The organism is Streptomyces sp. NBC_00258 (genome assembly GCF_036182465.1).
Taxonomy (GTDB): domain Bacteria; phylum Actinomycetota; class Actinomycetes; order Streptomycetales; family Streptomycetaceae; genus Streptomyces.
Genome location: NZ_CP108081.1, coordinates 2,008,276 through 2,064,570, shown reverse-complemented (window position 1 = coordinate 2,064,570; position 56,295 = coordinate 2,008,276). Strand labels below are relative to the sequence as shown.

The window sequence follows — 56,295 nt, the reverse complement described above, 5'->3', positions numbered from 1 at the left end:
GGCGACCGGGCTGCGGGACCCGTGCGTTCCGCTGTCCCGCGCGCCGTCCCCGTTCGCATCGGCCAGCAGCGCGGTGAGCAGCGCCGCTGCCCTGGCGGGGTCCCCGGACTCGCCGAGGAAGCGTGCGTGCCCATGACGTGCCGCGACGGTGTCGGGATGGTCCGGGTCGAGGACCTGGAGGCAGTCCTGGATCAGCTCCTCGAACAGTTCCGCCGCCTGCGCCGCGTGTCCGGCCTCCCCCAGGAAGTGGGCATGGTGGCGCCGGTTGTTGAGCGTGTACGGGTGGTACGGGCCCTGCGTACGGGTGCGGTCGGCGACCAGGCTCTCGAAGAGCCGGGCGGCGAGCGCGGGGCGGCCCGCGTCGCCCAGCAGATAGGCGCGCCCGTAGCGGGTGCTGAGGGTGTGCGGATGGTCGGCGCCCAGCAGCCGGGTGCGGTCGGCGAGCACCGCCTCGAACTCGGCCAGTGCCGGGCCGATCCGGCCGGACTCGCCGAGGAACAGGGCAAGGTTGTTGCGGCTGTTGAGGGTGTGGGAGTGGCCGGCACCCAGTACGCGTGCGCGGTCGGCGACGACGTCGCGCAGCAGGTCCGCCGCTTCGGCGGGGCGGCCGGCCATGCCGACGTACCGGGCGTAGGCGTTGCGGTTCTCCAGTGACTCGCGGGCGTCCGGGCCCAGTTCAACCGTCGACTCGGTCACCAGCTCCCCGTACAGTTCGACGGCCCGCGCGGGGTTGCCGGCTTCTCCCACGCAGGTCGCGTACCACTGGCGGGGCAGTCGTCCGCGGCCCAGGCCCGCCTTCTCGAACGCGGCCATGGCGTGCGAGAGGTCTCCGCGCTGGTAGGCGGTAGTGCCGATGTCGAGTGCTCCCGTGGCGTTCGCGTGGCCGATGAGGGTCTCCCAGACGGTGTCGGGGATGCGCGGCGGCGGGACCTGCTCGTCGAGGGTGTGGTGGAGGTAGTCGAACGCCTGGAAGCGGTCCCCGTCATGGGGCAGCAGCAGGCTGGAGGTGGCGTGCAGGGGCTCGGTCGCCCAGGTCAGTGCCTCCTCCCAGGGCTCCGGACGCAGCGCGGTCCCGCCGCGCCGCTCCAGATACACCTCGTGCAACCGGCGCAGTACCTCCTGCGGCAGCGGCTGGTGGAAGCCCGTGCGGCGGGCGTCCGCGGCCGCCGTCACGAGCGCGGCGGCGCGCGGATGGGTGCCGGGCGACCAGGCGTTGTGCCACTCGTCCAGCAACTGCGGGGCGGCGGCCAGGTATTCGGCCACCCCGTGCCCGTCCCGGCCGGCGCCCTTGACCGCCGCCCTGATCCGGGGGTCCTCGGCGTGCCGCTCGGCGCGGGCGATCTCGGCCGCGCTCCACGTACGGTCGACCCGCACCGTGGTGGCCAGCCGGATCACCTCACGGCCGCTTCGCAGGACATCGAACCCGGGCTCGTTGTCGGCCCCCGACCTGGCCCCGAACTTGCCGTGCTGCTGGGCGCTCATCGTCGCCAGGATCACCACACTGGAGTCCTCCGAGCCCAGCATCCGCTGCACATGACCCGCGGTCAGCCCGCCGACCCCCAGGAAGACGTCCAGTTCGTCGAGCCACACCACCGCCCTGCGCGTCCGTACGACGAGGTCGACCAGGGGAACGGCCGACTCCCGGCTGTCGGGCACGATGAGCCGGTACTTGGCGAAATGCTTGCGCATCACTTCGTACGCGAGCCGCGACTTGCCCGCCGTCGACTCACCGACCAGCAGGACGAACCCCTCACCCGCACTGAGCGCGGCCGCCACCTGCGGCATCATGTCCCGGTCGATGAACGCGGGCACCCGGCTCAGACCCGCCGCCCCACCACCGCCCGGCGGCGCCGGATGCACACCGAGCCAGATCGGATCCCGCGCGTCGGCCACGGTCGGTACACGCCCCCGCCGCGAGATCCTCAGCAGGCCGGGTAACGCCTGCTGCCGCGCCGCGACCCGGTCCAACGCCTGCCCGCCCGATGTCGCCACGGCCCCCGCGGGCGCCGCGACGGCAGCACCGGGCGGCCCGAGAACCGCCACGAGCACCGGCCGGGCCACGGCCGCCACCAAGCGCACCACCCCGGCCCCCACCGACGCGAACCACCCCGCGCGCCACGCCATGACACCACCCCCGTGCGGCTGTTGACCCTCCTTTTCCCGCTCGGGGGCCGGTGTAGCCATGCCGCGGGCGTTCCGCCTACTTGTTGGGGAACTTCCAGATGTAGGGCTCGCCGTCCTCCTCCGACCAGTGGACCTCGATGGACTTGGCGTTCGAGGGGACCAGGTACGACTCGCAGAAGACGTGGCTCTCGCCGGACTTCCAGGCCGTGACGTCGTACGGGTCCTCGCAGCCGGGGGCGTCGTCGGCGGAGCCGAGGAGGAGGGTGCCGCGGCGGCCGTCGGCCCAGATGGTGGTGCCGTCGCCCGCGTCGGAGTCGCTCGTGAGGGCCGGGCCGGCCTTGTGGGTGTACTTCACATGGGCGACGGCGAGGGCCAGGCCCTTGGCGTCGGCCTTGTCCTGGACCAGCTTGGCGGCCTCGGCCTCCGTGCCGAGGTCGACCTTCTGGGCGGTGATCTCGTACGTGACCTTTCCGTCCTCCTCCTCGACCTTGCCCGTGGCGCTCTCGCCGGTGGCCAGTTCGCCCCCGGACTCGGCCTTGGCCTGCGGTGCGGCGGCCTTGGGCCGGGAGGGCTTCTTCGCGTCCGTGCCGGCGTCGTTGCCACCGCCGCACGCGCTGAGGGTGAGCGCGAGGACGGCGGCGGGTGCGACGGCGCGCAGCGCGGAATTGTGGCGCAACAAGACAGGCTCCTTGAGGTGAAAGGTGTGGGGGAGGCCCCGGCTGCCGGTGGCGGCGCGGCCTGGCGGGCCGCGGTCAACACGGGCGGGGCATGGGGGAGTTCGCGCTCCTCACCGAGGGCGCGATCACTGATCCGTTGAAGATCTTGGTGCAACCCAATGCGCTGCGTCAACAAATGTGAACGTTGTGTGAGGTGCGGTCGCCCAGGCGTGGAGGGCATGTTGAGCTGGGAGTTCGCCGCCGCCCCGCCAACTCCCCGTCCCCGGGGGCGGATCAGGGCGTGGCGGAGCGCGCGACGCGGAACCCCACGTCGTCGACCTGGTAGCTCGGGTGGCTGCGGCGCCGTGCGGAGGCTCGGCAGCTCCAGTGCTCGTCGAACCAGCCACCGCCGCGCAGGACCCGGTAGGTTCCGTAGACCTCGGCGTCGTAGACGTCCCAGCACCAGTCCCAGACGTTGCCGAGCATGTCGTGCAGGCCCCATGGGTTGGGCTGCTTGCCGCCCACGTCGTGGATGCGCTCGTCCGAGTTGCCGCGGTACCAGGCGATGTCGTCGAGCGGCCCGTAACGCGGCCCGGTCGTACCGGCGCGGCAGGCGTGCTCCCACTCCGCCTCGGTGGGCAGCCGGTACCCGTCCGCGGCCGTGTCCCACTCGACGCCTTCCGTCCCTTCCGGTCCTTCCGCCGCTTCCAGTCCTTCCGCGCCTTCGGAGTCGGCGTGGAGGAAGTAGGCAGGGGTGAACCCCTCGTGCCGGGACAGGGCGTTGCAGAACCGGACCGCGTCCCACCAGGACACGCCCTCCACGGGCAGTTGGTCGCCCTCGGCGCTGCTCGGCCGCGCACCCGTGACCTGTGCGTACAGTGCCTGCGTGACCGGGAACGCCCCGAGCCGGTAGGGCGCGAGCTGGACCTGCCAACTGCGCTGCGTCCGCCGGTCCGACAGCGTCACCTGCCCCGGCGGGACAGCGATCATCTCGTTCACCGTGCTCGTGTCCATGAGCCGTCGATCCTACTGAGGATCTCGGTCCGTCTCCGGGACCGCGTAACCGGGCACGGACGGCCAGCGGACGGTCAGCACGACCGACTCCTCCTCCGCGAACCACGAGTGGTCGACTCCGGGCCCCCAGACCACGTAATCACCCTGCTGTTGCAGCGTGACACTGCGGCCGGGGAACTCCACACGGAAGCGGCCGCTCACCAGGACCTGGAGGGCCGTGCGTTCCTCGCCCTCGACCCACTGGGGCCGCTCGTCGCCCTTGGGGTGTACGCCCCACTTGATCTCCAGGGCCTCGCTGTGGCGCGGATCGTCGGCGTCCTTGAAGTGCCCGAGCAGCCACCCCCGGTCCAGCGCCGCGTCCTTGCCCGCGTTTCCCACATACACACTGTCGTTCACGTGCCCGGACGCTAGCAGTTGCCCGCGTCCGGTGCCGTGTCGAGGATGGTGCGTGCAGACCGGCTTCTACCGTCCCTCCAGGATCGCGGGCAGCTCGTCCATCCAGGCCAGCACCGCCTCCTCGTAACGGATGCCGAAGGCCAGCGTGGCCTCCGTGAAGCGGTCGGGAGCGCCCGCGGCCACCCTCTCCCGGTAGTCCGCGAGCCGCTTCTCGTGGTCGGCGCGGTGCCCGGCGATGAACTCCGTCAGCCGGTCCCGGTCCAGGGCGGAGCCGAAGGCGATGGTGAGCAGCAGCGGGTAGCGGATCTGCTCGGAGCCCGGCGGCTCGGCGAGCCACGCGGCGAAGGCGGCCCGGCCCTCGTCGGTGAGCCGGTAGGGCTGCCGCGACCGGGGGCCCGCGGGCCCGGCCTCGACGAGCCCACGGCCGGCGAGGGCCGCGAGCTCGCGGTAGACCTGGCTCCGGGTGAGGGTCCAGAAGTCGCCGATGAGCTGCTCGGCGGTGTGCACCAGCTCGTACCCGCTGGCTTCCCCGCCGTGCAGGAAACCGAGCAGCGAAGCCGCGGTGGGGTTGAGGTCGGCCATCCCGTTCTTCCCTTGACATTCCACTGTGGACGGTGTGCCATGAAATGAAGAGCACAGTCCACTGTGGCATGTCGGGAGGCGACCATGAGTACGCCGGGTTTCGCGGCCGGGTTTCAGGGGCTGCACGACGAGGCCGAAGTCGCAGAGCTTCCGGTCAAGGGGACGCTGCCCGGCTGGCTGGAGGGGAGCCTGCTGCGCAACGGCCCCGCACGCTACGACGCGGGGGAGCGCTCCCTGCGTCACTGGTTCGACGGACAGGCGATGCTGCACCGCTTCACCATCGACGGCGGGAGGGTCTCCTACGCCAACAGGTTCCTCGACACCGCCGCCCACCGCGCCGTCGAGTCGGGGACGATCGCCTACCCCGAGTTCGCGACCGACCCGTGCCGCTCACTGTTCGCCCGCTTCTTCACCCGCTTCGCGCGCAGGCCCACCCTGAACGCGAACGTCAACATCACCCGCTTCGGCGACCGCTTCGTGGCGCTGACCGAGACGCCGATACCGGTCGCCTTCGACCGGGACACGCTCGCGACCGCGGGAGTGGTGGGCTACGAGGACGAGTTGAGCGGCCAGCTGACCACGGCCCACCCGCACCAGGACCCCACCACCGGCGACCTGGTCAACTACCTGCTGCACTTCTCGCGCACCAGCGAGTACCGCCTCTACCGGCAGAAGGCCACGGGCGCGGCCCGCGAGCTGATCGGCAGCCGCCGGATCGCCCGCCCCTCCTACATGCACAGCTTCGCGATCACGGGCCGGCACGCGGTCCTCGCCGAGTTCCCGCTCGTGGTGAACCCGCTGAGCATCGTGCTCAGCGGCCGGCCGTTCATCGAGAACTACCGCTGGGAGCCGGAGCGCGGCACCCGCTTCACGGTCATGGACCTCCGCGACGGCTCGGTGCGCGGTGTGTACGAGGGGCCGGCGTTCTTCGCGTTCCACCACATCAACGCCTTCGACGACGGCGACGAACTCGTCCTCGACATCTGCTCGTACGAGGACGCCTCCGTCATCGACACGCTGTACCTGGACCGACTGCGCGCGGGCGACACGATTCCGTTCGCTCTGCCCACCCGGTACCGGATCGGCCTCGGCAGCGGAGAGGTCGGCGTCCGGCGGCTGTCGGAGGAGCCACTGGAGCTGCCGCGCATCGCCTACGAGCGGCACAACGGCGTCGACTACCGCTACGCGTACGGTGTGGGCGCCCGCGCCCGCAGCGGTGACGACTTCCTCAACCAGCTCGTGAAGGTCGACGTGACGACGGGGCACACGCTGAAGTGGTCCGAGGAAGGCTGCTATCCGGGCGAGCCGGTCTTCGTGGCGGCGCCGACGGCCGCGCCCGGCGCGGAGGGCGAGGACGACGGCGTCGTGCTGTCGGTGGTCCTCGACTCGGCGGCGGGCTCGTCGTTCCTGCTCGTGCTGGACGCCCGCACGTACGAGGTACTGGCGCGCGCGGACGTGCCGCACGCCATCCCGTTCGGCTTCCACGGGCTGTTCACCCGGCACACCTCGTAGGTACGGGCCTCAGCGCTTACGCGGGACTCGCCCAGGTCCCGCTCTCGGCGGAGCGGGACATCGCGTCCAGGGCGGCCGCGCTGTGGACGGCGTCCTCGACCGTGGCGCCGTACGCGGTGCCCTCGGCGATGGAGCGCAGGAAGTTGTAGGCCTCGATCACCTTGAGGTCGTCGTAGCCCATGCTGTTGGCCGAGCCCGGCTGGAAGGCGGCGTACTCGCCGTGCCCGGGGCCCACGTACAGCGTGCTGACCGGCTGGTCCTGGTACGACGTGCCCCGGCTGACGCTCAGCTCGCCCATGCGGCGGAAGTCCCAGGAGACCGCGCCCTTGGTGCCGTGGATCTCGAAGCCGTAGTTGTTCTGCTCGCCCACCGAGACCCGGCAGGCTTCCAGGACACCGCGGGCGCCGGAGGCGAAGCGCAGCAGACAGGACACGTAGTCCTCGTTCTCCACCGGGCCCAGTTCGCCGCCCGCCGAGCGGGTGTGGCCCGCGGTGGCGCCGGTGGGACGGGCGCGCTCCGGGACGAAGACGGCCGTGTCGGCGGCCAGCGACGCGATCTCGCCGAGCAGGAAGCGGGCCAGGTCCACACCGTGCGAGGCGAGGTCGCCCAGCACTCCGCTGCCACCGCGCTCACGCTCGTACCGCCAGGTCAGGGCGCCCTCGGGGTGGGCCGCGTAGTCACTGAAGAGGCGGATGCGGACGTGTGTGACCGTGCCGATCTCGCCGGAGGCGATCAGCTCGCGGGCCGCCGCGACGGCAGGTGCGTTGCGGTAGTTGAAGCCGACCGTGCCCTGCACGCCCGACTTCGCGACGGCGCCGGCCACGGCCCGAGCGTCCTCGGCGGTGAGACCGACCGGCTTCTCGATCCAGATGTGCTTGCCCGCCTCGGCCATGGCGACGCCGATCTCACGGTGCAGGAAGTTCGGGGCGGCGATGCTCACCGCCCGGACCCGGGGGTCGGCGGCGACCTCCCGCCAGTCCCGGGCCGCCGTCGCGAAGCCGTACTGCTCCGCGGCCTCCTCGGCCCGGCCGGGCACCTCGTCGGCCACGGCGACCAGTTCGGGCCGCACGGGCAGCTGGGGGAAGTGGTGCGGCACACGGGCGTACGCCTGGGTGTGCACCCGCCCCATCCAGCCGAACCCCACGACGGCGACGCCGAGCGTACTCACCATGACTGCCCTTCTTCGGACTTCTTTGGACCGGTCCAGAACTCTTCCGGTTCACACTGAAGGCCCGTTCCCGCACGTGTCAACCCCATGAGAACCCTTTGACAAGCCGTCGCCCACTATGGAACGGTCCATTTCATGAGACCACCGACGATCCGCGACGTCGCCGAACGGGCCGGAGTGTCGAAATCCCTGGTCTCGCTCGTGCTGCGCGGATCCGACCAGGTGCGCCCCGAGAAGCGGCAGGCCGTGCTGGCCGCCGTCGAGGAGCTCGGCTACCGGCCCAACGCGGCCGCGCGCAGCCTCAGCGAGCGGCGCACCCGCACGGTGGGCGTGCTCCTCAACGACATGCGCAACCCCTGGTTCGTGGAACTGCTCGACGGCCTCAACTCCCTGCTGCACGCCCACGGCCTGCGCATGCTCCTTGCCGACGGCCACCTCAACCTGCGCCTCGGCGAGGACCTCACCCGCGCCTTCACCGACCTGCGCGTCGACGGCCTGATCGCCGTCGGCACGCTGCCGGGCCCCGAGGCGCTGCGCACGGCGGCCACGCGGGTGCCCACCGTCGTCGCCGGCGCCCGTGAACCCGTGCTGCCGCACGTCGACCTCGTCGCCAACGACGACCAGCACGGTGCCCGGCTCGCCACCGAGCACCTCATCGCGCTCGGCCACCGGCGCATCGCCCACATCGCGGGACAGGGGATGGTCGGCGAACTGCGCCGCCGCAGCTTCGAGACCGTCATGCGCGAACACGGACTGTCCGACACGGCCGTCGTGGAACAGGGCGACCTGACCGAGGAGGGCGGCTACCGTGCCACCGTCCGGCTGCTCAGCGCCCGCGAGCGGCCCACCGCCGTCTTCGCCTTCAACGACATCGCCTGTGTCGGCGCCCTGTCGGCCGCCGAGGAACTCGGCCTCCGCGTGCCGCACGACCTCTCCCTCGTCGGCTACGACAACACCTACCTCGCGCGTCTGCGCCACCTGTGGCTCACCACCGTGGACAGCGCCGGCCACGACGTCGGCCGCCGCGCCGCACAGTGCCTGCTCGACCGCATCGCCGACCCCGCCCGTCCCGCCGAGGTCGTCCTCAGCACGCCGGTGCTGGAGGTGCGGGGCACGACGGCCGCGCCGCGCGAGAGCCCCGCCTGAGTCACGCACGGCACCAGCTCCGGCGGTGAGGGTGAAGGCCCGGCCCGAACGAAGCCCGGGGAGCACCGGCGCGGGGCCGTGTCCTCGTGCGTCAACGGCTCTAGAGTGGGCGGCTGCTGACCGGTTCACCGTGTCCTTCCCCCTGGAGGAGCGCATGTCCCGCAGACCGCCCCGACGTTCCGTGCTGCGTGGCCTGGCCGCCGCCGGAACCGCGGTGATCGGCTTCGACCCCTTCACACGGAGCTGGGCGGTGACCCCGTCCGACGGGCCACTGGACGGCATCCCCGAGCTGGACGGAACCCTCCACACCGACGAGGCCGCCCTGAGCGCCGCCGCCGACGACTTCGGCCACATCGTGCACCGCCGCCCGGCCGCGGTGCTGCGGCCGGGCTCCGTCGCCGACGTCGTGGCGATGGTGCGGTTCTGCGCCAGGCGCGGAATCCCGGTCGCCCCACGCGGACAGGGCCACGGCACGAACGGTCAGGCACAGGTCTCGGGTGGCCTGGTCGTCGAGACCACTCCGCTCGATGCCGTCCGGCCCATCGGACCCGGCAGCACCAGCGTCCGGGTCGGAGCCGGCGCGAAGTGGAGCGACGTCGCCAAGGCCACCCTCGTCCATGGCCTGACCCCTCCCGTCTTCACCGACTACCTCGAACTCTCCGTCGGCGGAACACTGGCCGTGGGCGGCCTCGGCGGCCAGACCCACCGTCACGGCGCGCAGGTCGACAACGTCCTGGAGCTCGAAGTCGTCACCGGCGCGGGGGAGTTGCTGCGCTGCTCCCCGGCCCGCCACCGTGACCTGTTCCTCGCCGTACTCGCCGGCCTGGGCCATTGCGCGGTGGTCGTCGGCGCGACCGTACGACTGGTCCGCGCGCCCGAGACCGTACGCCACTACCTCCTGCCGTACGACGATCTGCGGACCTTCGTGGAGGACCAGCGCCTGCTCGTCCGCGACCGGCGGTTCTCCTACGTCGAGGGGCAGATCGTTCCGGACGCCACGGGGGCCTTCCGCGGGTATGTCATCGAGGCCGTCGCCTACGGACCTCCCGCGGGGGACGTTCCCGACGACGCCGCGCTCCTGCGGGGGCTGCGGCACGACCCGTCCGGCGCGGAGATCACCGACCTCCCGTACTACGACTTCCTCGACCGGCTCGCCCCGGCCGTCGCCGCTCTCAAGGAAGCCGGGCTGTGGGCGTACGCCCATCCATGGCTCAACCTGCTCGTGCCCGGCCGGAAGGCGGCCGAGGTGACGGGCCGGCTCCTGGACGCGCTCACCCCGGACGACGTGGGTCCGGGAGGCGTGGTGCTGCTGTACCCGCTGGTGCGCGAGCGCCTGCGGACCCCGCTGCTGCGCATGCCCGACGACCCCGTGCCCTACCTCTTCGCGGTCCTGCGGAGCACTCCTCCCGACGACACGGCGGCGGTACGGCGACTGCTGGCGGCCAACCGGTCCGCGTACGACCTCGTCCGCGCGGCAGGCGGCACCCGGTACCCGGTCGGCTCCGTACCCTTCGACCATGCCGACTGGCGACGGCACTTCGGGACCGCCTGGCCCCGGTTCGCCGCCGCGCGGAAGACCTACGACCCGCGCGGGATCCTCGTCCCCGGACAGGGAATCTTCTGACCGGGCCGGTTACGGGCTGACCGACCCGGTCAGCCGACCGGGTCGTCGCACTGCGTCCCGGGCGGGCAGAACCAGAGCAGGGCCGTGTCCACGAGTTCCCGTTCGTCCTCGGTCCCGTCGGCCTCGGAGCCGTACGCGACCAACGCGTACCGTTCGCCGTCCGTCGCCTCGAAGCGATGGTCGATGACGTGCCGGGTGCCGCCGCCCAGCTCGCCCGCGATCTCGTCGGCGCGGTACTCGTGCTCGGCCGCCTGCCCCACGGCACTCGGGACCTCCTCCATGGCGACCGGTTCGTATCCGTCGAGCTTCTCCGCCTCGGTCTGCGCGGCCTGCAGCGACGAGTAGGGCGAGGTCTCCATCACCTGGAACACCTGAAGGCGTCGGGTGCCGTCCGGACTGCGGTAGTCGACGATGTCGATGCCGTACTGCGACGACCTGCTCTCGCGCTCCCAGCCCTTCGGCAGCGCCACCCGGTACCCCGCGGCGTCCTGGAGGGATTCGTAGTCCTCGGGGAGGGTCGCCGACGACTCGAAGGTGGTGTCCTGCGAGGGCGACCCGTCCGAGGGAACGTCGTCTCCGGTCCCGCCCGACGTCGTCTCCGAGGAGTCCTGCCCGGTGGCGGCGGGCTCCCGGTACGGTTCCGGCTCGTCCTTCCAGGCCAGTGCCCAGATGCCGAAGGCGAGCCCGGCGACCGCGAGCACGATCCCCGTCTGCTGCCGGACGGTCTTCTGCCGCGGCACGTCCAGGTACTGGTCGGTGTGGAAGAGGCGTTCGCGCCGGGAACCGCCCCACTCCTGCCGCTCGGTGTCGAACACTCTCATCGCCGCGGCCCTCCATGTCGCCGTCCCATGCCCGTCATCGGCTGCCTGCCGCCGTCCGTCGTCATCCCGTCGGTCATCCGAGGAGCTGGGCGATGCCCTGGACGACGGCTGTCGCCGAGGCGATGGCTCCGGCGGCCGCGGCCTGTGATCCCAGCCAGCCGCGTACGCCCGTCAGCAGGCGGGTGAGGCGTTCCGGCCCGGCGGCGCCGGTGCGGGTGATCTCCGCCTCCGCGTCGGCCAGTTCACTGTCGAGGGTCGTGTCCTCGGCGCCGCGCTCTCGCCCGGGCAGGGCCTCGCGGAGAGCACGAATCGCCTGGAGCAGTTCTGCGTGCCGCACGTCCGGCTCCGCCCCCGTCTGGTTGACGGAGTACGCGCTGCCCTGGCTGCCGGTGGCGATCGAGCCGCCGCTCATGGAGCCGATGTGCACGCTGCCCGTACCGCCGTCCTGCGTCGGCCGACCGGGAGTGGGGTGTCCTGTGTCGCTCATGTGCTGGGGTCCTTGGGGTCCGGTGCCTAGCTCGGGTCGGTGCGCGGTGTGCCCTGCGCCGGGGCGGGGGCGGTGTTGTGCGAGGTGGCGCTGCCGTGGGGACCGGTGGCGACGGAGCCGCCGGACATCGCCTGGACGAAGACGCTTCCGCCGCTGACCTGGTAGACGTGCTGCTCGAACTGCTCGGTCTGGTAGCCGTGGGCGTGGAGTGCCTGGCGCACACCGTTGACGATGCGCTCCTCGACGGTCTTGATGTACCGGGTGGCGTCCATCTCCTGATAGGGCGAAAGCCGGGAGGTGGCGGTCAGTTGACGCAGTGAGACCCGGGGTACGTCGGGGGCCGGTTCGCGGGTGGACCAGCCGGTGGTGAGCTCCCTGGAGACGGTCTTCAAGGCGCTGATGCCCGCGCTGACGCCGGTCGCGGGAGCGTGGCCGAGGGCCCGTACGGCGCCGCGCGCCCAGCCCTCGGGCAGCCGGTCCACCAGGGTGTCCACGTTCCTGAAGTCCTTGCGGACCGGGCCGAGTACGTACGGTGAGACCTCCAGTACGAGCATGCCGCCCTGGGTGTGCACGCGGACCAGGACCGTCACCACGACCTGTTCGTGCCAGGCGCCGATGCGCACGCGCAGGAACACGCGCCGCCCCTCGCCGCCCTCGTCGACGGCCTCCTTCAAGTGGGCGGCGACCTGGACGGGGTCGTAGACCGTCAGGCCGTCCCTGCCGGCTCCGCCCGCCGCCGTCGCGCTCGCGTCCGGGCTGCCGCCGACGTGCAGTTCCTCGTCACGGCCGATGCCGCCCGGCAGGTAGACGAACCGGTCGATCTCCAGTTCGCGGAGCCGGTCCTTCCCGGTACGCGCGGCCGAGTCGCGCAGCCGCAGCAACTGGGGCTCGATCATGGCGAGTGCGCCCTCGGCGGTGAGCGGCCCCTTGTCCTGGTGCGGGATCAGGGTTCCGTTGGAGGCGGAGTCGGCCGGAGCGGCGGGCCCGGTCGGTGGCCCGGAGCGCTTGCGCAGTTCCATCGCGAAGGACCAGGCCCGACGTTGTGTGCCCAGCCCGACGAAAGGGCTGTCCGCTTCGTAGAGGGTCAGGGCGGCCTGCTGCTCGCGCTGGATGTTGCCGAGCAGATCCTCGTACAACGGCCCTGAGGGCAGCTCCGGCTGAGTCGTCTTCTGGAAGGTCCAGCGCGACAGCCAGCGGCACAGGGCCCGACGCTGAGTGGCCTGGTGCCACCACGCGATCAAGGCGATGAGTAGCGGAAACAGCAGCGGATAGGGCGTCTGTACGGTGCCGCGGAGCACTCCGGCCACATACCAGTACCAGTAGAAGACGGCGAACATCGTCGCACACCACGTCACCGTGCGGCCGAAGCCCTGGGCCGCCTTGGCCACCGGGTCGGGGAGGCCCGCCTGGCGCCCCTCGGAGCTCTGCGTCTTCACGGCGTGGGCGAACCAGAGGCCGATGGCGACGAACGCGTAGAACTGGGACCACGGCATGGGCATTCCGGCGGTGAGTTTCTCGTCGCCGGCGTAGAACGCGGTGAACACGTCGCCGAAGCCGACCTCGGCCCCGTCACCCCAGCTGTCGGCTACGCGGTCCCAGAACATCACGACGTCGGACAGCAGGAACCCGAGCCAGGCGACGAGCATCAGCCCCGCCGTGCGCGCCTCCTGCCGTGTGACACGCACGGCATGGGCCAGTACGGGCAGGACGTCGACCCCCAGCGGAGGGGCCACGGGCCGCTCCTGGTGATCCACGAGTTCGTCGATGACCCGGCGCCGGAAGCCGGCGTCCTGATAGACGCCGGCGCACAGCAGCCGGGTCGCCTCCGTGCGGCTGTACGGATGTTCCGGGAGGCTCACTCCGGCCACGTTGCTCCTATGTCCCCTGGTGTCAGGGGAAGGAAGCTAGTGGACGATCGACCTCGCCCGTCCGGTCGTCGGGCACTGGCACTTCGTTAGGGTGAAAGGCTCCCTTTCCGCTGGACAGGGCGCGAAGTTCGAAATCTCGGCCCACCGTCAGAAGGGCGGGATCTCCTCCGGAACGAGCCCGAGCTGCCGGAGAAGGCCGTAAAGATCGGTCTCACCCCAGAACTCGACGATCCGCCCCTCGCTCAGGCGATAGGACTTGATGCCCGTCATCGTCAGGTCACGCCCGGTCAGGTCGTGCGTGTACGTCAGGGTGAACGCGGTGGCCACCCGGTCCTCGGCGGCGAGTTCCGCGAGCTCGTCGAGGTCCCGTGTCTCGAACACGCGCAGATAGCGGAGGACGACCTCGGCGTTGAGCTTGCTCAGGGCGGTCGGCTCGGCGGACATGCGAGGAACGTATCCAGCGGTGCCCGGCGCCACCAGAGGTCCGTCGGCCGGTTGTCAGAGCACGGCGGCCACCTCGAAGCCCGCCTCGGTGATCGCGGCGCACACCTTCGAGCCGTCGAGTGCCTCGCCCGTTACGGTCACCGAACCGGTGTCGAGGTCGATGCCCACCCGGTCGACGCCGAACACCCCGCCGACCCTGGTCTCCAGGGTGTCGGCACAGCGGCCGCAGGTCATGCCGATGACGTGGTACCGCTGCTCAGTCATGATCCCTCGTCTCTTCCCGACGTGCGCACGTACGCTGTGGGAGCCGCTCCGGGATCAGATACGCGTCCGCCGACAGCGGTGTTCACCCCTGCGGGCGACTCACAGGGAAGCCGGTCGGACGGTCCCGCCCGCACCGCCGAGAGCGTCCAACGCCGTGACGGCCACGTGCAGTTGGGTGCGATGGGCGCCGGACTCCAGGTCGTTGCCCAGGAGCCGCTCGATGGTACGCAGCCGTTGGTAGAAGGCCTGCCTGGAGAGCCCGACGTGCTTGGCGGCGATCGACTTGTTGCCGGCGGCGACGAGATATTCGCGCAGGGTCGAAAGGAGGTCGCTGCCGTGTCGTGCGTCGTGCTGGACGAGGCGTCCGAGCTGCTGTTCCACGTACCGCTGGACGCGCACGTCGTCGCGCAGGGAGTACAGCAGTTCCGGCAGACCGATGTCGGACGCGACATGGAAGGGGCGGTCGAGCGTTCCGGGGCCGATCGCGTCGGCGATCTGTTCGGCCTCGCGGAACGACCTGGTGACCTGGCTGAGTTCGGTGACCCCGGGGCCGACCGCCACGACGAGCCCCTCCCCGAACGTGCCGCGCAGCTCCCGGCCGACCCGTTCCACCACCGGCTGCCAGGCCGAGGCGCGGGCCAGCGCGAGCAGCAGCCCGGTCCGGTGCTCGGACAGGTCTCCTACCAGGGCCTTGACCCCCGAGATGGGCAGCTCCGTGGCGAGGTGCCCGGTCACCGTGGTGTCGCCGTCGCCCGTGTCCGAGTGGTCGATGACGACCGGGACGAGGCGGTGACCGGTCGTGGGCAGTCCGAGCGCCTCGGCCCTGAGGCGCGCCTCGGTACGGCTCCGGTAGCGCCAGTAGAGCAGATCGAGCAGGACGGAGCTGTGCGCGCGCCGGTCCCACTCGGGCTTGCCGGTCAGCCGCGCCAGGGTGAGGGCGGTGGCGGCCTGTTCGAGGATCATCGTCTGCTCGGGGCCGATATGCGGGCCGGACGCGTGGGGCAGCATGATCAGCCGCCCCCACCGTCTGCCCCGGTCCTCGACCGGTGCCACGAGCCAGCCCTCGGGCCCGCTCGCCGCTGCCCGGTCCGGCGTCGGGGCGGTGCGCGAGCGCCGCGGCCAGGCCTCCAGGACCTGTCCGTCGGGAGGACCGGCGGTCCGGCAGATCACCGCGTGGTGGATCAGGTTCTCCAGGACCACCGGACACCCCGTGAGGTCCGCCGCGGCCTGCACGAACTCCTCCGGGTCCGCTCCGCGCAGGGTGAGCGAGGTGAACAGCTCGCGCACCTGCTGAGCGCGACGCAGCAGCTCGCCCTGCGCGTCCAGGATCAGCGCGTGGACGGTCTGGGTGACCTCGATGAACCGCACACCGCGCGCCAGCACGATCAGCGGCAGGTCCCTCTCCCGGCAGGCCGTGACCAGTTCCTGCGGCGCGTGCTGATAGCGGCGGCCCAGCTCGACGACCAGCCCGGCCACGCCCACATCTGCCAACGAGTCGACGTAGCCGCGTAGTTGGGTGGGATCTGCTGGGTGCGGCATGCCCGTGGTGAGGACGAGTTCGCCACCTTCCAGGAAGGAGGCCGGGTCGAGCAGCTCGGTGACATGGACCCAGCGGACCCTGCGCGACAGCTGGTCCTCGCCTGCCGCCACCCGGGGCAGACCGGCGGCGATGACGGGCAGCCGCAGCACGTCCGCGACCGTGAGGAACGGCATGGGGGCAGCTCCAGTCCGACGACGTGCCGACCGACCCGGCACGATGTCCGGACCACTCTGAGGGGTGAGACAGACCGACGCAAGGCCCCGATTGCCCAGCTCAGCGCCGTGCCCCGAAGGGGCGCGGGGAACGGCGCGAGCAACCACACCGGACTGACAGCCGCCGACGCACCACGCGTCCCGCGGCGAGAAGGCGGCCAGAACCAACGGGACGTGTCAGGGCCGCCGCGCGATGAGATCCGCGACGGTGGCAATCGGAGACGTACCTGCCCGCCCGCCCGCCTCGTGCCGGTCCGCCCACCGATAGGCGACGTACAGCCCGCGCACGCCCAGCCAGCGCAGCGGCTCCGGCTCCCAGGTGCCGGGGCGGTGCCCCGTCCACGGCAGCCGGGTCAGCCGGGACTCACGCCGGAGCACCAGATCGGTGAGGGTGCGGGCGGCGAGGTTCGTGGAGGTCACACCGTGCCCGACATAGCCGCCGGCCCAGCCGAGCCCCGTGGCGCGGTCGAGTCCCACGGTGGCGGACCAGTCGCGGGGCACGGCGAGCACACCGCACCAGGCGTGGTCGACCCGGGCACCGGCGGTCTGCGGCAGCATCGCGTAGAGCGTGTCGGTGAGCTGGCCGATGGTCCGGGCGTCCACCTGCCCCGCGTCGTCGGTGCGGGAGCCGAAGCGGTACGGGACACCACGGCCGCCGATCGCGATCCGGTCGTCCGGGGTGCGCTGCGCGTACATGTGCCCGTGCGCCGTGTCGCCCAGCGTCTCGCGGCCCGCCCAGCCGATCTCCTCCCACAGCTCCTGCGGCAGTGGTTCGGTGGCGATCATCGAGCTGTTCATCGGCAGCCAGGCGCGGCGCAGTCCCTTGAACGAGGCCGTGAACCCCTCCGTCGCACGCAGGACGACGGGCGCACTGACCGTGCCGTGCGCGGTGACCGCCCGGCCCGGCTCGATGGCCGTGACCGGGGACTTCTCGTAGAGAGTCGCACCGAGCCGTTCGACCGTCTCGGCGAGCCCCTTGACCAGGGCGGCGGGCTGCAGCCGGGCGCAGTGCGGGGTCCAGGCCGCGGCCGTCATCCCGTCGACGCGGATGCGGTCCGCGGCCTCCTCCGGTGTGAGCATCACGGCGTCCGGCACGCCCCACTCGTGGTCGGCCGCGGTCTTGTGGCGCAGCCGGGTCGCCTGAGCGGGGGTGCGGGCCACCCGCAGGGTGCCGCCCTTGACGATGCCGGCGTCGATCTCCTCGCGCTCGGACACGGCGACGATCTCGTCGACGGCCTCGTTCATCACCTGCTGGTAGTCGAGCACGGCATCCCGCCCATACTGCTTCGCCAGTCGGTCGCGGGCGCCGGGCACGAGCCCCGACGCCCAGCCGCCGTTGCGGCCGGAGGCGCCGAACCCCGCGAACTCGGCCTCCAGGATGGTGATCCGCAGTGAGGGGTCGGCCAGTTTGAGGTAGTACGCGGTCCACAGTCCGGTCAGTCCGGCGCCCACGATGCACACATCGGCGTCGCGGTCACCGGGCAACGCGGCGCGTGGGGTGGGCAGTTCGGCGAACCAGTGGGAGATCCGGCCGTTGACCGGGCCGGGCTGACCGAGCGTGGTGGCGCTCACGGGATGTCCTTTCACGGCGGCTGGACGAGGAGACGACGAAGGTCAGACGCCGAGCAGGGGAGGCAGCTCGGAGAGGTTGCTGATCTCCTCGTACGGCTGGTAGGCGGCCGACCCCGGGAAGCCGTACCGGTTCACCCAGATCCGCCGCATGCCCTCGTACCGCTTTGTCGGCATGATGTCGTACTCCCAGCCCTGCGCGGTGTGGATGATGTCCTCGGGGCCGCGCCCGGTGGCCTTCATCAGGTACTCGAAGGCCTGCGGGAGCGGCTTGTACGCTCCGGCCTGCTCGGCGGTGAGGACGTAGTCCCACTCCACGCCGAGCTCGTCGACGGCGTAGGAGATGAGGTCGTCCTCGCTGTTGGAGAGGATGGCGATGTCGTACTCGCCCTTGAGGCGGCGCAGCGCGTCCGGGACCTCCCTGAACGGCGTGAACTTCTTGATGGCCTCGATCAGCGCCTCGCCGTCCTCGTCCCGGTACTCCAGGCCGTGCAGCAGCATGACGTTGCGCAGGGTGCGGCGGACGACCTCGCGGTAGGGGCGGTAGTCGTCGACGACGCCCTGGAAGCGCATGACGTAGGCGTCGTGGTGGAACCGGTCCGGATCGACGCCGAACTGGGCCAGGCGGTCCTTGACGATCTCGTGTGTGGCGGTCCGGGTGTCGAAGTTGATGAGGGTCCGGTAGCAGTCGAAGCTGACGACCTTGCGCATGGAGTGAACTCCTCTGTGTGGGGCGGGGGTTGAGGCGAGAAGGGTGGGAACGGGGTGGGCGGGTTCAGGAGCGCCTGCTGGCCTCGGTCAGGCCCAGGTCCTTGGTCTCGGGGGCGAGGAAGTAGGAGACGACGAGTCCCACCAGCGTGATCGCCACGGCGATGCCCAGCGTGCCGCGTACGCCCAGGTCCTCGGCGGCGATCGGCAGGAGGAACGTGGAGGAGGCGGAGCCCACGCGGCTCATGGCGGTGGCGATGCCCACGCCTGTGGCCCGCAGGTCGGTCGGGAACAGTTCGCTCGGGTAGACGAACTGCAGCCCGCTGCCCGCGGCCTCGAAGAACTGGAAGGCGGCGAACAGGGCCACCACCACGAAGGCCCAGTGCAGCGGCAGCACCGCCAGCGCGATCAGCGAGACGTTGATGCACACGAAGCTGCTGATCAGGAGCGAGCGGCGGCCGATCCGGTTGACGACCACGAGGCCGAGCCCGATGCCGGCCACCGCGATGGTGGTGATCAGCGCGCTGGCGCCGTATGTGCTCCCCACGCCGAACGCGGACAGCATCTGCGGCTGGAAGGAGCGGACCGCGAAGGCGGGCGCGACCTGACAGATCCAGAACACGGAACAGAACACGACGGGGACGGTGTAGCCGCGTTTGAAGATCTCGACGAGATTGCCGAGCCCGGAACCGCCCCGCTTTTCCTGGCGGCCCTCCGCGAGCAGCTCCTCGTCGCTGACCTCCTGGCCGAGGTGTTTGCGGACGACCGCCTTCGCCTCGTCCATGCGTCCGCGCGAGGCCAGCCAGCGCGGGGACTCGGGGATGCCGGCCCGCATGAAGAGGAAGATGAGCGCGGGGACCGTGCCGGAGGCCAGCATCCAGCGCCAGGAGTCGTCACCGAGGCCGGTCAGTGCCCAGCCCACCCAGTAGCTCACGCCGTACCCGACCCACCACGCGAGGACCAGGCCGGACAGGGCCGGGCCGCGCATCCGGCGGGGCACCAGCTCGGTGGTGAGGGCGGAGGCGATGGGGTAGTCGGCGCCGATCGCGATACCGATGAGCAGCCGCAGCACCAGCAGCTGCCAGGCCTCGGTGACGAAGAACTGGAGCGCCGAGAAGACCACGAAGGTCGCCAGGTTGAGGACGTACATCAGATGGCGGCCGACCCGGTCGGTGATGGGGCCGAAGACCGCGCCGCCGATGAACACGCCGACCAGGACGGAGGCGGCTATCAGGCCCGTCCACAGGGTGTCGAGGGCGAGTGCGGGCGTGATGAGGCCGAGGGCGACGCCCATCACTCCGAGCAGATAGCCGTCGCAGAAGGGGCCGCCCATGGCGACCACCATGATCCGGCGGTGGAAGGAACTGACGGGCGCGTCGTCGAGCGACGAGGCCCCGCCGGTGGTTGATGAGGTCAGGGACATGCTTGAGGCTCCTGGGGACGCGGGAAGGCGAGGGGGGACGCGCGCCGGCAGGGGGACCGGGCGAAGGAGGCTTCGTACGTCAAGCATTGGAAAGCGGGGGTGGGGGGGGATTCTTTAGGGGGAAGGCGCACAGCGCTGTACGCGGTGCGGACCGGTCGTCACCGGGGTGACCGGGCGAAGCGGTCCGGGGTTGGCCATCACCCTGGTTCAGCGCGGATCCACCGTCAATGAACATGGTGTTCTCTTGGGAGACGGCGGGTGGACAGTGTGTTCCGTGGCCGCCGACCGGTTGACACACCGTCCACAGCGGCCGTCCCGGGAGAACACCGTGGCCGTTGACCCTTCCGCCACGTCCCCCGGAGGGTGGGAGCGGTACCTCGTACCAGCCGCCCCGCACCGTCTCACGCCGTGGGAGAACCGCCTTGGCTGACCGGCTCGTCGTCCTGCACCGCGGCATCCTCCCGCACAACGCCGCCGGCATCGAAAGCCTCGCGGACACGGTGTACGCCACCGAAGAGGAACTGCCGCACCTCCTGCCCGGAGCGGACGCCCTGCTCTGCTGGCACTCGATCACTCCGGCGGTCGAGGCGGCCTGGCCCGAGGACCCGTCGAGCGCGCCCGGCTGGGTGCATGTGGCCGCCGCCGGTGTCGACTCACTGCTCTTCCCGGCCCTGGTCGACAACCCCCGGGTGGTGCTGACCAACTCGCGCGGCGTCTACGACCGGCCCATCGCCGAGTACGTACTCGGCCTGATCCTGGCCCTGGCGAAGGACTTCCCGGGCACCTGGGAACACCAGCGGCGCCGCGAGTGGCGGCCCCGGGACAGCGAACGCATCGACGGACGGACCGTCCTCGTGTGGGGCACGGGCCCCATCGGCCGTGCCGTGGCCCGCATGCTCCGCGCCGTCGGGATGCGGGTGAGCGCCGTAGGACGTACGGAGTGTGTGGAGGACCCCGACTTCGGCACGGTGCACGCCCTCTCAGGGCTGCGCCCCGCCCTGGCCGCGGCGGACTACGTGGTGCTCGCGGCTCCCCTCACGGCGGCCACCCGGGGCATGGTCGACGCGTCCGTGCTCACGTCGATGAAGCCCGGCGCGCGGCTCGTGAACGTGGGCCGGGGCGGACTCGTCGACGAGGAGGCGCTCGTCCGGCACCTCACCGACGGCCGCCTGGCCGGAGCGGCCCTGGACGTCTTCGCCCACGAGCCCCTGCCCGCCGCTTCACCCCTGTGGGACCTGCCCGGTGTCATCGTCTCCCCGCACACGGCCGGTGAGGTCACCGGCTGGCGCGACGACCTCGCGGACCTGTTCCTCGACAACCTGACCCGCAGGGCCGAGGGCAGGGAACTGCGCAACGTGGTGGACAAGGCACGCGGCTATGTACGGGAGGTCAGGGGCGGGTGAAGGTGCCCAGGCCGTTCTCGTCGAAGGCCTCGACGGTCACCTTCGACGCCTTCGAGCCGCCCGCGTTGTCCGAGCCCGAACCGACGTCGAACGTGACGCCGGACAGACCGGTCGCGTTCTCCCCGGCCGTCCGGAAGCTGAACGTGTCGCCGTCGAAGTGGGTGAGCCGGAACGCCGTCGGCTTCGGACCCAGGCTCATGGTGAGTTCGCCGTCCACGGCCGTCACGGTCAGCGGACCGTAGTAGTCGTTCTCGTACGTGCCCGTGTACGTGTCGTCGGACCGGGCGGCGGCCGCGTTCTCCGGGGGCTCGGTGTAGTCGGTGGCGGAGCGGTCGGCGTCCAACTGCTGCTGGTACACCTTGTCGACCAGGGCCAGCCAGTCGGTGGTGGGTTCGCCCTGCTGGGCGATGTCGAAGAAGTCGAGCGCGACCGAGTCGGCGAGCCCCACCGGCGCCCCGTTGGTCAGGACGGCGATGCCGAGTTCCTCGCCGGGCAGCATCGTCACGTTAGTGTTGGCGCCGAGTTCGAAGGCGCCGGAGTGGCTGAGGCGCAGCCGCCCCTGGTCGTCGTAGTTGACATTCCAGCCGAGGCCGTAGAAACCGGCGCGGCCGGCAGGAGCCTGCGGCGGGCTGGAGACGATCTCGGGCAGGTGGGTGCGCTCCAGCTGGTCGGCGGGGACGATCTGCTTCCCGCCCAGCTTTCCGTCGGCGAGCTGGAGCCGCAGCCAGGTGGCCATGTCGCTCGCGGTGGAACTCGCGCCACCCGCGGGCGCCTGGGCGTCGGCGTCCCGCACGTACTTCGCCTCCCAGGTCCCGTCCGCGTCCTTCACATGTGTGGCCGCCTTGTCCGTCGCCTTGTCGTAGTCGGCGAAGAGGGAGCTGGTGGAGTTCATGCCGGCGGGGGAGTAGAGCGTGTCCTCCGCGAGCTTCTCCCAGGTGGTGTCCTTGGCGTTCGCGACCGCCTGGCCCGCCGCCGTGACGCCGTAGTTGGTGTACGCGTAACTGGCCCGGAACGGCGTGAGCGGCTCCTCCCGCAGATGGTCCAGGATGTACGTCCTGTCGTAGCCGAGGTCCTCGAGCAGGTCCCCGGCGTGGTCGGGGAGCCCGCTGCGGTGCGAGAGGAGATCGGCGACCGTGACGTGGTCACCGACCCAGCGGTCCTTGAGCGCGAAGCCGGGAAGGTGCTCGGCCACCGGGTCGTCCCAGGTGATGACCTTGTCGCCTACCGCACCCGCGACGACGGTCGAGGCGAGCGGCTTGGAGAGGGACGCCAGCTGGAAGACGGTGTCCGATCCGACGTCCCCGGACTGTCCCACCCGTCGCTCCCCGAAGCCCTTCAGGTGGACAACCTGGTCCCTGTAGACCACGGCCACGGCGACACCAGGAACGCCCGTCTCCTTCATCCCGTCCCGCACGATCCCGTCGAGCCGGTCCACGGCGTCGTCCACCTTCGCCTGCGTGAGCCGAGGTGGCGGCTGGGGCGGCGGATCGGCCGCCGGTGCCGCGGCGGACGGAGTGGCGGTGAAGCCGGCTGTGAGGAGGGAGGCCACGGCGGCCGCTGTCACCGCCGTGCTTCCGTGGTGCCTCGTCCGTCGCCGAACACCCATACACACCATTCAACGCGCGGCACCGGGCCCTGTCCTGCGGAGCCCGCCGACCCCGGCCCGGCAGAAGCCCCGGGCAGGCTCAGCCGCGCTTCGGCGGCGTGTAGAAGTCGCCCTCGGACGTCCAGACCCCGTCCTTCACGACCACTCGCTGCACGCTGCGGGTGCCGAGGTGGTTGCTCGGGCTGAAGTTCATGACCGGCGACACCCCCGTGTCCACCTTCGTCGCCTTCTCGTACGCCTTGTCGAGCGCGTCGGCCGTGACGGGGCCCTTGATGGTCTTCGCGATCTCCGCGAACACCTTCGCGTTGCTCCAGCCCCACAGCGCGAGGAATCCGGCGGGCTGCTTGGGCTCGTACTTGGCCATCGCGGTCCGGAACTCCTTCACCGCGGGGTCGGAGTCGGAGGGCGCCTTGACCAGCTGTACTGCCTTGAGCCCCTCGGCCGCGTCCTTGGCGAGGGAGACGGTCGACTCCGCGGCGACGGGTGCGTAGGCGTACGTGGGCAGGGACAGCCCTTGCAGCTTGGCCTCCTTCAGGAAGGCGGCGGCCTCGGGGGACGTGAGGATGAGGATCACCGCCTGGGTCTTCGCGGCCTTCACCTTGCTGATCACCGGGGTGTAGTCGGTGGTCTGGTACTTGACCGTCAGCCGGTCGACCTCGACCGAGGGGTCCACCTTCTTGGCGACGGGCTCGACCTGCTTGGCCACGTTCACGAACGCGGCCGGGTCACTGTGGACGACGAGGACCTTCTTCGCACCGTCCTGCACCGTCCACGCGGCGATCGCCGCGGCCTGGTCCTCGTAGAGGGTCTGGGTGCCGAACAGGCCGGGGCGCGGTGGCTCGTACCAGGACTCGTTGCCGCCCACCTCGTTGAGAACCGGAACCTTGGACTGGTTGAGGACGAACGGGAAGGCCGCCTCCGCCTGGGAGGTGCCGTTCGCGTTCACGATGGCCACGACCTTGTCCTGGCCGACGAGTTCGCGTGCGATCTGCACGGTCTGCTGAGGGTCGGCCGCGTTGTCCTTGACGGTCCATCGGACCTTGCGGCCGTTGATGCCCCCGGATGCGTTGATCATCTTGAAGTACGCCTCGGCGCCAGCCCTTTGCGGCACACCGTACGAGGCGGTGGCGCCGGTCGTCGGGAGCCACGCCCCGATATGGATCTCCGACGAGTTGCCGCCGGCTCCTGCGGATTCCTGGTCCGCGCACGCGTTGGCGGTCAGCGCCACCACGGCCAGGACGGCCGTCGTTCCCGCGGCGCGGCGGAATTTTCTCATTGTCCGGAACACGGTCCACCTCGTTCACAACAGTTCACAACATGAGTTCAGTTCGTTTCACAGTCGAGCGGTGGTCGCGGCGGTCTCCCGGGCGCCGCTGAAGTACGCCGCTTCGGCGAGGGCGGCGAACGACGGGTCCCCGGGCCGCCCCTGAGCGGCGACCGACCCCTCGTGCAGCACGGCCACCTCGTGGCAGACGGACATGGCACGGCTGAGCAGCTGCTCCAGCAGAACGACCGTCAGGCCGTCGTGGGCCAGTCGCACCAGCCGGTCGTACACCTCGTCGACCAGCGCGGGAGCGAGCCCGAGCGCCGGCTCGTCGACGATCAGGACGTCGGGCTCGACGATCAGGGCGCGGGCGATGGCGAGCATCTGCTGCTCCCCGCCCGACAGTCCGGCGGCCGGCACGGACATGCGGTCGCGCAGCCGCGGCGGCAGCCACTCGGTGGTCTCCGCGAGGCGCTCGCGCAGCGGGGCCCCGGTGATGCCCGCCGCGTAGGCCGCCACTTCGAGGTTCTCCCGAAGCGACAGCGTCTTGAACAGGGCCCGTCCCTCGGGCGCCAGGCTGGTACGGACGGTTCCGCCCGTCTCCCTGCTCCCGCGCGCGGGCTTCAGCGAACCGTGCAGGATCCCGGCGAGGGTGCTCTTCCCGGCGCCGTTGGCCCCGGCGATCCCGAGCACGACCCCTTCGCGTACGTCGAGGTCCACGTCCCGCAGCGCGACCACGCCGCCGTAGGTGTGACCGACCCCGCTCAGCCGTAGCACGCTCCGCTCACCGACCCGCTCGGGCAGCTCGGCCCGGCCGCCGACCGTACCCAGGTACGACGACCGCACCTCGGGGTTGTCCAGCACGGTGTCCGGGGTGCCCTCGCCGATGGTGCGGCCGAAGTCGAAGGCCAGCACCCGGTGCGCGACGGAGAACAGGTCGTCCAGGACGTGGTCGATGACCAGCACGGCGGTGCCCTGTGCGTGCAGCCGCCTGATCTGCTGTGCCAGCAGTGCCCGTTCACCGGCGTCGAGGCCGCCGAACGGCTCGTCCAGCACCAGGAGTTTCGGTTCCTCGGCCATCGCGCGGGCGAGGTCCAGGCGCTTCTGCAGCCCGAACGGCAGCTCTGCGGGCCGTCGGTCGGCCACGTCGGCGAGGCCGACCGAGTCGAGCAGCCGCGCGACGTCGGCCCGGTCCCGGGCGGTGATCCAGCGGCGCGTGCACAACACGTTCTCGGTGACAGTGAGTTCGGAGAACACCTCCGCGTGCTGGAAGGTACGGCCGATGCCCAGCCGGCGCCGCGCGGTGGCCCGCGCCTTGAGCAGGGAACTGCCCGCGAACTCGACCGTCCCGCTCACCCGGCCGTTGCCGGTCAGTCCCGACACCGCGTTCAACAGGGTCGTCTTTCCCGCCCCGTTGGGACCGATCACGGCCAGGACCTCGTCCTGCCGCAGCGACACCGAGGCATCCTCCAGTGCCTTCAGCCCGCCGTACGCGACCGACACGTGCTCCAGGCGCAGTACGACGGCGGCTTCACCCGTGGCGGCGGCCGGTTGCCGCGGCGCGAGGTCGACGGCAGGGGCCGGCTTCGGGGGCGTGGGTGCCCGTCGCCGCCACACACGCCCCAGCACCGATCGCAGGGGCGCGCTGAGGAACGGCACCACTCCGCCGGGCAGGAACAGCAGCACCCCGATCAGCACGAGGCCCTGCACGACCGGCTGGGGGAGTCCCACCGCGGACGAGAGCGAGGGGTTCCAGGTCAGATAGGCGCCGCCGGCCACCGCGCCGATGATGGTTCCGACCCCGCCCAGCACGCACGCCGCGATGAGCGCGATGCCGAGGTTGAGGGAGAACGGGTCCGGGCTGACGAACCCGGTGATGAGCCCGAGCAGCACGCCCGCGAAGGTGGTGAACGCGGCGCTCACCGCGAACGCCAGCGCCGACTGCGCCTCGGGCGCGATGCCGATCGTACGGGCCGCCAGGGGATGTGATTTCGCGGCCACCAGCCGCATCCGCAGTCCGGACGCGGCGGCCGGTACCGCCAGCGCGAGCACCACGGCCGCGGCGCCGACCGCGAGGTACTGAGACTCGGTGCTGCCGCCCGCGAGAGTGCCCAGGCCCAGGGAGCTGCGCAGTTGGAGCACCGCGACCCCCTGGTCGCCGCCGGTCACGCTGCTCCAGCGGTTGACCAGTTCCAGCGTCACCATGGTGAAGGCGAGTGTCAGCAGGGCGATGTAGAGCATCGAGAACCTGGCACCCGCGTACCCGAGGAAGGCGCCGAGGACGGTTCCGGTGACCACTGCTCCCAGGACCACCGTCTCCAGCGACCAGCCGTGACCGCTGCCGTACGCGGCGAAGTAGGCGCCGATGGCGAAGAACGCCGGATGGCCCACCGACCAGATGCCGGACCAGCCGGCCAGCAGGCCGACCGACAGCACCACGATCGTGTACACGGCGGCGAGTGCCACCGAGTACATCTGGTAGGCGGGGATCGCGCCGGAGGCCATGAAGGCCATGAGCACCGCGCCGACGGCGGGCCCGAGCGCCGCCTTCGCGAGGAGGGAACGGTTGAAGACCATGGATACGACCCCTCAGACCCGTTGGAAGGTGCGGGTGCCGAAGATGCCCTGAGGGCGGATCAGCAGCACGAGAACAGTGAACGAGAAGACGAACGTGTCCCGGAGGCTGGCGGAGGCGTAGTTCGCCGCGAGGTTGTCCAGCACGCCGACCGTGAGTCCGCCGACGACAGCGCCGTACATGCTCGTCAGGCCGCCCAGGAAGATCCCGGCGAAGGCGCGGAACAGCGGTGCGACGAGCGCGGTCGGCACCAGCCCCGACCTCGGCGCGTACAGACACGCGGCGAGTGCGGCGAGACCGAGTCCGAGCGCCCAGGCGATCCGGGCCAGGCGTTGCGCCCCGAGCCCGACGACGCGCGCGGTTTCCGCGTTCTCGGCCACCGCGCGCATCGCGGAGCCGAGCGTCGTGCGGGCGAACAGATAGCCCACGACGGCCATCGCCACCGCGGCGACGGCGATCGTCACCAGGCTCTGGACCGGCAGTGCCGCGCCCGACCAGCTCACCGTGCCGTTGACCAGGTTGGGGAAGGACTTCGGTTCGTCGCCCCAGATCGAACTGGCCACGTTCTCGACCACCAGGGACACGCCCATCGTCACGACCAGCGCGGAGAACAGTTGTCCCTGGCCCAGCGGCCTGATCACCGTCTCGCGCACCAGCAAGCCCGCCACGACGGTGATGGTGACTGCCGCGACGATGCCGAGCACCGTCGCCACCCCCTGGTCCCGGAGCGAGACCGCCACGTACAGGCCCAGGGTCGCCAGGGACGCCATCGCGAAGTTCACGACGTCCGTGGCCCGATAGATGATGACCAGGCCGAGTCCGATGAGGCCGTACACGGCTCCGCTGGCCACGCCGCTGACCAGGACCAGCAGAAACTGACTCACGGTCCCTCCTTCTTCGAAGAGCTTCGGGAAGCGTGTGCGACGTGTTCGCGCCACGTGCTCGAAAGCCGGGTACGCGACGCTCGCCGCTTAGTAAAGTGAACTCAATTCAGTAAGCTAGGCACTCCGGTGCCGGGCGGGCAAGACTCGTGCACGGGATTTGTCGGAGTGCGGGTGGTCTGGTGCCCCTCCGGCACGATCCGCCGGACAGGCAGACAGGCAGACAGGCAGACACAGGCAAACAGGCAGACAGAGGCAGGCTCTAGCCCTGGCGCAGCGCGGTCCGCGCCGCCGCCAGGCCGAACACGAGCGCGGGGGCGAGGCCGCCCGCGTAGGCGCGCCGGTAGAGCCCGCCCGCGTCCGCACCGGCCACGAGCAGGCCGGGTACGGAGCGCCGGCCGTACGCCGACAGGGCGCGGGCGCCGGTGTCGATGAGCAGGCCGCCGAAGGTGAACGTGATCGCCGGGGCGGCCTCGATCACGTAGAAGGGCGGCTCGTCGAGCGGTTGCCGGTCGAGCAGTCGCCCGGGGGCCGGCTCGCCGCCCCCGCCCACGGTGGCGTTGTACTCCTCGACCCGGTCACGGATCCTGGCGCCCGGGTAGCCCCACTCCTCGGGCATCCATGCGAACTCCTCCAGGCTGTCGGCGACCGCGCTGCGGGCGCCCGCCCGATGGCAGAGCTGGAACTTGTCAACGCCGGGGATGCCCTCCACGTACGAGGCGGAGATCCACTCGCGGTGCACCCGCGCGTCGGCGACCAGCAGTCCACGGGCCTGCGGTCTTTCCAGCAGCGCCATGGTGGTCAGATGGTCCCCGACGGTCTCGTCGACGAACCGTTCGCCCGTGACGTCGAACAGCAGGGCGTGCTCGCTGTAGTAGAGGGCGAGGTCGACGAATCGGGCGGGGTCGGCGAGGGAGACGCCCGCGGGCATCAGATGCCCGTAGAAACCCGCGTCCTTCTTGCCGAAGGCGGCCCCCGCCGCGAGGCCGAGCGACAGCCCGTCGCCCCGGCTGTGCGGGTTGGCCCGCAGCTCGATGTCCGCGGCCTGGGGATGTACGTGTTCCGTGCGCAGGCCCGGATCTCCCTGGAACCCGCCGGTCGCGAGCAGGGTCCAGGAGGCGGCGATCCGGCGGAGCGACCCGTCCGGCAGCACGCACTCCGCACCCGTGACCGCGCCGTTCTCCGTCAGTAGCGTGCGGGTCGAGGTGGCGGTCAGTACCTCGCCGCCCCGGTCGCGGATCAACCGCTCGCAGGTGTCGAGGTAGTGGTTCGTGTCGAGTTGATGTCCCCGGCCGAAGCCGAGTACGGGAACCGGCGGCCGGCATTCCACGCCGAGCGACCGGATCCAGGCCACCGCGTCGGCGAACCCGTCCACCAGGGCCGCGGCGAGTTCCGCGTCGCCGTCGGGATTGACGCGACGCAGTTCATCGAAGGTGGGGGTCGTCCATACGAAGCCGGCGAAGCGCGCGGAGCCGCCGGTGCGCTCCGCCTTCTCCACGAGAACCACGGAGCCGCCTTCCGCGGCCACCCGGGCGGCGGCCGAGAGTCCGGCCATTCCGCCGCCCACCACCAGCAGATCCACTGTTCCAACACCCATAGCGGGTCCCACCGCCTTGTCGTGTCGCTGAGTGACCCGAACCCTAATTGAACTCACTTCTGTAGTCGAGAGTTGTGTCTGTATGAGGTTCGACAGGGCTGCTTTCGGCCGGGCGCCGCCGTCGGAGGGATCGGGTGGGCGAGCGGTCGGGATCGGTCGGGCCGGGGGTCCGGATCTGCCGGGCGAGCGGTCCGGATCAGTCGGGGACGAGTACGGCACGCCCCCGCGTGTGGCCGGAGCGCAGTCTCCCGATCGCCTCCGGCGCGCTCGACAGGGCGAACTCCTCCGCCTCCACCCTCACCGCGCCCTTGCGCGCCAGGGCGGCGACCTCTTCGAGTTCCGGCCGCGTTCCCCAGAAGGGCAGCGAGATCCGTACCCCGGGAGGCAGTGCGCCGGGCTTGCGTACGGTGAGTTCCCCGCCGCCGCTCCCGACGACGGCCAGCTCACCGCCCGCCCGCAGGGCGCCGACCGCGAGTTCCAGGCTGGAGTGACTGCCGACGAAGTCGAGCACGGCATCCACGCCGACCCCTCCGGCCCGTCGCCGGAGTACCTCCGCGGTGTCGGGTCGCAGCAGCGTGCCGAAGTGTGCGCCGCACGCGTCGGCCAACGAGAGCGCCTCCTCGCGTACGTCCACGGCGAGGACCTGCGCCGACGTCGTGGCCCGCAGGATCTGCACCGCCAGATGTCCCAGCCCGCCGACCCCGATGACGGCCACGTTCGCGCCGCCGTCGAGGGACAGCGTCGGCCGGATCCCGGCCACGGCGTGATACGCGGTGAGTCCGGCGTCCGACAGGGGCGCCGCCTGCGCTGCGGGCAGATCGCCGACCGGAACCAGCAGTCGCCCGGACGGTACGAGCAGGAAGTCGGCCATGCCGCCGTCACGCCCCAGCCCGACTCCCGTACCGGTCCGGACCGCGTCGAGCTCCGCGCGGCGGTCGCAGTAGTTCTCCGCGCCGGCCGCGCAGCGAAGGCACCGCCCACACCCCCATGGGCCGTAGACGACCACGCGCTCGCCCACCGCCGGACCGATGGCTCCGGGGCCGCGCTCGGCCACGCGCCCGGCGACCTCGTGCCCGAGAGTGAACGGAGTTCGGTACGGCAGCACGCCGGGCCGGGCGTCCAGGACATGGAGGTCGGAGCGGCACACGCCCGCCGCCTCCACCCGGATCAGGACCTCATCGGCCCTGGGTATCGGCCGTGTCACTTCGGTGAGCACCGGTGGGCCGCCCCAGTGCGTCATCCGGACTGCTCTCATCCTGCCTGTTGACATGCGCGGAACGGTAGCAAAAATGAAGTCAGTTCAATAAGTGGGCGGAGGCGGGTGGATCCGATGGACGACGAAGACAAGCCACATGAACGCTTCACGGGCAGAGCCGCGCTGGTCACGGGAGCCGGCTCCGGCATCGGCGCGGCGGTCGCCCGGCGACTCGCGGCGCAAGGAGCCGTGGTCTTCGCCGCGGACGTCGACGGCACCGCGGCCGAGGCGGTCGCCAAGGAACTGCCCGGCGCGAGTTCCGTGACCGTGGACGTCTCGGACGCCGACCAGGTCGACCGCGCGGTCGAAGGGGTCGTACGGGCACGCGGGCGCCTGGATGTCGTGGTGCACGCGGCCGGAGTCGACGACCCGGAAGCGAAGCAGTGGATCGCCGAGGCGCTGCTCGACGAGCGGCCGCCCGACGTCGTCACCCGGCTCGACGGGACCGCGTGGAGGCGGGTCATGCGGGTCAACCTGGACGGCACCTTCCATGTTCTGCGTGCGGCGCTGCGGGTCATGGCGCCCCACCGGTCCGGTGCGATCGTGACCGTTGGCTCATCCTCGGCCTTCGACGCTCCGGCCGGCTATCCGCACTACGCGGCTTCGAAGGCCGGTGCGCACGCGTTGAGCCAGGCCGTCGCCAAGGAGGCGATCGCGTTCGGCGTCCGCGTGAACACGGTGGCGCCGGGGCCGACGGAGACCGGGATGGCGGCGCGGACGCCCGCCGCGTTGCGGCAGGACCTGGCCGATCCTCGGGTTCGGCCCTACGCGACGGCGGGCGAGATCGCCGACGTTGCGTTGTTCCTGGCGAGTGATGAGGCGGTGAATCTCGTTGGGGCCGTACTGCTCGCCAACGGAGGGCGGTTCACGGTGTGAGGGGTCCGTGGGGGTGTGGATCGAATGATCGCTGCGGGTGCGTCGTGGCTGGTCGCGCAGTTCCCCGCCTCTGAAGGGGCGCCTATGGAACTGGAGTTTGTTCGACCTGGGAGGTCTGTGTGAACCGGCTCGATGTGGATCCGGCGGTTCTGCTGGAGACCGATGAGCGGCGTCAACTGCGGGCAGTGCTGCGGGACTTGTTCGCCGAGACCTGTGGGCCCGATGAAGTGCGCAAGCAAGTGGGGAGTCCGCGAGGGTACGACCAGGCTCTCTGGGTCCGGCTCGCCGGTGAGATCGGAGTGCATGGGCTTGCTCTGCCGGAGGAGTACGGCGGTGGGGGCTACACCTTCGCCGAACTCGCCGTGGCTCTGGAGGAGGCCGGGCGTGTGCTGTGTCCGGCGCCGGTGCTGTCGACCGTCGTGCTCGCGGGGCACGCCCTGCTGGGCAGCGGTGATCGGCGGGCCTGCGAGCGCTGGTTGCCAGGGATCGCCTCCGGCGCGGTCACGGCCACGGTCGCCGGGTTCGTGCAGGCCGCCGACGTGACGGCCGAGCGCCGGCCCGACGGCTGGGTGCTGCGTGGGGAGGCCGACTTCGTGCCCGACGGCGAGAGCGCCGATCTGCTGCTCGTGGTGGCCCGGGCCCAGGACGGGGAGCGGCTGTTCGCCTGTGAGCCGGCGCCGCAGCACGGGACACACGGCTCGACCTGCGATCGAACGGCCCGGCGCGTCCTGGATCCCACCCGCCGCCAGGCGCTCGTCCGCTTCCGGGGAACGCCGGCCGAACCGGTCGGCGAGCCCGGACAGGTGCCGGGAATCGTCGACGCCGTCCTCGACGCGGGACGGGTGGCGCTCGCAGCCGAGCACGTCGGCGGAAGTGCGCATGCCCTTGACGCCACCCTTGAGTACGTCTCGCAACGAACTCAATTCGGTCGTGCCATCGGCTCGTTCCAGGCGGTCAAGCACCGACTGGCCGATCTGCTGGTCGAGGTGGAAGGAGTGCGGTCGGCGTCGGCGTACGCGAGCGCCTGCCTGGCGGAGTGGACCCCGGAATTGCCGGTCGCCGCGAGCGCCGCGGCGGTGGCGTGCACCGGTGCGTACCGCCTCGCGACGACCGAATACGTGCAGCTCCACGGCGGTATCGGTTTCACCTGGGAACACCCGGCCCATCTGTACGTCCGTCGGGCGCGGGCCGACGAGGCGCTGTTCGGCACGGCCGACGACCACCGTCTGCGGCTCGCGGGACTGCTCGGCCTCACCGGCACCTCGGACTGAGTGGCCGTTACCGATCCATTGACAGGGGCATCCACTGCCCGCAGAATCGTACTGAATTCAGTTCAGTTTGGAGGAGCTCATGGCAGTCGAAGACGAGATCCAGTTCGAGCGGGACGGTCATGTCGCACGGGTCTGGCTGAACCGGCCGCACAAGAAGAACTGTGTGACCGTGCCGATCCTGAACCGGCTCGACGAGATCATCACAGAGGTCGACGCCGACCCCGAGCTGCGTGTGCTGGTGCTGCGCGGGCGCGGCAACACCTTCTGCTCCGGGTTCGACCTGGACAGCCTCAAGGCCGAGTTCATCGGCAGCTCCACCGCCATCGACGTCGCCGTGCTGTCGGCGAAGGTCTGCGACCGGCTCTACTCGATGAAGACGCCGTCGATCGCCGTCCTCGAAGGTCATGTCACCGCCGGCGGCTTCGAGTTGATGATCTCCTGCGACTTCGCGATCGCCGCGGACGACGCCCTGATCGGCGACTTCCACATCCGCCGCGCACTGTTCGGCGGGGCAGGCCCCATCTACCGGGTGCCGCGCATGATCGGCGTCCGCAAGACCAAGGAGCTCATGCTCACCGGCAAGCTGCTCACCGGTGTCGAGGCAGCGGAGTTCGGCCTCATCAACTCCTCGGCGCCGGCGGACAAGCTGGACGCCACGGTCGAGGAGTTCTCCGACCAGCTGGTCGACAAGAGTCCGTTCACCATGTGGATCACCAAGATGACCATCGATCGCAGCCTCGACGCCGACATCCAGTCGCTGATGGTCATGGAGCACCTCGCGGTCGGCGTGATGCTCAACTCCGAGGACGCCGCGGAGGGTGTGGCGGCCTTCCTGGAGAAGCGGGAACCGCAGTGGAAGGGACGCTGAGCATCATGACGGACCCCGGGAGCCGACTGCGTGGCTCCCGGTGCCTCGGCTGCGCGGTGGCCCTCTACCCCGCCGACCCGGCGTGCCCGCGCTGCGGGGAACCGGCCGAGGAGGTCGTTCTCTCCGGTACGGGCACGCTGTGGACGTGGACCGTCCAGCGTTACGCGCCCAAGTCGCCGCCGTACGCCGAACCCGCCGCCGGGTTCGAGCCGTTCACCGTGGGATATGTCGAACTCCCGGAGGGTGTCCGGGTGTTGGCCGTGCTGGACATCCGGCCCGAGGACGCGGAGATCGGCATGCCGCTGGCCCTCTCGGTGGGGGACGGCGTGCCGAGGGCCGTGGGAGCCGGAGCATGAGCGCCGAGGAGGTGCTGGTCTGCGGCGCCGGAATCACCTCCTTCGCCCGTACGGAAGCCGACGGCAGGCAACTCGCCGTACAAGCCGTACGTGCCGCACTCGCCGACGCCGGACTGCCCTGGTCCCGGGTGCGTGCGGCCTACGGCGGCAGCGACGCGGCGGGCAACGCGGACACTCTCGTCAGCGAACTCGGCCTGACCGGCGTGCCGTTCATCAACGTCCGCAACGGCTGCGCCACCGGCGGCAGCGCCCTGGTGTCGGCCGTGGGCGCTATCCGCTCCGGCGCGGCGGACGTCGCCCTCGCTGTCGGCTTCGACAAGCACCCGCGCGGCGCCTTCGACCCGCGGCCCGCCGACTGGGGGCTCGACGAGGCCTACGGGCGAGACGGACTCATGGTCACCACCCAGTTCTTCGCCATGAAGATCCAGCGGTACATGCACGACCACGGCATCAGCGCCCGCACACTCGCACTGGTCGCCGAGAAGGCGTACGCGAACGGGGTCCGCAACCCCCACGCGTGGCGCCGCAAGCCGGTCGACGCGGACGAGATCCTGGCGTCCGGCATGGTCAACGATCCGCTGACCCGGTACATGTTCTGCTCGCCCGGACAGGGCGCGGTCGCCCTGATCCTGTGCAACCGCGCGGTCGCCGACGAACTGGACGGCACCCCGGTCGCGCTGCGGGCGGCGGTCGTACGGACCCGGCGGTTCGGCTCCTTCGAGGTGTTCAGCCCCTGGGCGCCACCCGGGACGCCGACCAGCGTGAGCGCGGACGCCGCCCGACTGGCCTTCGAGGAGGCCGGGTTGGGCCCGGGCGACATCGACGTGTGCCAGCTCCAGGACACCGAGAGCGGTGCCGAGGTGATGCACATGGCCGAGTGCGGGTTCTGCGAGCACGGAGAGCAGGAGCGGCTGATCCCCTCCGGCGCGACCGCGATCGGCGGTGCTTTGCCCGTCAACACCGACGGCGGCTGTATCGCCAACGGCGAGCCCATCGGCGCCTCCGGGCTCCGCCAAGTCCACGAGATCGTCCAGCAGTTGCGCGGCAGGGCGGGTGAACGGCAGGTGCCTGGCGAACCGTCGACCGGCTTCACGCACGTCTACGGGGCGCCGGGCGTCAGCGCCTGCACCGTGCTGACCCGTTGATGCCTCACCTGTTGACCCGACTCACCGACCCGACTCAGCGACCTGATTCGCCGAAGGGAGGACCATGAGCGGCATCCCCGAACCCGAGGAGTTCCGTGCCGAGGCCCGGCGCTGGCTGGCCGGCACGGCGGAGACGCGCGCCGCGCGCCAGGACTGGGGCAGCGGCGACGACTCGGTGGCCGTCTTCGAGAACTGGACCGAGACCGAGGAACGCGCACAGACCGACCGGATACGGGACTGGGAGCGCACCCGGTACGACCGGGGCTGGGGCGCGCTCGACTGGCCGCCGGAGTACGGGGGCCGTGAACTGCCCTCGTACTACGAGCAGTTGTACCGGACCGAGGAGGCCGCCTTCGACGTGCCGCGGCGCACCGAGGTCTTCCCGGTCACCCAGCAGCTCGTCGCCCCCGCGATCCGCATCTGGGGCACCGACGAACAGAAGGCTCGCTGGCTGCGCCCCATGCTCCGCACGGACGAACTCGCCTGCCAGCTCTTCTCCGAGACGGAGGCCGGTTCCGACCTCGCCGCCGTCCGCACGCGAGCGGTACGCGACGGAGACGGCTGGCTGTTGCGCGGTCACAAGGTGTGGACGTCCGGCGCCCGCGTGGCCACCTGGGGCGTCGCCGTCTGCCGCACCGACCCGGACGTGCCCAAGCACGCGGGCCTCACCGTCTTCCTGGTCCGGATGGACGCGCCCGGCGTGACCGTACGGCCGATCCGGCAGATGACGGGCGGCTCCAGCTTCAACGAGGTCTACCTCGACGACGTGTTCGTACCGGACGCCGACCGGCTCGGCCCGGTCGGGCAGGGCTGGCGGGTGACGCTCACCGTGCTCGCGGCCGAACGGCTGGACTCCGGGGGCCTCGGGCTGGACAACGCCGACCGTGCCCTCCACCTCGCCCGCCGACTGCCCCGCCCGCTCACCGGCGGTGAACGGCAGCAGGCGGCCGACCTGTTCGTCCGCACCCTCGTTCAGCGACTCATCGGACTGCGTGTCACGGCAGCCGTGGCCGCCGGCCGTGAACCGGGCGCGGAGGCCTCCGTCGGCAAGCTCCACGCCACCGCGACCATGCGGGCCACCACCGACCTCGTACAACAGCTGCTCGGACCGAGCCTGGCCGCCGACACAGGGGAGTGGGGCACGTTCGCCTGGACCGAGCATCTGCTCGGCGCCCCCGGATACCGCATCGCAGGCGGCAGCGACGAGATCCAGCGCACGATCCTGGCCGAGCGCGTGCTGGGACTGCCCAAGGAACCGAAAGGGGCGGTGAGTTGAGTACCGCGACCGAAGTGACGGCACTCGCCGGCCGGGTGCGCGAGCGGCTCGCTGCCCGCCATCCGAGCGTGTCCTTCGGTGAGTTGCGCACTCTGCCAGGCGGCCACTCGGGGCTCACCTACTCGATGGCGGCGGGATCGGCCTCGTACGTCGTGAAGGCCGTGCCGCCGGGGCAACGGCCCGTCGGCCGCAACGATGTACTCCGCCAGGCCGAGGTGCTGCGAGCCCTCGCCGGATCGCCGGTCCCCGTACCGGAGGTGGTTGCCGTCGACGAGCGGGAACCTGCCTGGTTCGCCATGGAGTTCGTGGAGGGCGAGGCGATCGAGCCGGTCCTGGACGAGCACCGGCTCGATCCGGGTCTGTGCCGGACACGGATGCTGGCCCTGGCCGGGGTGCTGAGGGATCTGCACGGGACGAAGGCCGAGGTCACCTCGGAACTCCTCGATCCGGCAGGCGAGTTGGAGCGATGGGGACGCACCATGCGGGCCGTGCCGGAGGAACTCCGGGCGGGTGCGGAGGAGTTGCTGAGCCGCCTCGCCTCCATGGTCCCGGACGGCATGCCACCCACCCTGACCCACGGCGACTTCCGGCTCGGCAACGTCCTGTGCCGGGGCGAGCGACCCGCGGCCGTCGTCGACTGGGAGATCTGGAGCCTCGGCGACCCTCGCATCGATCTCGGCTGGTTCCTCCTCTTCGCCGACCACCGGAACTTCCCTCGACTGGGCCGCCCGGTCCCGGGCCTGCCCACCGAGGAGGAACTGCTCGCCGCCTACGCGGACGGCCGCACCGAACTCCCCGACCTCGCCTGGTTCCGCGCTCTGGCCCGCACCAAGATGGCCGCGATCATGGGCCACAACCTGCGCAGACACCGCGAGGGCAAGCACCACGACCCCGACCAGGAGCGATTGCCGCCGACCATCGCGGCGATGATCCGCACGGCGCTCGACATCCTCGCGCAACGGTCTTGAAGGAGCACCACCATGGATTTCGGACTCTCCCCGAGAACCGACGAACTCCGCTCGCGCATGGCCGCGTTCATGGACGAGTACGTCTTCCCCGCCGAGCCCGTGTACGACCGGCAACTGGCCCAGGCGGGCAACCCGCATGAACTGCCACCGGTCATGCGCGAGTTGAAGGAGAAGGCACGCGCCGAGGGGTTGTGGAACCTCTTCCTCGCGCACGGCGACTGGGGCGCAGGGCTGACCAACCTCGAATACGCGCCGCTCGCCGAGCTGGCCGGACGGTCGGTCATCGGGCCCGAGGTGTTCAACTGCTCGGCCCCGGACACCGGCAACATGGAACTGCTCGCACTGTTCGGCTCATCGGAGCAACAGGACCGCTGGCTGAGGCCGTTGCTCGCGGCGGAGATCCGGTCGTGCTTCGCGATGACCGAGCCGGAGGTCGCCAGCTCCGACGCACGCAACATCCGCACCCGGATCACCCGCGACGGCGACGAGTACGTCGTCAACGGCCACAAGTGGTACACCTCCGGGATCCTCGATCCGGACTGTCGGCTGATCATCCTCATGGGCGTGACCGACCCGGACGCGCCCGCGTACCGGCAGCAGAGCATGCTGCTGATTCCGCGCGACACCCCCGGCATCACCGTCCTGCGTGATCTCCCGATGTTCGGCTACACCGACCGCTGCGGCCACGGCGATGTCCTCTTCGAGGACGTACGGGTGCCCGTGTCAGGCCTGTTGGGCGGTGAGGGAGAGGGATTCGCCTTGGCCCAGGGGAGGTTGGGGCCAGGCCGCATGCACTACGCCATGCGCGCCGTCGGATTCGCCGAGCGGGCACTGGAGTTGATGTGCCGCCGGACCCTGACCCGTACTGCCTTCGGCGGCGCCCTCGCCGAACAGGGCGTCGTACGCGAGTGGATCGCCCGCAGCCGCATCGAGATCGAGCAGCTGCGGCTGCTGGTCCTCAAGTCCGCCTGGCTCATGGACACCTCGGGCAACGCGGCCGCCCGTACCGAGGTCGCCGCCATCAAGGTGGCCGCGCTGGAGGTCGCCCACCGGGTGGTCGACCGGGCGGTCCAGGCGCACGGGGCCGCGGGGGTCAGTGACGACACCGTACTGGCGCGGCTGTTCGCCATCACCCGGGCGCTGAAGATCGCGGACGGGCCCGACGAGGTGCACCTGCGGACCGTGGCACGCCGTGAACTGACCAAGTACCGCGAGGAGCCGGCATGAGCGGACACCCACTGCACGGCCGCGTCGCCGTGATCACCGGCGGTTCCCGGGGCATCGGCCTGGGCATCGCCAAGGCGTACCGGGAGGCGGGAGCCCACGTGGTGATCGCCGCCCGCAAACCGGACGGACTCGCCGTCGCACGCGAGGAGTTGCTCCGGGTCAAGGGCGACGGCGAGGTGCACGAGGTGGTCGCCAACGCCGGTGAGCCGGACGACGCCGAGCGCTGTGTCGAGGAGACCATGGCGCGGTTCGGCCGCCTCGACGTCCTGGTCAACAACGCGGCCACCAACCCGTACATGGGCGATCTGCTCGACCTCGACCTGCCGCGCGCGGAGAAGACCGTACGGGTCAATCAGTACGGCATGATCGCCTGGACCCGGTGCGCCTGGCGGGCGTGGATGGCGGAGCACGGGGGAGCGGTCGTCAACATCGCCTCCGTCGGCGGGCTGATCGTCGATCCGCACATCGGCTGGTACAACGCCACGAAGGCGGCCGTGCTCCACATGACGCGGCAACTCGCGTACGAACTCGGCCCGAGGGCCCGGGTGAACGCGATCGCGCCCGGCCTGATCAAGACCGAACTGGCGCGGGCCGTCTGGGAGCCGAGGGAGCCGATTCTCACCGCGAAGCTTCCGCTGCGCAGGCTGGGCACGGTGGAGGACGTGGCGAACGCCGCGGTGTTCCTCGCCTCCGAGGCGTCGTCGTGGATGACCGGCCAGACGCTCGTCCTGGACGGCGGGGCGACCGTGCTGCCGATCGGGGTGGACGGATGACGACGGCCTCCCCGATCAACCGGGACACGGACCTGTTCTCGGTGCACGGCCGGACGGCTGTCGTCACCGGGGCCTCCTCAGGGCTCGGGGCCCGGTTCGCGACCGTCCTGGCCGCCGCCGGCGCCACGGTGTTCGCCGCGGCCCGCAGACCCGACCGGCTGAAGGAACTGGCCGACGAGGATCCGCGCATTCACCCCGTCGTCTGCGACGTCTCCCGGGAGACGGACCGGGTGCGGCTGGCCGAGACCGTGCTGGCGGCCGGCGGACGCTTCGACATCCTCGTCAACAACGCGGGGTCGCCCGGAGCGGTACGGGCCCAGGACGAGAGCGCCGACGACTTCGCGGACGTACTGGCCGTGAACCTCGTGGCCGCCTTCCACCTCGCCCGGCTGCTGGCGGAGGCGCCGTCCTCCGGCCGTACGCGATCCATCGTGAACGTCTCGTCCGTCCTCGGGCTGGTCTCCGGCGCCCCCATGGGCGGTGCCGCCTATGCCGCTTCGAAGGCCGGGCTCGTCGGGCTGACCCGTGAACTGGCCGGACAGTGGGGGCAGTCGGGGATCCGCGTCAACGCCCTGGCCCCCGGCTGGTTCCGCACCGAGATGACCCACGAGTTGTTCGCGGACGAGCGGTCCCGGAGATGGGTCGAGCGCGGCACGATGCTCGGCCGGGGCGGTGAACAGGGCGAACTGGACGGGGCGTTGCTCTATCTGGCCTCGGACGCGTCCTCGTACTGCACGGGGCAAGTGCTCACCGTGGACGGCGGATGGACGGCGCGATGAGGGTGACGGTCGAGGTCGACGGTGACGGCGTGGCGCGCGTCGAGATGTGCCGCGGGGACGGCAACGCGATCGACCTGGCGATGGCCGGGGCGCTGCTGGCCGCCGCGCGGGAGTGCGAGCGGGCGGGAGCACGGGCCGTGCTGCTCACCGGGCAGGGGCGGTCCTTCTGCGTCGGAGGTGACCTGAAGGAGTTCGCCGCCCTCTCCGGTGAGCGGCTGGCCGCGCACCTCACCGAGGTCACCGACGCGCTGCACGGGGCGCTGCGGATATTCGCCGGTCTCGACGCGCCCCTGGTGACGGCCGTGCAGGGGAGTGCGGCCGGGGCCGGGCTGGGGCTCGCCGCGGCGGGCGACCTGTGCTTCGCGGCCTCGGACGCCGGCTTCACGGCCGCGTACACCGGCATCGGGTACTCGCCGGACGCCGGGGTCAGCTGGTCGCTGCCCCGTCTCGTGGGACCGAGGCGGGCGATGGACCTGCTGCTGACCAACCGCCGGATCCCGGCCGCCGAGGCCCTGGAGATGGGACTGGTGAGCAGGCTCGTCGCGCCGGAGCGGCTGGCCGAGGAGGCCGCCGAGGCCGCGGGCGCGCTGGCGCGCGGGGCCACGGGTGCGTACGGGGCGACACGGCGGCTGGTCGCCGGGGCGCTGTCGGCGGAGTTCGGCGAACACCTCGACGCGGAGGCCCGCCAACTGGCCGCCGCCGCGGTCTCCGCCGAGGGGCGGGAAGGCGTGGCCGCGTTCCTCGCCAGGCGCCGTCCCGACTTCACGCACGCCCCGGTCCCGTGAGCACCGCGGTCGGGCCGGTCGTGCCTCTTTCGTTCGTAACCTGCCTTCCATTCGTAGCCGACTTGAACTTGGGTCTACTCTCGGACACCCGGGCGGTGATCGGTGCCGGTCGTGGAGAGAAGAGGGAGAGACGATGGTGAGCGCGCGGATCGTGGATCCGGACGAGGGGCCCAGGTCCAAGCGGGCCGCGATTCTCGTGGCGGCCGTGGAGCGGTTCGGGGAGGACGGCTACGAGAACACGAAGTGGTCCGAGGTCGCCGACCGGGTGGGCATCGGACAGACGGCCCTGTACCACTACTTCGAGTCCAAGGCCCACTGCCTGCTGACCATCATGCGCCTGGAGCTGCAGCGCTCCCACGACATGTTCGTCGAGGCCACGGCCGGGAAGTCGGAGCCGGTCGAGGAGCTGCGCGCGGGGGTCCGTACCGCGTTCGCGGTCACTGAGCAGGAGATCCGCCAGATGCGCATCCTGCAGGCCAACATGTCCCTGCTCGCCACCCCGCGGAAGTCCAAGCGCGAGGAGACCGAGCGCGTCGCCGCCCGCCAGCTGGTGCAGATGGTCGAGCGGGACTGGACGAACCTGCTGATGCGCGGCATGTCCAAGGGCGCCTTCCCGGTCCGGGACGCGCACACCCTCGGGCTCGCCGTTCTCGGAATGATCGTGAGCGTCTGGCGCTGGTACCGCCCGAGCGGGGCCATCCCGCTCCCGGAGATCAGCGACATGATCGAAGGATGCGTGGTGCGCATGGTCGCCGAATAGCGGTCCCGGCTGCCGGTCATGTCCCGCCCCTTGCCGGGGGCGGGGCACCCGCCTTACATTCAAACTGAAGTGAACTCAGGTTGTTTTAGGACGCAGGAACGCTGACAGGAACGCTGAGGAGAACGATCAGCATGGTGCTTCGCGCATACATGGCCGCCATGGACGGCCAGGATCCCGACAAGGCCCTGGAACTCCTGGAGCCGGACTTCCGCTTCCTCATCGCGCTTCCCGGCGGGCAGCGGACCGGGGAGTCCCGCGAGGACTTCGCCGCCTACATCGCAGGGCGCGCCGCGGTGGACCGTACCCACGAGATCGTCCGGTACGCGGTCGACGGCGACGTCGAGACGGTGTACGGCTTCGTGGTCGAGAAGGGCGTGACCGCCGGCGCCTTCCTCTCCGCCGCGCAGATCTCGCCCGCCGGGCTCATGGCGCGCTACCAGTCCTTCTTCACCACCGACTTCGACCTGGTGGACCGGCCATGACGACACAGTCCCGCGCTTCCCAGTCCGCTGCTTCCCAGCCCGACGCCTCGCGGTCCGGCGCCTCCTTCCTGACGACCTGGTTCGCGATCCTGGACAGCGAGGACGCCGACCGGATCCTCGACCTGATCAGCGACGACTTCTCGTTCGCCATCCTGTTCTCCACCGGCGGCGACGGCGCGACCGACTTCCACGGCGGCCGGGCCGAGATGGAGGGCTACCTCGCCCAGCGTGAAGTGGGCGTCCGCACCCACCATCTGCTCACGGCGAGCACCGTCGGCCAGGACGAGCTGTTCCTGGGCGAGGTCCGGCGCCACGGCGAGCTGGAGGCGACCTTCGTGGCCTCCGCGCGCCTGACCGGCGCGGGCCGGGTGCGGCGGCTGCTCATCGGGCGCTCGCCCTCTGTGCTGTTCACCTGAGGAGCCCCGAAAAGCCCGAGAAGTGTGAGGAGAGACGATGTACAACCTCGTGCTGCTGGCCGCCCGGCCGTCCGACTGGACCCATGAGCGGTTCATCGACTGGTGGCGCGGCGACCACGCCGAACTGACCCGCACCCTGCCCGGACTGAGGTCCTGGCGGCACACCGAGATCGACACGGCACTCGAACCGCGCTCCGAGGGCTGGGACGGCGTCTCCGTCCTGGGCTTCGACACCGCGGAGGACCTGCGCAAGGCCCTCGACAGCCCGGAATGGGCGGCGGCCGTCGCCCAGGTCGGGGACATGAAGGGCCGCCGGATCGCGGTCATGGGCGGCGAGAAGGACATGCTCGCGGGCTGAGCGGGCTGAGTGCGTCGGCGAGTCCGGCGGGGACGGATATCACCACCTTTCGCGCGACGAGGCGAGGAAGCGGATGCGACAGACAGTACGAGCTTTCCAGGAGCGGGCCGAGGAGGCCGACTTCACGGCCGTCGTCGACGACATCGGGCCGCACAGCGCGCGCGAACTCCTTGCGTGCGCGGCCGACCTGGCCGACACCATGACACCTGACGGAACACCCGGCGGCACGGTCCTCCTCCAGGCCGACAACACCTGGCGCACCGTCGCGGCGACCCTCGCCGTGGGGATGACCGGCGGTGTCCTGGCCCTGGTCAACCGGCATACGACCCGTGCGGAGTTCGCCGCCGCCCTGGAGGACATCCGCCCCGATGTCGTGATCGCGGAGCCGGCCGCGCTCCAGGAGTGGGACGGCCGGGAAGGTATGCCCGGTGCGAGACAGGCCGAGGTATTGGACGGCTGGACGGTCCTCGCGGGCCGCGGCCCGCGCGATGTCTCCCGCTGGTCCGGCGGCGCCCTCATCGGTCTCACGTCCGGCTCGACCGGACGGCCCAAGGGCGTCGTCCAGTCCGAGAGCGCACTGCGGTACGCGTGCTCCAGCACCGCCGACATCAACGGGCTGCGCGACGGTGACGCGGTGGCCGCCGTCGTCCCCCTCTCCTCCACGGCCGCGTACTGCTTCGGCGTCTGTATGGCGCTCATGCTCGGTGGGCCGCTCGTCCTGACCGGACGATGGGACCGGGAGGAGGTACTCGCACGGATGGCGGCCCACGACGTCCGGTGGACCATGTGCGTGCCGACCATGGCTCTCCAGATGGGCTCGGCGGCGGGCGGATCGCGCGTTCTCGAAGGGGTCCGCTCGATCACCGTCGGCGGCGGCCCCATGGACCGCGGAGCGCTCGCCCGCGCCGAACGCTCCCTCGGTACGAGGATCCTGCGGGTGTTCGGCATGTCCGAGTGCCTCGGACACACCTCGCCGCTGCCCGAGGACCCCGAGGAGCTCCGCCTGGACCGCGACGGCCGGCCCTTCCCCGGCACCGAGCTGCGTGCGATCGCCCCGGACGGAACGGTCCTGGGCCCCGGCCGGACGGGCCGGGCCGAGGTCCGCGGCCCCTCCCTCTTCCTCGGCTACGCCCGCGACGGCAAGGTCGAGCCGCCGGCCCTCACCCCGGACGGGTTCTTCCCCACCGGGGACCTGCTCATGACCGGCGACGACGGCACGGTCACCGTCATGGGCCGCGAGAAGGACGTCATCATCCGCGGCGGCCGCAACCTCGACATCACCGAGATCGAGCGCGCCGTCGCCGGACACCCGTCGGTGGCCCGCGTCTGCGTGGCACCCGTACCGGACCCGCTGCTCGGCGAACGCGCCGCCGTCCTCGTCGTGCCCGAGGACAGCGACGACGCCCTCGGCCTCGACGAGATCACCGCGCACCTCGCCCGGACCGGCCTGTCCAAGGCCAAGTGGCCCGAATTCGCTTTCACCGTGGGCGAGTTGCCGCAGACCACCGTCGGCAAGCTCGACCGGTCGGGAGCCCGCGAACTCGCAGGTGAGCTGCACGCCCGGCTCTCCGCGAATCCGCGACGGGAACCGGAGCAGCAACCGGAACCCGAAGCGGGACCGGCCCCGGAACAAGAACGACAACCCCCTCGTCAAGGAGATGCATGACCACCCCCACGACCCGCGTCACCCGCTTCGACCGCGGCAGGTGGGCGGAAGCAGGAGCCGAGACCGTACGTCCCGGCGTCCACCGCATCCCGCTCCCGCTGCCGGACGACGGACTGCGGGCCGTCAACGTCTACGCCCTCGAAGGGCTGACGGAAGGAGTGGTCCTGATCGACGGGGGATGGTCGATCCCCGAGTCCCGCAAGGCACTTGAGGACGCGCTGGGCGGGCTCGGCCATGACCTCGGTGCGATCAGCCACGTCCTGGTCACCCACATCCACCGCGACCACTACACCCAGGCCGTCGAACTGCGCAGGCTGCTCGGCTCCCGGGTCTACCTCGGCTCCGGTGAGCGGCGCGGCCTGGAACTGCTCGGGGAACTGCGTACAGATCAGCCGGTCGGCTCACTTCGGACGCTGCGCCGGGCCGGCGCCCACGAACTCGCCGAGCGTATCGCCGCGATGGACCATGGCGGCTTCGACCCGAGCGTGTGGGAGGCACCGGACCGCTGGCTGGAGAGCGAGGAACTCCGGTTCGGGGACGCCAGGTTGACGGTCGTGCCCACCCCCGGCCACACCCGCGGCCACGTCGTCTATCTCGACCGGGCCCGGGGTCTGCTGTTCTCCGGGGACCACGTGCTGCCGCACATCACCCCCTCCATCGGGTTCGAACTCGGCGGCGGCACACTGCCGTTGGGCGACTACCTCGCCTCGCTGCGGCTGATGACCACGCTCTCCGATACGCAACTGCTGCCCGCGCACGGCCCGGTCGGCGACAGCGTCCATGCCCGCGTCGGCGAACTGCTGGCCCACCACGACGACCGGCTCACCGAGACCCTCAATGTCCTTGGCGACCGTACGCTCAACGCCCATGTCGTGGCGGGGGAGTTGGGCTGGACCCGGCGCAAGGTGGCCTTCGCCGACCTCAGCCCGTTCAACCAGATGCTCGCCGTCAACGAGACCGCGGCACATCTGGACGTCCTGGTGGCCGACGGCCGTGCGCGCCGCACGCAGGAGGACGACGTCGACCGGTACGCCGTCGTCCCCGCCACTGCCTAGCGGGCCCCTCGCCGAACAGGCCGCACCAGCACCCTGAGACATCACAGGATGTGCCCGTCTCCGTTGGATGCCAAGGTCGATGACCATGACCATCGAACGGAGGAACCGATGCTGACGTCACGGCTACTCAGGTCCCGGACGGGCTCGGCGGCCGTCGCGGGGGCGGCCACCGTCCTGCTCGCCGGGGCCGGGCTGCTCGCGGCCACGCCCGCCCAGGCCGCGCCGCGTCCGTGCCCCGGTGCGGGCCCGGGCGACCCGGCCCGCTGCGCTCAGGTGACCGGTATCGACCCGGGCTCGGCCCTGGTGATGCGTACCGCACCGAACTACGGCTCGACGCCGGTGGCCCGTTGGGGCAACGGGCAGTGGCTGGAGGTCAACTGCTGGACCACCGGCGACCCTGACGCGGACGGCAACGGCTACCGCTACTGGATGAAGGTCTCCACCGGGAGCGCCAGCGGCTACGTCAACGACTGGTATCTCGACACCGGCGGCCCCGGCACATGGAAGCCGCTGATCCACCAGTGCTGACCGCGCCGACCACGGAAGGACCTCTCATGAAGCAGTCGAACCAGCCGCAGCAGTCGAACCTGCGTACGCGGCCCAAGTGGCGGCTGCGCGCGCTCGCCGCCACCGGCGCCGTGCTGACCGCCGCGGCCTCGGCCGTCGTCGGCGGGGCCGGCCCGGCGGGCGCCGCCATCCACCAGTGCAGCATCTCGGGCGACCGGACCAACTGCGCGTACGTCACCGGCATCGACGCGGGCTCCCACCTCGCCGTACGTACCGGCCCGAGCTACGGGGCCGCGAAGTCGCCCGTCTTCGGCCAGTACCACAACGGTGATCAACTCGGCCTCATCTGCTGGACCACCGGCGACCCTGACGCGGACGGCAACGGATACCGCTACTGGATGCGGGTCGACAACGGAATCGGCGACGGTTACGTCAACGACTGGTACCTGGACACGGGCGGCCCGGGCACCTGGAAGTCCCAGATCCCGCAGTGCTGAGCCGGACCGTGCGACCCACCGCGCCCGCTGCGGCGCGGTGGGTCGCACGGCCCGTACCCCGTATGACGAAAACCGCCCGGTCAGGTCCCGGTCCCACTCATCGCGCAGTCCAGCCCCCGTCGACGTACAGCTCCGAGCCGGTCATGAAGCTCGCGTCGTCGGAGGCGAGGAAAGCGACGGTCGCCGCGACCTCCTCGGGTGTGCCGAGGCGGCCGAGCGGGGTGCCGTCGAGCATCGCGGTCAACCGGGGCGTGTCACGCCACAGTTCCCTTGAGCGGGGCGTCTCGATGAAGCCCGGATGGAGGGAGTTGACCCGTACTCCGCGCTTCGCCCAGTGCAGCGCGGCGTTCTTCGACATCAGGCGTACGGCCCCTTTGGCCGCGTGATATGAGAACTGGGCGCCGAAGCCGCCGACCGTGCCGAAGATCGACGCCACGTTGACGATCGAGCCGCCGCCGGAGCGTTCGATGGCCGGGCCGCCGTGCTTCATGCCGAGCCAGACGCCGGTCTGGGTCACGCCGATGACCTGGTCCCAGGTCTCCTGGGTCTCCGTCTCGACGGTGCCCATCGCGGCGATGCCGGCGTTGTTGACCAGCACGGACAGACCGCCGAGCTCGGCGGTCGCGCGGGTGACGACCGCTTCCCAGGCCGACTCGTCGGTGACGTCCAGGGCCTGGCCCACGGCACCGCCCCCGACCTCCTCGGCGAGTTTCGCGCAGCGGTCCGCGTCGACATCGGTCACCACCACGGCAGCGCCCTCGGCCGCGAGCCGACGTACGACCGCGTCGCCGATTCCTCCGGTCGCGCCGGTCACCAGCGCCACCTTCCCGGCCAGTCTCGCTTCCATCGTGTCTCCCACGTGCTCAGTCCTTGACGCCGCGCCAGGCCAGCGCGCCGCCGTCGATCACATACGCGGAGCCCGTGATGAACGCCGCGTCGTCGGACGCCAGGAAGCAGGCGAGCCGGGCCACCTCCTGCGGCCGACCCAGCCGGTCCACCAACTGCGGTGCGGTCAGCTCCCGTTCCATCGCGTCACGGTCCTCGGCCGCCGCGAAGAAGTCCTGCGCGAGAGGTGTGTCGATGACGCCGGGGCAGAAGCAGTTGCAGCGCACGGGGGCGAGATCGACGGCGGTGACCTTGGTCAGATGGATGACGCCCGCCTTCGTCACCCCGTAGGCGGGGGCGTTGGGGAAGCCGGTGAGACCGGAGACGGAGGCGGTGTTCACGATGGCGGGGCCACGCCGCGAAGCGCGCAGGAAGGGCGCCGCGTACTTGGTGGTGAGCCACACGGCCTTGAGATTGACCTCGTAGACCGCGTCCCACACCTCCTCGGCGAGCGTGTCGACACTCCGGCCGGGATCGGCCGTGAACGTGGTCTCGATCACCCCGGCGTTGTTGACCAGCACGTCGAGCCCGTCGAACCGCTCCGCCGAACGCGTCACCATCGCCTCGATGTCGTCGCGCACCCGCAGATCGCAGACGATCGACTCCGCCTTCGCGCCCGCCGCGCGCACCAACTCGGCCGTCTCGGCGGCGGTTTCGCCGTTCCGGTCGGCGACGGCGACCGCCGAGGCCCCTTGGCGGGCGAGCTCCACGGCGATCGCCCGTCCGATGCCCTGGCCCGCCCCGGTGACGAGGGCGGTCCTGCCGTCCAGAGAACCCAGCATTCCGTTCACTCCCGTCCGTGAGCCGTTGGATCCAGGAAACTGAACCCACTTCAGTTCGATATCGAGTCTAGGTCCGGGACATGAGGGCGACAAGGCCCGGAACACGCCTTCGGCCGGGCCTCGCGCCGCCCGGCGGAGGGACCGGGCCCAGGGAGGCAGACGTATGGCCGCTGAGGTCCCCTCCGTGGCCGCGCAGACCAGTTCGCGCCGAGCGCCCGGTGCATAGGTTTCCGGCAACACCGGCGAAGTGCGAGGAGAAAGGAGGCGGGCTCGTGGAGAAGACCCAGTACGACACCTGTGTCATCGGGGCGGGACCTGCCGGGCTGGCGGTCGCGAGGGCCCTGGCCGAGAGGAACCTGCCGTACACGCACCTGGAGCGGCACACCGGGCCCGGCGGTATCTGGGACATCGACAACCCCGGCAGCCCGATGTACGAGTCGGCCCACTTCATCTCCAGCAGGACGCTCTCGGGATACGGCGGCTGGCCGATGCCCGACCACTTTGCGGACTATCCCCCGCACCGGCAGATCCTGTCGTACCTACGGTCGTTCGCCGACGCCTACGGGCTGAGGGAGCGGATCGAGTTCGGCGTCGGCGTCGAGGGCGTCGAGAAGAACGCGGACGGGACCTGGACCGTCACCCGGGCCGACGGACGACAGAGCGTGCACGGCCAGGTCGTGGTGTGCACGGGCTCGCAGTGGCACCCCAACCTCCCCGAACTGCCGGGGAACTTCACCGGCGAGGTGCGCCACACGGTCGGCTTCCGCAGCGCGGAGGAACTGCGCGGCAAGCGGGTGCTGGTCGTGGGCGCGGGGAACTCCGGCTGCGACATCGCCTGCGACGCGGCACGCAGCGCGGACCACGCGGTGATCAGCATGCGGCGCGGCTACTGGTTCATCCCCAAGCATCTGTTCGGGCGGCCGGTGGACACCATCGCGGCCGGCGGGCCGAAGCTGCCGATGTGGCTGGAGCAGCGGGTCTTCGGCGCCCTGCTGCGGATCGTCAACGGCGACCCGAGGCGCCTGGGCCTGCAGAAGCCGGACCACAGGCTGTTCGAGACGCACCCCGCGGTCAACTCGATGCTGATCCACCACCTCCAGCACGGGGACATCACCGCCAAACCGGCGATCGCCCGCGCCGACGGCAGCACCGTGTACTTCACCGACGGCACGAGTGACGACTTCGACCTCGTCCTGATGGCCACCGGCTATCTGCACAAGGTGCCGGTCGCGCAGAAGTACTTCGGCGACGAGCAGCACCCCGACCTGTACCTGTCGTCGTTCTCCCGCGAGCACCAGGGGCTGTTCGGCGTCGGCTTCATCGAGACCAACTCCGGCGCGTACCAACTGTTCGACACCCAGGCGCAGTTGATCGCCGGGTACATCCACGACACGCGGCACGGGCTGCCGAACGCGGAGCGCTTCGCGCACCTGATCCGCAGCGACCGCCCGGACCTCACCGGTGGCCTGAAGTTCGTCGCCTCGCCCCGCCACACCGGCTACGTCGACAGCGCGACCATCGTGAAGCACCTCGCCAGGGTCGCGGCCCGGATGGGCTGGCGCACCGAGGGACAGCCTCCGCCGGTGAGGTCGCCGCGGCAGACGGAGGCGGTGTCGTGAGCCGCTTCGACTTCACCGACAAGGTCATCCTGGTGACCGGCGGCGCGGGCGGTATCGGCAGCGCGATGTGCCGCCGCTTCGCCTCCGGCGGCGCCCGCTGCGTGGTCGTCGACATCGACGCGGCCCGCGCCGCGAAGACCGCCGACGAACTGCCCGGCACCGGGCACTCGGGCATCGGCTGCGACGTCCTGGACCGCGCCCAGGTGGAGCGTCTCTTCGACCTGGTCGCCGACACGTACGGGCGGCTCGACGTCCTCGTCAACAACGTGGGCATGACCAGCGCCGAACGCTTCGACGTCCGCAGCGTCGAGAGCATCGAACGGGAGATCACGCTCAACCTGACCTCCCCGCTGATCGCGACCAGGATCGCTATCCCCCTGCTCCAGGCCTCCCGGGACGCCCGCGTGGTCACCACCGTCTCCCTCGGCGGGATCTTCCCGCTGGGCGAGACCCCCATCTACACGGCCTCGAAGTTCGGACTGCGGGGCGCGATGCTCGCCATCGGGCTCGACCTGAGGAGCAAGGGCATCCTCGCCGGATCCGTGCTCCCCTCGGCCACCGACACCCGGATGCTGCGCCAGGAGGCCGTGGACGGCGGAAACTCCATGCAGTTCCAGGACCCGCCGCAGCAGCCCGCCGACGTCGTGGCGGCCGTGGTCAGCCTGTTGGACAGGCCCCGCCTGGAGGCGTACCCCCGTTCCGGTGAGTCGTGGCTCGTCCGCTTCGCGATGCTCGCGCCGAACCTGCTGCCCAAGATCCTCCCGCTCTTCCGCAGGAGAGGCGATCGCGGGATGGCCCGCTATCTGGAGGACCTGCGCCACAGAGGGCTGGCGTGCCGGGTCGACGACCGATGGGAACTGGTGGAGGAGGCATGACCACAGTGGAGAGTCAGTCCGAACTACGCGTTCTCAACCCCACGACGGGGCAACTGAACACCACGCTCCCCGCCGCGACGGCCGAGGACGTCGCCAAGGCCGCCGAGCAGGCGCAGCAGGTCTTCGACTCGGGAGTGTGGGCGCGGTTGCCGGTCCGTGAGCGGAGCGCGGTGCTGCTGCGACTGGCCGGTCTGATGGAACGCGACGCCGAGCTGCTGGCCCGGCTGGACAGCGAGGACGCGGGCAAGCCGATCTCCGAGTGCCGCGCGGGCGACGTACCCGGCGCGATCGAGTCGATCCGCTGGTTCGCCGAGGCCGCCGACAAGGTGTTCGGCCGCGTGGCCCCCACCGGGTCCGACAGCCTGGGCCTGATGAGCCGGGAGCCCATCGGGGTGGTCGCGGCGATCCTGCCGTGGAACTACCCGCTGGCCATGACCGCGTGGAAGGTCGGGCCCGCGCTGGCCGCGGGAAACTGCTTGCTGGTCAAGCCCGCCGAGGCGACACCGCGTTCGGCGCTGCACCTGGCCGGGCTCGCCGCCGAGGCAGGCCTCCCGGACGGCGTCCTCACGGTCCTGCCCGGATACGGCCCGGTCGCCGGGACCGCCCTCGCCCGCAGCCCCCTCGTGGGAGCGCTGTCGTTCACCGGGTCCACCGACACCGGGCGGCGGATCCTCAAGGACGCGGCCGAGACCAACTTCAAGCGTGTCTCGCTGGAGATGGGCGGCAAGAGTCCCCAGGTGCTGATGGCCGACGCCCTCGTCTACGGGGACGATCTCATCGACGGCATGATCGAGGCCGCGTTCCTGACGATGGGCCAGAACTGCACGGCGGGTTCCCGCATCCTGGTCCATCGGAGCATCGCCGACGACGTCCTGGCCCGGTTCACGGTCGCCGCGAGGGAACTGGTCATCGGCGACCCGGCCGACCCCCGGACGCACATCGGCCCCCTCATCGACAGCGCCGCCTTCGACCGGGTCGCGGGAGCCGTGGAGGCCGCCCGCGCCGACGGAGCCCACATCCACACCGCGGGCCTGCCGGACGGTCTGCCGCCGCGCGGCGCCTACTACCCGCCGACCGTCGTCACCCACGCCCCCGAGGGAAGCGACGTCCTCACCAAGGAGTTGTTCGGGCCCGTCGTGACGCTGCAGACCTTCACCTCGGAGAGCGAGGCGATCGCCCTGGCCAACGCCACCGCGTACGGGCTCGCGGCCTCCGTGTGGACCCGCGACCTCGACGCCGCCCTCCGCCTGGCACGCGGCATCCAGGCCGGGGTCGTCTCGGTCAACTCCTACAGCGAAGGGGACATCACGGCCCCCTTCGGCGGCTGGAAGGAGTCCGGCTTCGGCGGCGCGGAGAAGTCCACGAACGCCTTCGAGCAGTGGACCAGGGAGAAGACCATCTGGATCCGGAGCCGCTGACCGACCGCCGAGCGAGGGGGTGTGCGTGGCGCCCCCTTCCGGCGTCAGCCCCGAGCCGGCCCCTCGGCGCCCAGCACTTCCTCCCGGAGCCGCCGCGAAGAGGTGCCGTGCCAGCGGCGTACCGCTCGGCGCAGGGTCCGCTCGTCGGAGAAACCTGCCTGATGGGCGATGTCACGCAGGGTCAGTTCCGGGCGCCGTAGCAACTGTTCGACCCGCTCTCTGCGCACTCCGTCGACGAGAGCCTCGTACGTCGTGCCGCAGTCGGCCAGCCGGCGCCGGAGCGTGCGCTCGCTGGCCGTGTGCCGACGTGCCTGCTCGGCGAACGAGGGCACCACCGGGAGGCTCTGCGCGATGGAGATCTCCATGACCTCCAGCAGCTCCTGGTGGTGCCGACGCGAGGCCATCTGCTCGTCGAGCGTCTCCAACGCCGACGCGAACGTCACCGGATCCCGGCCCGGCATCGGCGCCCGGGCCCAGACGGGGTCGATGACGACACGGCTGACCGGGGCCCCGAAGCGGACCGGACAACCGAAGAAGGGACCGTACGGGTCGCTGTGGGCCGGTGCGGGGAAGGCGAACTCCACCACACGCGGACCGAATTCCGGACCGACGGTCAACCGGGCCAGCGTGACCACGGAGGTCAGCGCCTCCTCGATCAGGAACACGGCCACACCCGGATCCATGGCGGGATCGGGCAGATCCGCACGGATGGCGATACCGTCGTCCTCCTCGCCGGCCGACCACACCACCATCGCCCCGGACAGGTTCTGATAGGTCACTCCGGTTTCGGCGGCCTGCCGCAGGTTCTCCGCGGCCATGAGCGCGAAGCCGAGCAGCCCCCAGGCGGTCAGGTGCTGCGCCGCGCCCACCTTCATGCCCAGGTGCTCGTCACCGGTGAGCTCCAGAGCCCGTCGGATCACCGCGCTGCCCTGACGGTAGGAGACCCTGAGGGCCGCCGAACTCATCAGGGTCTCGTTGAGACCGACCTGCTCCAGATGCGGCCGCAGATCGACACCGCGCTCGAAGGCGACCGACGTGAGGTAGCGCAGGATGTTCGGCTGGATCGTGGCCGATGTACTGCGGCTGGTTCCCGCGGGGGCCGCAGGGATGTCGGCAACGGGCATCGCGCTCACCTCCTGCCTGGGGCCCGGACCCCAACTGTAGGCAGCCGGACCCCAACGGCGACAATGACTGGCCGCCGAAGTCCCCTGTCGGGCTCCTGGCGCCCCGCCCTCCTCAGCCCGGTTGCCGGATGCTCTCGATGATGCGCGCGAAGCTCTCCTCTCCGTGGCCTGCGTCGATCTGGCGTCGGATGAGCCGCTGGACCATGCCGACGACCTCGGTGCTGATGCCCTGGTCGGAACTGGCGGCCAGGAGATGGTCGAGGCTGGAGAACTCGAGGCTCTGCTGTCCGGCGACGGTGTAGTCCCCGCCGTCGACGACAGCGGCGAATCCTTCGAAGGCACCGGTCATGGCGGCCAGCCACGGCGTGGCCAGGGCGGCGAACTCGCGCGCTGTCACACCGGCCGGCGCGACCATGGCGGCGCCGTGCGCGAATCCGGCGAACATGACGTACATGCCCGCGAGCAGGGCGAGGTCGTACAGGGACGCCAGCCCGGCGTCCTCACCGAAGTAGGTACTGGCACCCCACAGTTCGAGCAGCGGCCTGTACTCGTCGAAGACCTCGGCCGATCCGCTGTAGAGGATCGATGACCCGGGCCGGCCGATCATGTCCGGCACGGCCATGACGCCGCCGTCCAGATACGCGACCCCTGCTTCGGCGGCCCAGTCCGCCAACTCCCGTGACTGCGCCGGGGACGTCGTGGTCACGTTGACCAGGGTTCGCCCGGCCAGCTCGTCGGAGAGCGGATCGAGCACCTCATGGACCGACGCGTGGTCCAACAGACACACGACCACCAGTCGGCCCGCCCGGACCGCGTCCCGGGCCGTGGCGGCCACCTCCGCGCCCTGTGCGACGAGTTGGTCCGCCTTCCCCGGAGAGCGGTTCCAGCATGTGGTCGTGTATCCGGCCTTCACCAGTGCACCCGCGAGAGCGGTCCCCATCGCGCCCAGTCCGAGAACACTCACCTGGACGCTGTTGTCGGTCGTCATTTCCGGCGTTTCCCCTCGTGTTTGTGGTTCGGTTCGATCCTCTCCGGGGCCGGTAGGGTTGACCAGTACGGACTAATTAGTCGGGTACTCACCTGTTGGTAAGTACCCCTTGGATCTTGGGTCTTGGGGGACGGATGGCGACGTCGGCACGACGAGGTCCCTATTTCTGCGGCATCGACGCGGCCATGGACGTGGTGGCCGGCAAGTGGAAGTCGCTGATCCTTTGGGAGCTGGACCACTACGGGGTCCGCCGGTTCGCCGAGCTGCGCCGCGGACTGCCGGGCGTCAGCGAGAAGATGCTGATTCAGCATCTGCGGGAGATGGAAGAAGACGGGCTCGTCCATCGTGAGGTGTACCGAGAGGTGCCGCCGAAGGTCGAGTACTCCCTGACGGAGCACGGCGTTTCACTCAACGCCGCGCTGGCCTCCCTCGGAGCGTGGGGCACCGAACGCATTCGGCGGATCGGCGCCGAGAAGGTTCCCGTCGACGCCGCGGGGACCCCTCGGACGTAGGCGTCCGTTCTGCCGGGCAGGGTCAACCGGCCTCCGGCAGGGCGCGGTTGAGGATCGCGTCCAGGTCGGCGGAGGCGGGGAGCGTGCCGAAAGCGTGCCCCCAGTCGCCGCCGAGCCGGGTGGCGCAGAAGGCGTCGGCGACGGCGGCCGGGGCGTGGCGGACCAGGAGCGAGCCCTGCAGTGCCAGCGCCATCAGCTCCACCAGACGACGGGCGCCGGTCTCGACGCCTGCCAGGTCCGACAGTTGGTCCCTGAGCCGGAGCACGGCCGCGTCGAGCCGGGCGTCGGCCCCGTGCGCCAGGGCGAGTTCGGCGAACAGGGCCTCGGCGGTGTCGGGTGCCCGGCCGAGGGCACGCAGCACGTCGAGGGCGTTGACGTTGCCCGACCCCTCCCAGATGGAGAGCAGGGGTGCCTCGCGGTAGTGGCGTGGCATGCCCGACTCCTCCACGTACCCGTTGCCGCCCAGGCACTCCAGGGCTTCGGCGGTGAACGCCGGGCCGCGCTTGGTCACCCAGTACTTGCCGACGGCGGTGGCGATCCTGCGGAACGCCGTCTCCTGCGCGTCACCGCGGATCGCACGGTCGGCGGCACCCGCGAGCCGCAGGGTGAGCGTCGTGGCGGCCTCGGACTCCAGTGCCAGATCGGCCAGTACGTTGCGCATGAGGGGCTGGTCGATCAGCAGTGCCCCGAAGGCGCCGCGGTGCTTCGTGTGGTGGCCCGCCTCCACGAGGGTCTTGCGCATGAGCGTCGCGCTCATCATCACGCAGTCCAGACGCGTGCAGTTGACCATCTCGATGATCGTCTTCACGCCCTGGCCCTCGGGGCCGACCAGCCAGGCGACGGTGTTCTCGAACTCCGGCTCCGAGGAGGCGTTGGAACGGTTGCCGAGCTTGTCCTTCAGCCGCTGGATACGGAACGTGTTCCGGGTGCCGTCCGGCAGGATCCGCGGCACGAGGAAGCAGGACAGGCCGCCGGGCGCCTGGGCGAGGACCAGGAACACGTCGCACATCGGCGCCGACGTGAACCACTTGTGGCCGCGCAGCGTGAACACGCCCGGCTCGGCCGTCGGCGCGGCCACCGTCGTGTTGGTACGGACGTCCGAGCCGCCCTGCTTCTCCGTCATCCCCATGCCCGCCAGCAGCCCGCGTTTCTCGGCCGGGACGCGCAGACCCGGGTCGTAGACCCGGCTGACCAGCAGGGGTTCGTAGACCGCGGCCAGCTCGGGCTGCCGCCGCAGAGCGGGTACGGCCGCGTACGTCATCGAGGTGGGGCAGCCGTGTCCGGCATCGGTGTGACCCCACACCAGGCCGCCGGCGGTACGGGCGACGTGGGCGCCGGACCTGTCGTCCGCCCAGGGTGAGGCGGCCAGGCCCTCGGCCACCGCCACGCCCATCAGCCGGTGCCAGCTCGGGTGGAAGTCGACCTCGTCGATCCGGTTGCCGTAGCGGTCGTGCGTACGCAGCTCCGGCTCGTGGCGGTTGGCCTGCTCGCCCCACAGCTGGGCCTCTTCGCCGCCGGCCACACGACCCAGACGCCGAACGTCCTCCTCGGCCCAGTCGGCGCCCTCCCGGCGCAGCCCCTCCAGCAGGGCCGTGTCGTCGGAGGCGTCGTACGGAGTGAGGGGTGGGGCCTGGTTGGTGACGTCGTGCGTGGCGGACTGCTCTGGCGCGAGTATCGGGACCATGCGGCCAGTGTTGCACTATTTCTGCGGCTGCAGCAATGACGTAACACGACGCTTCTGGAGTGCGCTCTCCGCCCACGCCGGCAGCACCGGACGCGAACCTGGCACGGCCGCGCCCGCGTCCCGCCGCGCCTGACCGGGCACAATGCGATCCATGCGATCCATGCGGTCCACGGGGATGAACGACACTCAGTCGGCGGCCGACGT

General features: G+C 71.0%; 54 protein-coding genes (2 of these 54 cut by a window edge). 28 read left to right on the top strand and 26 right to left on the bottom strand.

Annotation, left to right across the window (positions count from 1 at the left end; translation table 11 throughout):
* The 5 genes from OG718_RS09570 to OG718_RS09550 all read right to left on the bottom strand — a co-directional run.
* Positions 1-2,124 carry the 5' portion of a tetratricopeptide repeat-containing protein gene (locus tag OG718_RS09570; RefSeq protein ID WP_328843907.1) on the bottom strand. The gene continues 540 nt to the left of window position 1, outside the view, so only the first 2,124 of its 2,664 coding nucleotides appear in the window; it begins with the start codon at positions 2,122-2,124; the stop codon falls past the left edge of the window.
* A 76-nt stretch (positions 2,125-2,200) separates the two neighbouring features.
* Positions 2,201-2,803, bottom strand: a complete 603-nt coding sequence (locus OG718_RS09565; RefSeq protein WP_328843906.1) for a hypothetical protein — start codon at positions 2,801-2,803, stop codon at positions 2,201-2,203.
* Between the two features lie 271 nt (positions 2,804-3,074).
* Positions 3,075-3,794, bottom strand: a complete 720-nt coding sequence (locus OG718_RS09560; RefSeq protein WP_328843905.1) for a formylglycine-generating enzyme family protein — start codon at positions 3,792-3,794, stop codon at positions 3,075-3,077.
* Between the two features lie 12 nt (positions 3,795-3,806).
* On the bottom strand, positions 3,807-4,190 hold the full coding sequence (locus OG718_RS09555; RefSeq protein WP_143641183.1) for a signal peptidase I: 384 nt from the start codon (positions 4,188-4,190) through the stop codon (positions 3,807-3,809).
* A 66-nt stretch (positions 4,191-4,256) separates the two neighbouring features.
* A complete protein-coding gene (locus tag OG718_RS09550; protein ID WP_306936029.1) occupies positions 4,257-4,772 on the bottom strand; it encodes a PadR family transcriptional regulator in 516 nt (171 codons plus the stop codon).
* 84 nt (positions 4,773-4,856) lie between these two features.
* Here OG718_RS09550 and OG718_RS09545 point away from each other — a divergent pair, with 84 nt between their 5' ends.
* The gene (locus OG718_RS09545; RefSeq protein WP_328843904.1) at positions 4,857-6,284 is read left to right on the top strand and encodes a carotenoid oxygenase family protein; all 1,428 of its coding nucleotides are present in this window, start codon (positions 4,857-4,859) and stop codon (positions 6,282-6,284) included.
* Between the two features lie 16 nt (positions 6,285-6,300).
* Here OG718_RS09545 and OG718_RS09540 read toward each other — a convergent pair whose 3' ends face one another.
* Positions 6,301-7,455 carry a Gfo/Idh/MocA family protein gene (locus OG718_RS09540; RefSeq protein WP_328843903.1) on the bottom strand — a complete coding sequence of 385 codons (1,155 nt, stop codon included), beginning with the start codon at positions 7,453-7,455 and terminating at the stop codon, positions 6,301-6,303.
* A 132-nt stretch (positions 7,456-7,587) separates the two neighbouring features.
* Between OG718_RS09540 and OG718_RS09535 the strand changes: the two genes are divergently transcribed.
* Positions 7,588-8,598, top strand: coding sequence for a LacI family DNA-binding transcriptional regulator (locus OG718_RS09535; RefSeq protein WP_328843902.1), 1,011 nt, complete (start codon positions 7,588-7,590; stop codon positions 8,596-8,598).
* Positions 8,599-8,752: 154 nt separating this feature from the next.
* Positions 8,753-10,222: an FAD-binding protein gene (locus OG718_RS09530; RefSeq protein ID WP_328843901.1), complete on the top strand. Its 1,470-nt coding sequence runs from the start codon at positions 8,753-8,755 to the stop codon at positions 10,220-10,222.
* A 29-nt stretch (positions 10,223-10,251) separates the two neighbouring features.
* Here the strand turns inward: OG718_RS09530 and OG718_RS09525 are convergent, their stop codons facing one another.
* The 9 genes from OG718_RS09525 to OG718_RS09485 form a co-directional block, all read right to left on the bottom strand.
* Complete coding sequence (locus tag OG718_RS09525) at positions 10,252-11,043, bottom strand: hypothetical protein (RefSeq protein WP_328843900.1); 792 nt, start codon at positions 11,041-11,043, stop codon at positions 10,252-10,254.
* Positions 11,044-11,116: 73 nt separating this feature from the next.
* On the bottom strand, positions 11,117-11,530 hold the full coding sequence (locus tag OG718_RS09520; RefSeq protein WP_328843899.1) for a hypothetical protein: 414 nt from the start codon (positions 11,528-11,530) through the stop codon (positions 11,117-11,119).
* Positions 11,531-11,556: 26 nt separating this feature from the next.
* Complete coding sequence (locus OG718_RS09515; RefSeq protein WP_328843898.1) at positions 11,557-13,389, bottom strand: hypothetical protein; 1,833 nt, start codon at positions 13,387-13,389, stop codon at positions 11,557-11,559.
* Positions 13,390-13,545: 156 nt separating this feature from the next.
* A complete protein-coding gene (locus OG718_RS09510) occupies positions 13,546-13,842 on the bottom strand; it encodes an ester cyclase (protein ID WP_328843897.1) in 297 nt (98 codons plus the stop codon).
* Positions 13,843-13,896: 54 nt separating this feature from the next.
* Positions 13,897-14,106 (bottom strand): heavy-metal-associated domain-containing protein, encoded by a 210-nt coding sequence (locus OG718_RS09505; protein ID WP_143641193.1) that lies wholly within the window; start codon positions 14,104-14,106, stop codon positions 13,897-13,899.
* Positions 14,107-14,205: 99 nt separating this feature from the next.
* Positions 14,206-15,819 (bottom strand): PucR family transcriptional regulator, encoded by a 1,614-nt coding sequence (locus OG718_RS09500; RefSeq protein WP_328843896.1) that lies wholly within the window; start codon positions 15,817-15,819, stop codon positions 14,206-14,208.
* A gap of 216 nt (positions 15,820-16,035) precedes the next feature.
* On the bottom strand, positions 16,036-17,430 hold the full coding sequence (locus OG718_RS09495; protein WP_328843895.1) for an NAD(P)/FAD-dependent oxidoreductase: 1,395 nt from the start codon (positions 17,428-17,430) through the stop codon (positions 16,036-16,038).
* A 42-nt stretch (positions 17,431-17,472) separates the two neighbouring features.
* On the bottom strand, positions 17,473-18,138 hold the full coding sequence (locus OG718_RS09490) for an HAD-IA family hydrolase (RefSeq protein ID WP_328843894.1): 666 nt from the start codon (positions 18,136-18,138) through the stop codon (positions 17,473-17,475).
* Positions 18,139-18,202: 64 nt separating this feature from the next.
* Positions 18,203-19,558 carry an MFS transporter gene (locus OG718_RS09485; RefSeq protein WP_328843893.1) on the bottom strand — a complete coding sequence of 452 codons (1,356 nt, stop codon included), beginning with the start codon at positions 19,556-19,558 and terminating at the stop codon, positions 18,203-18,205.
* 422 nt (positions 19,559-19,980) lie between these two features.
* Here OG718_RS09485 and OG718_RS09480 point away from each other — a divergent pair, with 422 nt between their 5' ends.
* On the top strand, positions 19,981-20,961 hold the full coding sequence (locus OG718_RS09480; protein ID WP_328843892.1) for a D-2-hydroxyacid dehydrogenase: 981 nt from the start codon (positions 19,981-19,983) through the stop codon (positions 20,959-20,961).
* Here OG718_RS09480 and OG718_RS09475 read toward each other — a convergent pair.
* The 6 genes from OG718_RS09475 to OG718_RS09450 all read right to left on the bottom strand — a co-directional run bounded on the left by OG718_RS09475 (position 20,948) and on the right by OG718_RS09450 (position 30,154).
* Positions 20,948-22,567 carry a serine hydrolase gene (locus OG718_RS09475; RefSeq protein ID WP_443054963.1) on the bottom strand — a complete coding sequence of 540 codons (1,620 nt, stop codon included), beginning with the start codon at positions 22,565-22,567 and terminating at the stop codon, positions 20,948-20,950. The genes OG718_RS09480 and OG718_RS09475 overlap by 14 nt on opposite strands.
* Before the next feature lie 79 nt (positions 22,568-22,646).
* A complete protein-coding gene (locus OG718_RS09470; RefSeq protein WP_328843890.1) occupies positions 22,647-23,843 on the bottom strand; it encodes an ABC transporter substrate-binding protein in 1,197 nt (398 codons plus the stop codon).
* A 57-nt stretch (positions 23,844-23,900) separates the two neighbouring features.
* Positions 23,901-26,408, bottom strand: a complete 2,508-nt coding sequence (locus tag OG718_RS09465; protein ID WP_328843889.1) for a branched-chain amino acid ABC transporter ATP-binding protein/permease — start codon at positions 26,406-26,408, stop codon at positions 23,901-23,903.
* A 12-nt stretch (positions 26,409-26,420) separates the two neighbouring features.
* The gene (locus OG718_RS09460) at positions 26,421-27,290 is read right to left on the bottom strand and encodes a branched-chain amino acid ABC transporter permease (protein ID WP_143641202.1); all 870 of its coding nucleotides are present in this window, start codon (positions 27,288-27,290) and stop codon (positions 26,421-26,423) included.
* A gap of 259 nt (positions 27,291-27,549) precedes the next feature.
* Positions 27,550-28,884 carry an FAD-dependent oxidoreductase gene (locus OG718_RS09455; protein ID WP_328843888.1) on the bottom strand — a complete coding sequence of 445 codons (1,335 nt, stop codon included), beginning with the start codon at positions 28,882-28,884 and terminating at the stop codon, positions 27,550-27,552.
* Positions 28,885-29,080: 196 nt separating this feature from the next.
* Positions 29,081-30,154, bottom strand: a complete 1,074-nt coding sequence (locus OG718_RS09450; RefSeq protein ID WP_328843887.1) for an NAD(P)-dependent alcohol dehydrogenase — start codon at positions 30,152-30,154, stop codon at positions 29,081-29,083.
* Positions 30,155-30,214: 60 nt separating this feature from the next.
* Here OG718_RS09450 and OG718_RS09445 point away from each other — a divergent pair, with 60 nt between their 5' ends.
* The 19 genes from OG718_RS09445 to OG718_RS09355 all read left to right on the top strand — a co-directional run bounded on the left by OG718_RS09445 (position 30,215) and on the right by OG718_RS09355 (position 46,204).
* Positions 30,215-31,015: an SDR family NAD(P)-dependent oxidoreductase gene (locus OG718_RS09445; RefSeq protein ID WP_143641204.1), complete on the top strand. Its 801-nt coding sequence runs from the start codon at positions 30,215-30,217 to the stop codon at positions 31,013-31,015.
* A gap of 119 nt (positions 31,016-31,134) precedes the next feature.
* Entirely contained in the window at positions 31,135-32,286 is a 1,152-nt protein-coding gene (locus tag OG718_RS09440; protein WP_328843886.1) for an acyl-CoA dehydrogenase family protein, read from the top strand.
* A gap of 79 nt (positions 32,287-32,365) precedes the next feature.
* Complete coding sequence (locus OG718_RS09435; protein ID WP_055617729.1) at positions 32,366-33,154, top strand: enoyl-CoA hydratase/isomerase family protein; 789 nt, start codon at positions 32,366-32,368, stop codon at positions 33,152-33,154.
* A 5-nt stretch (positions 33,155-33,159) separates the two neighbouring features.
* Positions 33,160-33,510 carry a Zn-ribbon domain-containing OB-fold protein gene (locus OG718_RS09430; protein WP_328843885.1) on the top strand — a complete coding sequence of 117 codons (351 nt, stop codon included), beginning with the start codon at positions 33,160-33,162 and terminating at the stop codon, positions 33,508-33,510.
* A complete protein-coding gene (locus OG718_RS09425; protein WP_143641207.1) occupies positions 33,507-34,655 on the top strand; it encodes a thiolase family protein in 1,149 nt (382 codons plus the stop codon). Before OG718_RS09430 ends, OG718_RS09425 begins: the two co-directional genes overlap by 4 nt.
* Before the next feature lie 64 nt (positions 34,656-34,719).
* Positions 34,720-35,931 (top strand): acyl-CoA dehydrogenase family protein, encoded by a 1,212-nt coding sequence (locus tag OG718_RS09420; protein ID WP_328843884.1) that lies wholly within the window; start codon positions 34,720-34,722, stop codon positions 35,929-35,931.
* Complete coding sequence (locus OG718_RS09415; protein WP_328843883.1) at positions 35,928-36,899, top strand: phosphotransferase family protein; 972 nt, start codon at positions 35,928-35,930, stop codon at positions 36,897-36,899. Before OG718_RS09420 ends, OG718_RS09415 begins: the two co-directional genes overlap by 4 nt.
* A 12-nt stretch (positions 36,900-36,911) precedes the next feature.
* Entirely contained in the window at positions 36,912-38,126 is a 1,215-nt protein-coding gene (locus OG718_RS09410; protein ID WP_328843882.1) for an acyl-CoA dehydrogenase family protein, read from the top strand.
* The gene (locus OG718_RS09405; protein WP_328843881.1) at positions 38,123-38,899 is read left to right on the top strand and encodes an SDR family oxidoreductase; all 777 of its coding nucleotides are present in this window, start codon (positions 38,123-38,125) and stop codon (positions 38,897-38,899) included. Before OG718_RS09410 ends, OG718_RS09405 begins: the two co-directional genes overlap by 4 nt.
* Positions 38,896-39,678 carry an SDR family NAD(P)-dependent oxidoreductase gene (locus OG718_RS09400; protein WP_143641212.1) on the top strand — a complete coding sequence of 261 codons (783 nt, stop codon included), beginning with the start codon at positions 38,896-38,898 and terminating at the stop codon, positions 39,676-39,678. The genes OG718_RS09405 and OG718_RS09400 overlap by 4 nt, the downstream gene beginning before the upstream one ends.
* Positions 39,675-40,463 (top strand): enoyl-CoA hydratase-related protein, encoded by a 789-nt coding sequence (locus OG718_RS09395; RefSeq protein ID WP_328843880.1) that lies wholly within the window; start codon positions 39,675-39,677, stop codon positions 40,461-40,463. Before OG718_RS09400 ends, OG718_RS09395 begins: the two co-directional genes overlap by 4 nt.
* Positions 40,464-40,596: 133 nt before the next feature.
* A complete protein-coding gene (locus tag OG718_RS09390; RefSeq protein ID WP_143641214.1) occupies positions 40,597-41,223 on the top strand; it encodes a TetR/AcrR family transcriptional regulator in 627 nt (208 codons plus the stop codon).
* A 131-nt stretch (positions 41,224-41,354) separates the two neighbouring features.
* Positions 41,355-41,705, top strand: coding sequence for a nuclear transport factor 2 family protein (locus OG718_RS09385; RefSeq protein WP_143641215.1), 351 nt, complete (start codon positions 41,355-41,357; stop codon positions 41,703-41,705).
* On the top strand, positions 41,702-42,121 hold the full coding sequence (locus OG718_RS09380; protein ID WP_328843879.1) for a nuclear transport factor 2 family protein: 420 nt from the start codon (positions 41,702-41,704) through the stop codon (positions 42,119-42,121). Before OG718_RS09385 ends, OG718_RS09380 begins: the two co-directional genes overlap by 4 nt.
* Before the next feature lie 37 nt (positions 42,122-42,158).
* Positions 42,159-42,479: an EthD family reductase gene (locus OG718_RS09375; protein WP_055617720.1), complete on the top strand. Its 321-nt coding sequence runs from the start codon at positions 42,159-42,161 to the stop codon at positions 42,477-42,479.
* 73 nt (positions 42,480-42,552) lie between these two features.
* Complete coding sequence (locus tag OG718_RS09370) at positions 42,553-44,145, top strand: class I adenylate-forming enzyme family protein (protein ID WP_143641217.1); 1,593 nt, start codon at positions 42,553-42,555, stop codon at positions 44,143-44,145.
* Positions 44,142-45,200: an MBL fold metallo-hydrolase gene (locus OG718_RS09365; protein WP_328843878.1), complete on the top strand. Its 1,059-nt coding sequence runs from the start codon at positions 44,142-44,144 to the stop codon at positions 45,198-45,200. Before OG718_RS09370 ends, OG718_RS09365 begins: the two co-directional genes overlap by 4 nt.
* A gap of 108 nt (positions 45,201-45,308) precedes the next feature.
* Positions 45,309-45,728 (top strand): hypothetical protein, encoded by a 420-nt coding sequence (locus tag OG718_RS09360; protein ID WP_143641219.1) that lies wholly within the window; start codon positions 45,309-45,311, stop codon positions 45,726-45,728.
* Positions 45,729-45,754: 26 nt separating this feature from the next.
* Positions 45,755-46,204: a hypothetical protein gene (locus OG718_RS09355; protein WP_328843877.1), complete on the top strand. Its 450-nt coding sequence runs from the start codon at positions 45,755-45,757 to the stop codon at positions 46,202-46,204.
* Positions 46,205-46,301: 97 nt separating this feature from the next.
* Here the strand turns inward: OG718_RS09355 and OG718_RS09350 are convergent, their stop codons facing one another.
* Together OG718_RS09350 and OG718_RS09345 are read right to left on the bottom strand one after the other, a co-directional pair.
* Positions 46,302-47,051, bottom strand: coding sequence for an SDR family NAD(P)-dependent oxidoreductase (locus tag OG718_RS09350; protein ID WP_143641221.1), 750 nt, complete (start codon positions 47,049-47,051; stop codon positions 46,302-46,304).
* A 16-nt stretch (positions 47,052-47,067) separates the two neighbouring features.
* The gene (locus tag OG718_RS09345; protein WP_328843876.1) at positions 47,068-47,871 is read right to left on the bottom strand and encodes an SDR family NAD(P)-dependent oxidoreductase; all 804 of its coding nucleotides are present in this window, start codon (positions 47,869-47,871) and stop codon (positions 47,068-47,070) included.
* A 272-nt stretch (positions 47,872-48,143) separates the two neighbouring features.
* On the opposite strand from OG718_RS09345, the gene OG718_RS09340 reads away from it, so the two are divergent.
* From OG718_RS09340 to OG718_RS09330, 3 genes are read left to right on the top strand one after another with little or no spacing between them, the layout of a single operon-like run.
* Positions 48,144-49,490, top strand: a complete 1,347-nt coding sequence (locus OG718_RS09340) for a flavin-containing monooxygenase (RefSeq protein WP_328843875.1) — start codon at positions 48,144-48,146, stop codon at positions 49,488-49,490.
* Positions 49,487-50,365, top strand: a complete 879-nt coding sequence (locus tag OG718_RS09335; RefSeq protein ID WP_328843874.1) for an SDR family NAD(P)-dependent oxidoreductase — start codon at positions 49,487-49,489, stop codon at positions 50,363-50,365. Before OG718_RS09340 ends, OG718_RS09335 begins: the two co-directional genes overlap by 4 nt.
* Complete coding sequence (locus OG718_RS09330; protein WP_143641225.1) at positions 50,341-51,783, top strand: aldehyde dehydrogenase family protein; 1,443 nt, start codon at positions 50,341-50,343, stop codon at positions 51,781-51,783. Before OG718_RS09335 ends, OG718_RS09330 begins: the two co-directional genes overlap by 25 nt.
* 44 nt (positions 51,784-51,827) lie before the next feature.
* Here the strand turns inward: OG718_RS09330 and OG718_RS09325 are convergent, their stop codons facing one another.
* Positions 51,828-52,907, bottom strand: a complete 1,080-nt coding sequence (locus OG718_RS09325) for an AraC family transcriptional regulator (protein ID WP_328843873.1) — start codon at positions 52,905-52,907, stop codon at positions 51,828-51,830.
* A 112-nt stretch (positions 52,908-53,019) separates the two neighbouring features.
* Positions 53,020-53,895, bottom strand: a complete 876-nt coding sequence (locus tag OG718_RS09320) for an NAD(P)-dependent oxidoreductase (protein WP_143641227.1) — start codon at positions 53,893-53,895, stop codon at positions 53,020-53,022.
* A gap of 134 nt (positions 53,896-54,029) precedes the next feature.
* On the opposite strand from OG718_RS09320, the gene OG718_RS09315 reads away from it, so the two are divergent.
* Complete coding sequence (locus OG718_RS09315) at positions 54,030-54,407, top strand: winged helix-turn-helix transcriptional regulator (RefSeq protein ID WP_143641228.1); 378 nt, start codon at positions 54,030-54,032, stop codon at positions 54,405-54,407.
* Between the two features lie 22 nt (positions 54,408-54,429).
* On the opposite strand, the gene OG718_RS09310 is transcribed toward OG718_RS09315, so the two are convergent.
* Positions 54,430-56,091 (bottom strand): acyl-CoA dehydrogenase family protein, encoded by a 1,662-nt coding sequence (locus tag OG718_RS09310; protein WP_143641229.1) that lies wholly within the window; start codon positions 56,089-56,091, stop codon positions 54,430-54,432.
* A 151-nt stretch (positions 56,092-56,242) separates the two neighbouring features.
* On the opposite strand from OG718_RS09310, the gene OG718_RS09305 reads away from it, so the two are divergent.
* A protein-coding gene (locus tag OG718_RS09305) for a PaaX family transcriptional regulator C-terminal domain-containing protein (protein ID WP_328843872.1) crosses the window boundary here: on the top strand, positions 56,243-56,295 show its 5' end (the start). 742 nt of this gene lie beyond the right edge of the window; 53 of the gene's 795 nt are visible here — the first part of the coding sequence; it begins with the start codon at positions 56,243-56,245; the stop codon falls past the right edge of the window.

Excerpts from the sequence above, each read along its gene's own strand:
- OG718_RS09465 (WP_328843889.1), bottom strand. The coding sequence starts at position 26,408 with ATGGTCTTCAACCGTTCCCTCCTCGCGAAGGCGGCGCTCGGGCCCGCC.
- OG718_RS09525 (WP_328843900.1), bottom strand. The coding sequence starts at position 11,043 with ATGAGAGTGTTCGACACCGAGCGGCAGGAGTGGGGCGGTTCCCGGCGC.
- OG718_RS09385 (WP_143641215.1), top strand. The coding sequence starts at position 41,355 with ATGGTGCTTCGCGCATACATGGCCGCCATGGACGGCCAGGATCCCGAC.
- OG718_RS09455 (WP_328843888.1), bottom strand. The coding sequence starts at position 28,884 with ATGGGTGTTGGAACAGTGGATCTGCTGGTGGTGGGCGGCGGAATGGCC.
- OG718_RS09430 (WP_328843885.1), top strand. The coding sequence starts at position 33,160 with ATGACGGACCCCGGGAGCCGACTGCGTGGCTCCCGGTGCCTCGGCTGC.
- OG718_RS09365 (WP_328843878.1), top strand. The coding sequence starts at position 44,142 with ATGACCACCCCCACGACCCGCGTCACCCGCTTCGACCGCGGCAGGTGG.
- OG718_RS09375 (WP_055617720.1), top strand. The coding sequence starts at position 42,159 with ATGTACAACCTCGTGCTGCTGGCCGCCCGGCCGTCCGACTGGACCCAT.
- OG718_RS09310 (WP_143641229.1), bottom strand. The coding sequence starts at position 56,091 with ATGGTCCCGATACTCGCGCCAGAGCAGTCCGCCACGCACGACGTCACC.
- OG718_RS09325 (WP_328843873.1), bottom strand. The coding sequence starts at position 52,907 with ATGCCCGTTGCCGACATCCCTGCGGCCCCCGCGGGAACCAGCCGCAGT.
- OG718_RS09330 (WP_143641225.1), top strand. The coding sequence starts at position 50,341 with ATGGGAACTGGTGGAGGAGGCATGACCACAGTGGAGAGTCAGTCCGAA.
- OG718_RS09425 (WP_143641207.1), top strand. The coding sequence starts at position 33,507 with ATGAGCGCCGAGGAGGTGCTGGTCTGCGGCGCCGGAATCACCTCCTTC.
- OG718_RS09505 (WP_143641193.1), bottom strand. The coding sequence starts at position 14,106 with ATGACTGAGCAGCGGTACCACGTCATCGGCATGACCTGCGGCCGCTGT.
- OG718_RS09360 (WP_143641219.1), top strand. The coding sequence starts at position 45,309 with ATGCTGACGTCACGGCTACTCAGGTCCCGGACGGGCTCGGCGGCCGTC.
- OG718_RS09510 (WP_328843897.1), bottom strand. The coding sequence starts at position 13,842 with ATGTCCGCCGAGCCGACCGCCCTGAGCAAGCTCAACGCCGAGGTCGTC.
- OG718_RS09395 (WP_328843880.1), top strand. The coding sequence starts at position 39,675 with ATGAGGGTGACGGTCGAGGTCGACGGTGACGGCGTGGCGCGCGTCGAG.
- OG718_RS09380 (WP_328843879.1), top strand. The coding sequence starts at position 41,702 with ATGACGACACAGTCCCGCGCTTCCCAGTCCGCTGCTTCCCAGCCCGAC.
- OG718_RS09535 (WP_328843902.1), top strand. The coding sequence starts at position 7,588 with ATGAGACCACCGACGATCCGCGACGTCGCCGAACGGGCCGGAGTGTCG.
- OG718_RS09345 (WP_328843876.1), bottom strand. The coding sequence starts at position 47,871 with ATGCTGGGTTCTCTGGACGGCAGGACCGCCCTCGTCACCGGGGCGGGC.
- OG718_RS09435 (WP_055617729.1), top strand. The coding sequence starts at position 32,366 with ATGGCAGTCGAAGACGAGATCCAGTTCGAGCGGGACGGTCATGTCGCA.
- OG718_RS09540 (WP_328843903.1), bottom strand. The coding sequence starts at position 7,455 with ATGGTGAGTACGCTCGGCGTCGCCGTCGTGGGGTTCGGCTGGATGGGG.
- OG718_RS09530 (WP_328843901.1), top strand. The coding sequence starts at position 8,753 with ATGTCCCGCAGACCGCCCCGACGTTCCGTGCTGCGTGGCCTGGCCGCC.
- OG718_RS09470 (WP_328843890.1), bottom strand. The coding sequence starts at position 23,843 with ATGAGAAAATTCCGCCGCGCCGCGGGAACGACGGCCGTCCTGGCCGTG.
- OG718_RS09520 (WP_328843899.1), bottom strand. The coding sequence starts at position 11,530 with ATGAGCGACACAGGACACCCCACTCCCGGTCGGCCGACGCAGGACGGC.
- OG718_RS09420 (WP_328843884.1), top strand. The coding sequence starts at position 34,720 with ATGAGCGGCATCCCCGAACCCGAGGAGTTCCGTGCCGAGGCCCGGCGC.
- OG718_RS09545 (WP_328843904.1), top strand. The coding sequence starts at position 4,857 with ATGAGTACGCCGGGTTTCGCGGCCGGGTTTCAGGGGCTGCACGACGAG.
- OG718_RS09550 (WP_306936029.1), bottom strand. The coding sequence starts at position 4,772 with ATGGCCGACCTCAACCCCACCGCGGCTTCGCTGCTCGGTTTCCTGCAC.
- OG718_RS09390 (WP_143641214.1), top strand. The coding sequence starts at position 40,597 with ATGGTGAGCGCGCGGATCGTGGATCCGGACGAGGGGCCCAGGTCCAAG.
- OG718_RS09320 (WP_143641227.1), bottom strand. The coding sequence starts at position 53,895 with ATGACGACCGACAACAGCGTCCAGGTGAGTGTTCTCGGACTGGGCGCG.
- OG718_RS09475 (WP_443054963.1), bottom strand. The coding sequence starts at position 22,567 with ATGGGTGTTCGGCGACGGACGAGGCACCACGGAAGCACGGCGGTGACA.
- OG718_RS09560 (WP_328843905.1), bottom strand. The coding sequence starts at position 3,794 with ATGGACACGAGCACGGTGAACGAGATGATCGCTGTCCCGCCGGGGCAG.
- OG718_RS09450 (WP_328843887.1), bottom strand. The coding sequence starts at position 30,154 with ATGTCAACAGGCAGGATGAGAGCAGTCCGGATGACGCACTGGGGCGGC.
- OG718_RS09400 (WP_143641212.1), top strand. The coding sequence starts at position 38,896 with ATGACGACGGCCTCCCCGATCAACCGGGACACGGACCTGTTCTCGGTG.
- OG718_RS09490 (WP_328843894.1), bottom strand. The coding sequence starts at position 18,138 with ATGCGCAAGGTCGTCAGCTTCGACTGCTACCGGACCCTCATCAACTTC.
- OG718_RS09405 (WP_328843881.1), top strand. The coding sequence starts at position 38,123 with ATGAGCGGACACCCACTGCACGGCCGCGTCGCCGTGATCACCGGCGGT.
- OG718_RS09485 (WP_328843893.1), bottom strand. The coding sequence starts at position 19,558 with ATGTCCCTGACCTCATCAACCACCGGCGGGGCCTCGTCGCTCGACGAC.
- OG718_RS09445 (WP_143641204.1), top strand. The coding sequence starts at position 30,215 with ATGGACGACGAAGACAAGCCACATGAACGCTTCACGGGCAGAGCCGCG.
- OG718_RS09350 (WP_143641221.1), bottom strand. The coding sequence starts at position 47,051 with ATGGAAGCGAGACTGGCCGGGAAGGTGGCGCTGGTGACCGGCGCGACC.
- OG718_RS09410 (WP_328843882.1), top strand. The coding sequence starts at position 36,912 with ATGGATTTCGGACTCTCCCCGAGAACCGACGAACTCCGCTCGCGCATG.
- OG718_RS09500 (WP_328843896.1), bottom strand. The coding sequence starts at position 15,819 with ATGCCGTTCCTCACGGTCGCGGACGTGCTGCGGCTGCCCGTCATCGCC.
- OG718_RS09355 (WP_328843877.1), top strand. The coding sequence starts at position 45,755 with ATGAAGCAGTCGAACCAGCCGCAGCAGTCGAACCTGCGTACGCGGCCC.
- OG718_RS09370 (WP_143641217.1), top strand. The coding sequence starts at position 42,553 with ATGCGACAGACAGTACGAGCTTTCCAGGAGCGGGCCGAGGAGGCCGAC.
- OG718_RS09315 (WP_143641228.1), top strand. The coding sequence starts at position 54,030 with ATGGCGACGTCGGCACGACGAGGTCCCTATTTCTGCGGCATCGACGCG.